This is a genomic window from Kluyvera sp. STS39-E, from assembly GCF_040932435.1.
Taxonomy (GTDB): Bacteria; Pseudomonadota; Gammaproteobacteria; order Enterobacterales; family Enterobacteriaceae; genus Kluyvera.
The window spans coordinates 402,199-459,869 of record NZ_JBFQGA010000005.1; the positions used below are offsets into that span (position 1 = coordinate 402,199).

General features: G+C 54.2%; 55 protein-coding genes, 1 pseudogene and 1 other annotated feature (2 of these 57 only partly in view). Of the genes and pseudogenes, 19 read left to right on the plus strand and 37 right to left on the minus strand.

The window, feature by feature from the left end; translation table 11 throughout:
* On the minus strand, positions 1-305 hold the start of the coding sequence (nepI, locus tag AB4K05_RS13585) for a purine ribonucleoside efflux pump NepI (protein WP_368480485.1). It extends 880 nt beyond the left edge of the window; only the first 305 of its 1,185 coding nucleotides appear in the window; its start codon is at positions 303-305; its stop codon lies off the left edge, out of view.
* Positions 306-406: 101 nt separating this feature from the next.
* Between nepI and AB4K05_RS13590 the strand changes: the two are divergent.
* Positions 407-643: pseudogene (locus AB4K05_RS13590) on the plus strand (helix-turn-helix domain-containing protein); the annotation flags it as partial.
* A gap of 92 nt (positions 644-735) precedes the next feature.
* Here the strand turns inward: AB4K05_RS13590 and AB4K05_RS13595 are convergent.
* The 3 genes from AB4K05_RS13595 to AB4K05_RS13605 form a co-directional block, all read right to left on the minus strand.
* Positions 736-1,248 (minus strand): SRPBCC domain-containing protein, encoded by a 513-nt coding sequence (locus AB4K05_RS13595; protein ID WP_368480571.1) that lies wholly within the window; start codon positions 1,246-1,248, stop codon positions 736-738.
* Positions 1,249-1,362: 114 nt separating this feature from the next.
* Complete coding sequence (locus AB4K05_RS13600) at positions 1,363-1,815, minus strand: DUF1198 domain-containing protein (RefSeq protein WP_368480486.1); 453 nt, start codon at positions 1,813-1,815, stop codon at positions 1,363-1,365.
* Between the two features lie 52 nt (positions 1,816-1,867).
* A complete protein-coding gene (locus AB4K05_RS13605; protein ID WP_368480487.1) occupies positions 1,868-3,202 on the minus strand; it encodes an NCS2 family permease in 1,335 nt (444 codons plus the stop codon).
* A gap of 172 nt (positions 3,203-3,374) precedes the next feature.
* Between AB4K05_RS13605 and adeD the strand changes: the two genes are divergently transcribed.
* The gene (gene adeD / locus AB4K05_RS13610; protein ID WP_368480488.1) at positions 3,375-5,168 is read left to right on the plus strand and encodes an adenine deaminase; all 1,794 of its coding nucleotides are present in this window, start codon (positions 3,375-3,377) and stop codon (positions 5,166-5,168) included.
* A 7-nt stretch (positions 5,169-5,175) separates the two neighbouring features.
* Positions 5,176-6,081 (plus strand): LysR family transcriptional regulator, encoded by a 906-nt coding sequence (locus AB4K05_RS13615; RefSeq protein WP_368480489.1) that lies wholly within the window; start codon positions 5,176-5,178, stop codon positions 6,079-6,081.
* Positions 6,082-6,245: 164 nt separating this feature from the next.
* Here the strand turns inward: AB4K05_RS13615 and uhpT are convergent, their stop codons facing one another.
* The 7 genes from uhpT to ivbL form a co-directional block, all read right to left on the minus strand.
* Positions 6,246-7,637, minus strand: coding sequence for a hexose-6-phosphate:phosphate antiporter (gene uhpT, locus AB4K05_RS13620; RefSeq protein ID WP_368480490.1), 1,392 nt, complete (start codon positions 7,635-7,637; stop codon positions 6,246-6,248).
* A gap of 146 nt (positions 7,638-7,783) precedes the next feature.
* Positions 7,784-9,103 carry an MFS transporter gene (locus AB4K05_RS13625; protein ID WP_368480491.1) on the minus strand — a complete coding sequence of 440 codons (1,320 nt, stop codon included), beginning with the start codon at positions 9,101-9,103 and terminating at the stop codon, positions 7,784-7,786.
* A 9-nt stretch (positions 9,104-9,112) separates the two neighbouring features.
* Positions 9,113-10,615 carry a signal transduction histidine-protein kinase/phosphatase UhpB gene (gene uhpB / locus AB4K05_RS13630; RefSeq protein ID WP_368480492.1) on the minus strand — a complete coding sequence of 501 codons (1,503 nt, stop codon included), beginning with the start codon at positions 10,613-10,615 and terminating at the stop codon, positions 9,113-9,115.
* Positions 10,612-11,205, minus strand: a complete 594-nt coding sequence (gene uhpA, locus AB4K05_RS13635) for a transcriptional regulator UhpA (protein WP_368480493.1) — start codon at positions 11,203-11,205, stop codon at positions 10,612-10,614. The genes uhpB and uhpA overlap by 4 nt, the downstream gene beginning before the upstream one ends.
* Positions 11,206-11,359: 154 nt before the next feature.
* Positions 11,360-11,650, minus strand: a complete 291-nt coding sequence (ilvN, locus tag AB4K05_RS13640; protein ID WP_052284620.1) for an acetolactate synthase small subunit — start codon at positions 11,648-11,650, stop codon at positions 11,360-11,362.
* Positions 11,651-11,653: 3 nt separating this feature from the next.
* A complete protein-coding gene (ilvB, locus tag AB4K05_RS13645; RefSeq protein WP_368480494.1) occupies positions 11,654-13,342 on the minus strand; it encodes an acetolactate synthase large subunit in 1,689 nt (562 codons plus the stop codon).
* Between the two features lie 104 nt (positions 13,343-13,446).
* Positions 13,447-13,545, minus strand: coding sequence for an ilvB operon leader peptide IvbL (gene ivbL / locus AB4K05_RS13650; protein WP_368480495.1), 99 nt, complete (start codon positions 13,543-13,545; stop codon positions 13,447-13,449).
* A 222-nt stretch (positions 13,546-13,767) separates the two neighbouring features.
* On the opposite strand from ivbL, the gene AB4K05_RS13655 reads away from it, so the two are divergent.
* Both AB4K05_RS13655 and emrD read left to right on the plus strand, forming a co-directional pair.
* On the plus strand, positions 13,768-14,601 hold the full coding sequence (locus tag AB4K05_RS13655; RefSeq protein WP_368480496.1) for an EamA family transporter: 834 nt from the start codon (positions 13,768-13,770) through the stop codon (positions 14,599-14,601).
* A 177-nt stretch (positions 14,602-14,778) separates the two neighbouring features.
* A complete protein-coding gene (gene emrD / locus AB4K05_RS13660; protein ID WP_368480497.1) occupies positions 14,779-15,963 on the plus strand; it encodes a multidrug efflux MFS transporter EmrD in 1,185 nt (394 codons plus the stop codon).
* A gap of 110 nt (positions 15,964-16,073) precedes the next feature.
* On the opposite strand, the gene dsdC is transcribed toward emrD, so the two are convergent.
* Positions 16,074-17,000: a DNA-binding transcriptional regulator DsdC gene (gene dsdC / locus AB4K05_RS13665; protein ID WP_368480498.1), complete on the minus strand. Its 927-nt coding sequence runs from the start codon at positions 16,998-17,000 to the stop codon at positions 16,074-16,076.
* A gap of 231 nt (positions 17,001-17,231) precedes the next feature.
* Between dsdC and dsdX the strand changes: the two genes are divergently transcribed.
* A complete protein-coding gene (gene dsdX / locus AB4K05_RS13670) occupies positions 17,232-18,569 on the plus strand; it encodes a D-serine transporter DsdX (protein WP_368480499.1) in 1,338 nt (445 codons plus the stop codon).
* A 17-nt stretch (positions 18,570-18,586) separates the two neighbouring features.
* Positions 18,587-19,909, plus strand: coding sequence for a D-serine ammonia-lyase (dsdA, locus tag AB4K05_RS13675; RefSeq protein ID WP_368480500.1), 1,323 nt, complete (start codon positions 18,587-18,589; stop codon positions 19,907-19,909).
* A gap of 48 nt (positions 19,910-19,957) precedes the next feature.
* On the opposite strand, the gene AB4K05_RS13680 is transcribed toward dsdA, so the two are convergent.
* From AB4K05_RS13680 to AB4K05_RS13715, 8 genes are all read right to left on the minus strand, one after another.
* Positions 19,958-21,283: a PTS sugar transporter subunit IIC gene (locus tag AB4K05_RS13680; protein WP_368480501.1), complete on the minus strand. Its 1,326-nt coding sequence runs from the start codon at positions 21,281-21,283 to the stop codon at positions 19,958-19,960.
* Between the two features lies 1 nt (position 21,284).
* A complete protein-coding gene (locus AB4K05_RS13685; protein ID WP_368480502.1) occupies positions 21,285-22,673 on the minus strand; it encodes a glycoside hydrolase family 1 protein in 1,389 nt (462 codons plus the stop codon).
* 9 nt (positions 22,674-22,682) lie between these two features.
* Positions 22,683-22,997, minus strand: coding sequence for a PTS sugar transporter subunit IIB (locus tag AB4K05_RS13690; RefSeq protein WP_368480572.1), 315 nt, complete (start codon positions 22,995-22,997; stop codon positions 22,683-22,685).
* A 316-nt stretch (positions 22,998-23,313) separates the two neighbouring features.
* Positions 23,314-23,985 (minus strand): radical SAM protein, encoded by a 672-nt coding sequence (locus AB4K05_RS13695; RefSeq protein WP_368480503.1) that lies wholly within the window; start codon positions 23,983-23,985, stop codon positions 23,314-23,316.
* Positions 23,982-24,344, minus strand: a complete 363-nt coding sequence (locus AB4K05_RS13700) for a DUF202 domain-containing protein (RefSeq protein ID WP_368480504.1) — start codon at positions 24,342-24,344, stop codon at positions 23,982-23,984. The genes AB4K05_RS13695 and AB4K05_RS13700 overlap by 4 nt, the downstream gene beginning before the upstream one ends.
* Positions 24,334-24,681 (minus strand): YidH family protein, encoded by a 348-nt coding sequence (locus tag AB4K05_RS13705; RefSeq protein WP_368480505.1) that lies wholly within the window; start codon positions 24,679-24,681, stop codon positions 24,334-24,336. The genes AB4K05_RS13700 and AB4K05_RS13705 overlap by 11 nt, the downstream gene beginning before the upstream one ends.
* A 152-nt stretch (positions 24,682-24,833) precedes the next feature.
* Positions 24,834-26,156, minus strand: coding sequence for a 6-phospho-alpha-glucosidase (locus AB4K05_RS13710; RefSeq protein ID WP_368480506.1), 1,323 nt, complete (start codon positions 26,154-26,156; stop codon positions 24,834-24,836).
* On the minus strand, positions 26,153-27,775 hold the full coding sequence (locus tag AB4K05_RS13715) for an alpha-glucoside-specific PTS transporter subunit IIBC (protein WP_368480507.1): 1,623 nt from the start codon (positions 27,773-27,775) through the stop codon (positions 26,153-26,155). The genes AB4K05_RS13710 and AB4K05_RS13715 overlap by 4 nt, the downstream gene beginning before the upstream one ends.
* Positions 27,776-28,073: 298 nt before the next feature.
* On the opposite strand from AB4K05_RS13715, the gene AB4K05_RS13720 reads away from it, so the two are divergent.
* Positions 28,074-28,823: a GntR family transcriptional regulator gene (locus AB4K05_RS13720; RefSeq protein ID WP_368480508.1), complete on the plus strand. Its 750-nt coding sequence runs from the start codon at positions 28,074-28,076 to the stop codon at positions 28,821-28,823.
* Here AB4K05_RS13720 and AB4K05_RS13725 read toward each other — a convergent pair.
* From AB4K05_RS13725 to ibpA, 3 genes are all read right to left on the minus strand, one after another.
* Positions 28,780-30,441 carry a putative transporter gene (locus AB4K05_RS13725; protein WP_368480509.1) on the minus strand — a complete coding sequence of 554 codons (1,662 nt, stop codon included), beginning with the start codon at positions 30,439-30,441 and terminating at the stop codon, positions 28,780-28,782. The genes AB4K05_RS13720 and AB4K05_RS13725 overlap by 44 nt on opposite strands.
* A gap of 161 nt (positions 30,442-30,602) precedes the next feature.
* A complete protein-coding gene (ibpB, locus tag AB4K05_RS13730; RefSeq protein WP_368480510.1) occupies positions 30,603-31,031 on the minus strand; it encodes a small heat shock chaperone IbpB in 429 nt (142 codons plus the stop codon).
* Positions 31,032-31,125: 94 nt separating this feature from the next.
* Positions 31,126-31,539: a small heat shock chaperone IbpA gene (gene ibpA / locus AB4K05_RS13735; RefSeq protein ID WP_062776681.1), complete on the minus strand. Its 414-nt coding sequence runs from the start codon at positions 31,537-31,539 to the stop codon at positions 31,126-31,128.
* Positions 31,533-31,609 (minus strand) — a sequence feature (ROSE (Repression Of Heat Shock gene Expression) occurs in the 5'-region of heat shock genes and acts as an RNA thermometer to modulate expression.). Its footprint overlaps the gene before it by 7 nt.
* Before the next feature lie 242 nt (positions 31,610-31,851).
* Between ibpA and AB4K05_RS13740 the strand changes: the two genes are divergently transcribed.
* Positions 31,852-32,181 carry a YceK/YidQ family lipoprotein gene (locus AB4K05_RS13740; RefSeq protein ID WP_368480511.1) on the plus strand — a complete coding sequence of 110 codons (330 nt, stop codon included), beginning with the start codon at positions 31,852-31,854 and terminating at the stop codon, positions 32,179-32,181.
* Between the two features lies 1 nt (position 32,182).
* Here AB4K05_RS13740 and AB4K05_RS13745 read toward each other — a convergent pair whose 3' ends face one another.
* From AB4K05_RS13745 to dnaA, 7 genes are all read right to left on the minus strand, one after another.
* The gene (locus AB4K05_RS13745; RefSeq protein ID WP_368480512.1) at positions 32,183-33,409 is read right to left on the minus strand and encodes a DUF3748 domain-containing protein; all 1,227 of its coding nucleotides are present in this window, start codon (positions 33,407-33,409) and stop codon (positions 32,183-32,185) included.
* A gap of 84 nt (positions 33,410-33,493) precedes the next feature.
* A complete protein-coding gene (yidA, locus tag AB4K05_RS13750) occupies positions 33,494-34,306 on the minus strand; it encodes a sugar-phosphatase (protein WP_368480513.1) in 813 nt (270 codons plus the stop codon).
* A gap of 122 nt (positions 34,307-34,428) precedes the next feature.
* Positions 34,429-34,830, minus strand: coding sequence for a YidB family protein (locus tag AB4K05_RS13755; protein ID WP_368480514.1), 402 nt, complete (start codon positions 34,828-34,830; stop codon positions 34,429-34,431).
* A gap of 117 nt (positions 34,831-34,947) precedes the next feature.
* Positions 34,948-37,362: a DNA topoisomerase (ATP-hydrolyzing) subunit B gene (gyrB, locus tag AB4K05_RS13760; RefSeq protein ID WP_368480515.1), complete on the minus strand. Its 2,415-nt coding sequence runs from the start codon at positions 37,360-37,362 to the stop codon at positions 34,948-34,950.
* A 28-nt stretch (positions 37,363-37,390) separates the two neighbouring features.
* Positions 37,391-38,464 (minus strand): DNA replication/repair protein RecF, encoded by a 1,074-nt coding sequence (recF, locus tag AB4K05_RS13765; RefSeq protein WP_368480516.1) that lies wholly within the window; start codon positions 38,462-38,464, stop codon positions 37,391-37,393.
* Positions 38,464-39,564 (minus strand): DNA polymerase III subunit beta, encoded by a 1,101-nt coding sequence (dnaN, locus tag AB4K05_RS13770; protein ID WP_368480517.1) that lies wholly within the window; start codon positions 39,562-39,564, stop codon positions 38,464-38,466. Before dnaN ends, recF begins: the two co-directional genes overlap by 1 nt.
* Positions 39,565-39,568: 4 nt before the next feature.
* Positions 39,569-40,966, minus strand: coding sequence for a chromosomal replication initiator protein DnaA (dnaA, locus tag AB4K05_RS13775; RefSeq protein ID WP_368480518.1), 1,398 nt, complete (start codon positions 40,964-40,966; stop codon positions 39,569-39,571).
* A 775-nt stretch (positions 40,967-41,741) separates the two neighbouring features.
* Here dnaA and rpmH point away from each other — a divergent pair.
* The 9 genes from rpmH to AB4K05_RS13820 all read left to right on the plus strand — a co-directional run bounded on the left by rpmH (position 41,742) and on the right by AB4K05_RS13820 (position 49,432).
* On the plus strand, positions 41,742-41,882 hold the full coding sequence (gene rpmH / locus AB4K05_RS13780; RefSeq protein WP_003023858.1) for a 50S ribosomal protein L34: 141 nt from the start codon (positions 41,742-41,744) through the stop codon (positions 41,880-41,882).
* 15 nt (positions 41,883-41,897) lie between these two features.
* Positions 41,898-42,257, plus strand: coding sequence for a ribonuclease P protein component (gene rnpA, locus AB4K05_RS13785; protein WP_368480519.1), 360 nt, complete (start codon positions 41,898-41,900; stop codon positions 42,255-42,257).
* On the plus strand, positions 42,221-42,478 hold the full coding sequence (gene yidD, locus AB4K05_RS13790; protein WP_106930158.1) for a membrane protein insertion efficiency factor YidD: 258 nt from the start codon (positions 42,221-42,223) through the stop codon (positions 42,476-42,478). Before rnpA ends, yidD begins: the two co-directional genes overlap by 37 nt.
* Positions 42,479-42,480: 2 nt before the next feature.
* On the plus strand, positions 42,481-44,127 hold the full coding sequence (gene yidC / locus AB4K05_RS13795) for a membrane protein insertase YidC (RefSeq protein ID WP_368480520.1): 1,647 nt from the start codon (positions 42,481-42,483) through the stop codon (positions 44,125-44,127).
* 141 nt (positions 44,128-44,268) lie between these two features.
* Complete coding sequence (gene mnmE / locus AB4K05_RS13800) at positions 44,269-45,633, plus strand: tRNA uridine-5-carboxymethylaminomethyl(34) synthesis GTPase MnmE (protein ID WP_368480521.1); 1,365 nt, start codon at positions 44,269-44,271, stop codon at positions 45,631-45,633.
* 177 nt (positions 45,634-45,810) lie between these two features.
* Positions 45,811-46,992 (plus strand): MFS transporter, encoded by a 1,182-nt coding sequence (locus AB4K05_RS13805; RefSeq protein WP_368480522.1) that lies wholly within the window; start codon positions 45,811-45,813, stop codon positions 46,990-46,992.
* Positions 46,961-47,920 (plus strand): HTH-type transcriptional regulator YidZ, encoded by a 960-nt coding sequence (gene yidZ / locus AB4K05_RS13810; protein ID WP_368480523.1) that lies wholly within the window; start codon positions 46,961-46,963, stop codon positions 47,918-47,920. The genes AB4K05_RS13805 and yidZ overlap by 32 nt, the downstream gene beginning before the upstream one ends.
* Positions 47,921-48,077: 157 nt before the next feature.
* Positions 48,078-48,827, plus strand: coding sequence for a 4'-phosphopantetheinyl transferase superfamily protein (locus AB4K05_RS13815; RefSeq protein WP_368480524.1), 750 nt, complete (start codon positions 48,078-48,080; stop codon positions 48,825-48,827).
* Between the two features lie 38 nt (positions 48,828-48,865).
* Positions 48,866-49,432, plus strand: coding sequence for an NADPH-dependent FMN reductase (locus AB4K05_RS13820; RefSeq protein ID WP_368480525.1), 567 nt, complete (start codon positions 48,866-48,868; stop codon positions 49,430-49,432).
* 99 nt (positions 49,433-49,531) lie between these two features.
* Here AB4K05_RS13820 and adeP read toward each other — a convergent pair whose 3' ends face one another.
* A complete protein-coding gene (gene adeP, locus AB4K05_RS13825; protein WP_368480526.1) occupies positions 49,532-50,869 on the minus strand; it encodes an adenine permease AdeP in 1,338 nt (445 codons plus the stop codon).
* Positions 50,870-51,039: 170 nt separating this feature from the next.
* On the opposite strand from adeP, the gene yieH reads away from it, so the two are divergent.
* The gene (gene yieH / locus AB4K05_RS13830) at positions 51,040-51,705 is read left to right on the plus strand and encodes a 6-phosphogluconate phosphatase (RefSeq protein WP_368480527.1); all 666 of its coding nucleotides are present in this window, start codon (positions 51,040-51,042) and stop codon (positions 51,703-51,705) included.
* 114 nt (positions 51,706-51,819) lie between these two features.
* Here the strand turns inward: yieH and phoU are convergent, their stop codons facing one another.
* The 6 genes from phoU to glmS all read right to left on the minus strand — a co-directional run.
* Positions 51,820-52,545, minus strand: coding sequence for a phosphate signaling complex protein PhoU (gene phoU / locus AB4K05_RS13835; protein WP_368480573.1), 726 nt, complete (start codon positions 52,543-52,545; stop codon positions 51,820-51,822).
* A 24-nt stretch (positions 52,546-52,569) separates the two neighbouring features.
* Entirely contained in the window at positions 52,570-53,343 is a 774-nt protein-coding gene (gene pstB / locus AB4K05_RS13840; protein ID WP_035893601.1) for a phosphate ABC transporter ATP-binding protein PstB, read from the minus strand.
* 99 nt (positions 53,344-53,442) lie between these two features.
* Entirely contained in the window at positions 53,443-54,333 is an 891-nt protein-coding gene (gene pstA, locus AB4K05_RS13845; RefSeq protein ID WP_368480528.1) for a phosphate ABC transporter permease PstA, read from the minus strand.
* Complete coding sequence (pstC, locus tag AB4K05_RS13850) at positions 54,330-55,292, minus strand: phosphate ABC transporter permease PstC (protein WP_368480529.1); 963 nt, start codon at positions 55,290-55,292, stop codon at positions 54,330-54,332. The genes pstA and pstC overlap by 4 nt, the downstream gene beginning before the upstream one ends.
* Positions 55,293-55,418: 126 nt before the next feature.
* Entirely contained in the window at positions 55,419-56,459 is a 1,041-nt protein-coding gene (pstS, locus tag AB4K05_RS13855; protein ID WP_368480530.1) for a phosphate ABC transporter substrate-binding protein PstS, read from the minus strand.
* A gap of 327 nt (positions 56,460-56,786) precedes the next feature.
* Positions 56,787-57,671, minus strand: the 3' end of a protein-coding gene (gene glmS, locus AB4K05_RS13860) for a glutamine--fructose-6-phosphate transaminase (isomerizing) (RefSeq protein ID WP_368480531.1). The gene runs 945 nt beyond the window's last position; the window shows 885 of its 1,830 coding nt (coding positions 946-1,830); the start codon falls outside the window, past its right edge — the gene reads right to left on this strand; it ends in the stop codon at positions 56,787-56,789.

Here is a 57,671-nt window from a genome sequence, read left to right on the forward strand (position 1 = left end):
ACCAGCAGGCAAGAGAGCGTCAGCAGGATAGAAAACAGGATAACCACGTATCGGCGATTAGTCGCGCCAATGGCCTGGGTAATAAACAGGCTGGCGAACATGGCGACAAACGCCGTGACGGTAACCGACTGCCCAGCGACGCCTTCAGAAATACCGAGATCTTGTGCCATCGGCGTAAGCAAACTCACCGGTAAAAATTCAACGGTAATCAAGCAGGCGACACAAAACGCCACGGCAAAAACCGCCGACCAATTTGGCCTTGCGACGGCCTCAGTACGGGGTTTCTCTTCGATATGCTCACTCATTTTTTTGTTACCTGCGCAGTATTTTTGTAGAAAATCCACGCAGTGTAACATTTTAGATGTGACGTATTTAACGTTTTGGCAACCACAACAGGATAACGGAGCAAGAAACGATGCGCAGCTTTGATGAAACCTGCCTAAGCCAAGTAGAAGAGCTTCAGCCCAGTGAAATTAAAAAACTGCGGGAAAAATTCAACGTCAGCCAACCCGTTTTTGCACGCTACCTGAACACCAGCGTCTCTACGATCCAAAAATGGGAAACCGGCGCTAAGCGACCGGGTGGAATGTCACTGAAGCTGCTGAGCGTTGTGCAAAAACACGGTTTGAAAGTACTGATGTAATGACTGTGCCGGATGGCGGCTTCGCCTTATCCGGCCTACGGTCGGCGTTTTTGTAGGCCGGATAAGCGCAGCGGCATCCGGCACCCACAAACTCACTCCCCACGCGCCGATTTCACCAGCCCCATAATCCATTCCTGATGCCCATTAATCATTGGATTTGGCAGGGTACGCGCCAACTCCTGCGCCGGGACGCCAATCTGCGATTCCTGGGTCAGGATGCGCACGCGATTGCCGGGAAGGTCTTCGAACAACCAGGCGTGGATCACATCCAGGCGAGTCGTTGCATCGCCTTCCGCCCAGCCGTGCCAGGCTATGCGCGCGGCTTCGCCATCGACCGGTGGGACGTACTCAGTAATCTGCGCTTCAATCGGGAAGCCGAAGGTAGAAAAACGAAAACGTGCGTTATCGCTTAGCAGCGGGCCGCTGCCGTCGTGAAAATGGATATCCGCCACGTTGCTGTAGTAGGTTGGCCACAGCGTGGTGTCATTAAGCTGCGCCCAAATCTGTTTGGCCGTCAGGCCGCTGACGATGATTTCGTTGGAGGCAAAGTTGTCGGTGATGCCGGGCAGATACGCTTCTGGCCAAACGATGGCGCTTTGTTGCATGGACTGTTTCATGATGAACCTCGTGAGTGATTGTGTTGACGAGGTTCATCATGCATCCGCTGGTGATATAAATATAATCACCATTATAAATAACAAACATCACGCCAGATAATATCAATGCAGCCAGTGGACACCATTCTCTTCGTGAAACAGCGCGTTATAACGATGTTGAAAAGCGTTTAGCTCATTAAAATCGGGCTCTAGCTCGCGCATAAAGCTCATCGCGAGCCGTATCTGGGCATCGGTTATTGGCGCCGACAGACGCGCCTTTTGCAGTAGCCGATGCCAGCGCACCAGCGTTGGCTCACTGCCGTCGACGATGCACACCTGCCAAATCAGCAGCACCTGCGCCGCGTTTTGCAAATGCGCTTCATTCGGCCGTTCCAGATAGCGTAAATACTCATCGCCCTGCGTTTTTCCCAGCTGGTCAATCATCGATTCTACCGGCTCCGGCGTAATACCCAGCCGCTCACTCAAACGGCGTATCGCCCGACGTGGGCCGGAAGTAAGGATCCGAAACCCGACAACAAAGACCACGACCAATGTGGCCAGCATAATCCAGACCATGAGTTCTCCTGTCTATTCAGCGCTCATAATATCTGGAAACCGCCGCCCTGTACTAATCCACTAGCGTGATCTTCAGCGCAAATAATACGGCTACCACTACCACGCACAGATTCAGCTCGCGCCAACGCCCGGTAAAGATTTTCATAATGCAGTAAGACATAAAGCCAAGCGCGATGCCCTCCGTAATGGAGAAGCTAAAGGGCATCATCACGGCGGTGATAAATGCCGGCACCGATTCGGTAAGGTCGTCCCAATTGACCCGAGCCAGGCTTGAGGTCATCAGCACGCCGACAAAAATCAGCGCCCCAGCCGTCGCATAGGCGGGAACCATCCCGGCCAGCGGTGAGAAGAACATCACCAGCAAGAATAAGATGCCCACCACGATAGCCGTTAGCCCGGTGCGACCGCCCACCGCCACGCCGGAGGTGCTTTCGATATAGGCGGTGACCGAAGAGGTGCCGATAAACGCCCCGCCGATAGAGCTAAGACTGTCAACAAACAACGCCCGATTCATGCCCGGAAATTTACCATTACTATCAATTAAACCGGCTTTATCTGTCACACCAATTAATGTTCCTGATGAATCAAATAAATTGATCAACATAAAAGAAAATATAATACCAGCCAGATCAAGGGACAGTGCACCGCGTAAATCAACCTCACCTATCACGCCGCTAATACTCGGAGGGATAGAATAGATGCCGTTAAAATGAACATCACCGAAAAGCAGCCCACAGCAGGAGGTCACCACGATGGAAACCAATACCGCCGCGTGAAAATTACGCGATGATAGGACCGCAATAATAAAGAAACCCAAAACACCCAACAGCACTGCGTGAGAACTTAAGTCGCCAATAGCGACCAGCGTATCTTTATTGGCGATAATGACGCCCGAGTTTTTTAACCCCATTAGCGCAATAAATAAACCAATACCGCTGGTAATGCCCACTCGTAAATTGACGGGAATATTCGAGATCATCCAGTAACGAATACGCAAAAGCGTTAGGAGAAATAATCCGACGGCGCCCCAGAAAATGGCCCCCATCCCCGTTTGCCAACTCACCCCCAGCGCCCCCACCACCACAAAGGCAAAAAAAGCATTGAGCCCCATCGCCGGTGCGAGGGCCACAGGAAGGTTGGCAATTAGGCCCATCGCGATGCTGCCGATGCCGGCAATCAGGCAGGTGGTCACGAACACCACCTTAGGATCCATTTGTGCAGCACCCAGTATTTGCGGGTTGACGAACACAATGTACACCATGGTTAAAAACGTGGTCATCCCAGCGATCATTTCGGTACGCACGGTTGTACCATGCTGATGAATTTTAAATAATCTCATAAGGAAGTTTTCTTTATTATTTACGTCATTAACTAATTCATCTTTCATTTTCATATCCATTTATCAATAAATAACCCACTCCTTTTAAATTAACTTCCCTCCCTGATTCAGTGATTGCAGTCACATTGCAAACCATCATTAATCGATAAACTAAAAATAATTAGCGGTTTATTTTTCAATAAATAACAATCAAATTGATAAAATCAAAATGAGAAAAAATATGGATAATATTATTAAGCATAAATTTCATTCTATTAGCCGAGTTGAGCAGCAGGAATTGCTGGCTGTTTCTCGCGGAGAGGCCGTTGCTGATTATATTATTGATAATGTCCGGCTGCTGGATTTAATCAACGGCGGTGAAATCACTGGCCCCATCGTGGTTAAGGGAAAGTATATTGCTGGTATCGGCGCCGAATATGCCGATGCACCCGCCAGGCTGCGCGTAGATGCGCACGGCGCCACGGCGGTTCCCGGCTTTATCGACGCGCACCTGCACATTGAATCCAGCATGATGACGCCGGTGACGTTTGAAACCGCCACGCTGCCGCGCGGATTGACCACCGTCATCTGCGATCCGCACGAAATCGTCAACGTCATGGGCGAGGCCGGATTTGCCTGGTTTGTGCGCTGCGCCGAACAGTCAAAACAAAACCAGTATTTGCAGGTCAGTTCCTGTGTTCCCGCGCTGGCGGGCTGCGACGTCAACGGCGCATCTTTCCCCCTCGAGCAGATGGTTAAATGGCGCGATCACCCGCTGGTAACGGGGTTGGCGGAAGTGATGGATTACCCCGGCGTAGTTTCCGGGCAGGATTCGCTGCTTGATAAAATCGCGGCATTCAGCTCGTTGACGATTGATGGTCACTGCCCGGGGTTGAGCGGCAAAGCGCTGAACGCCTATATTGCCGCCGGCGTTGAAAACTGCCATGAAAGCTATCTGCTGGAAGAAGGCCGTCGCAAACTCGAGCTTGGCATGGCGCTGATGATGCGCGAGGGCTCCGCTGCCCGTAACCTCAATGCGCTCGCCCCCTTGCTCAACGCGTTCAACAGCCCGCAATGCATGCTGTGTACCGACGATCGCAACCCTTGGGAAATTGCCCATGAAGGGCATATCGACGCACTGATCCGACGGCTGATTTTACAGCACAATACCCCGCCACACGTCGCCTACCGCGTCGCCAGTTGGTCCGCCGCGCGTCATTTTAACCTCCATCACCTCGGCCTGCTGGCCCCCGGAAAACAGGCCGATATCGTGCTGCTTAGCGATGTTCGCAACGTGGCAGTGCAGCAGGTCTTTATCAAAGGCGAGCCGATTGACGCCGCGACGCTGCAAGCACAAGAGCCCGCAAGGCTTGAGCAAACCGCACCGCCGTATGGCAACACCATTGCCCGCACGCCGGTATCTGCCGACGATTTCGCCCAGCACTTCACGCAAGGCCAGCGCTATCGAGTGATTGATATTATCCCTAACGAGCTGATCACCCATGCTGGCAGTACGCTGTATACGGAAAAAGGTTTTGACCGCGAAGATGTTTGCTACATCGCGGTGCTCGACCGCTACGGCCATCAGCTTCCTCCCGCCTGTGGTTTATTGGGACGGTTTGGACTTTTAGAGGGCGCGTTAGCTTCAACCGTGAGCCACGACAGCCATAATATTGTGGTTATCGGTCGCAGCGCCGAAGAGATGGCGCTGGCGGTGAATCAGGTGATTGCCGATGGCGGGGGGCTATGCGTCGCGCGCGATGGCAAAGTGCAAAGCCATCTGCCGTTACCAATTGCCGGACTGATGAGCACCAATACCGCCGATTCGCTGGCTGTACAGATAGATGCGCTCAAAGCGGCAGGTCGTGAATGTGGCCCGCTTCCCGACGAGCCGTTTATCCAGATGGCCTTTCTCTCTTTGCCGGTAATTCCCGCATTAAAACTCACCAGCATGGGGCTTTTTGATGGCGAAACGTTTACATTTACCTCTCAGGAGATCGCTGACGCCCGTCAGATAACCGAACCCAGAGAGTAAAAAGGCGATGAAAACGGATATCCGCACGCTCGACCTCAACCTGCTGAAAACGCTGGATGCGCTGCTCGATGAACGCAGCGTCACACGAGCGGCGGCGCGATTGTCGCTCACCCAGCCCGCCGTAAGCGGCATGCTGACCCGGCTGCGCGATAACTTTGATGACCCTTTGTTTATCCGCGCGCCGCACGGCATGGTGCCCACGCTGCGCGCGCAGCAGCTCGCGCCGACGGTGAAGCGAATTCTAAGCGAGATTAATACGCTGCTACAGCCCGCGCTGTTCGAGCCGCTCACGGCGGAGTTAACCTTCACCCTCGCCGCCACCGATTACGCCTTAAAAGCAGTGGTGGTGCCGTTTATTGCGGCCCTGAAAGTGCGAGCACCAGGCATTCGCGTGCGGGTGATCCCCGTAGAGCCGGAAAGATTAAGCGGCCAATTTGAGCAGGGGAAAATCGATCTTGCGCTACTCACGCCAAATACCACCCCGGGCGATCTGCACAGCCGCACGCTGTATGAGGAAAGCTATGTCTGCATGCTGCGTGCCGACCACCCGGATGCCCAGCGTCCGCTGACGCTCGAGCAGTTCTGTTCGTTGGAGCATATTCTGGTCTCTTACGAAGGAGAAAGTTTCTGGGGCGTCACCGACGACGCGCTCGCGAAGCTTGGGCGCACACGCCGAGTTGGGCTATCGGTTAGCAGCTTTCTGGTGCTACCGGAAGTGTTGGCGGTGAGCGAGATGATTGCCGTTGTCCCCGCCCGCCTAGCCTGTTCGCACACCACGATTTGCGTACAGGAACCGCCGGTGGCAATTAACGGTTTTACTAAGAGCATGGCTTGGCACGATCGCACCCATCGCGATGCGGCGCAGCAGTGGCTGCGCGAACTGCTTCACGAAACCAGCCAGCGTCAGGCATAAAAAAGGCCGTTGCAGAGCCGCATTCCCGCCGTAGGCCGGATAAGCGAAGCGCCATCCGGCAACATATCGCAGCTTGCCGGATGGCGGCGTAAAAGCCTTATCCGGCCTACCGTTCTATAAAAAAGCCCGGCATATTAGCCGGGCAAGCGTGACTTACAACATACTCAAGCAGCTTTTAACTGCTGAACTTTCTTTTCGCGGCGAATTTTACGTTCTTCGAAGATAGCCACGATGGCCATCAGGCAAATACAGGCGATAGCGGCTGCATCGAGTGCGGCAAAGGTACCCGCCCAGCCGGTCAGACCAAAGATTGGCGTACCGTCGGCAATCATCCCGAGGCCCAGCTTGGCAAAGCTGTCACCAATCAGATAAGCAAAGGTGCCTTTAATACCATCGGCCGCGCCGATCGCTTTTTTCGGCACAAAGCCAACCGCAGCCACGCCGATTAACAGCTGTGGACCAAACACCAAGAAGCCAAGGATAAACAGTGACGCTAGGTAAACGTACTGGTTGCTAGCGTGCTGGTAAATGCCCAACGTTGCGATGATTAATGCCAGCGCGACGCAGGCCACCAGCGCACGACGACCGTTCGCCAGATCTGACAGCCAGCCCCACAGCAGCGTGCCGACCAGCGCACCCACTTCGAACAGGGTAAAGCCCTGAATCGCCACTTCTTTAGAAAGCTTCAGCTCTTGGAAAGCGTAGACGGTAGACCACTGATCGATACCAATACGCACCACGTACAGGAAGATGTTGGAGAAGCACAGCAGCCAGATAACTTTGTTTTTCAGCACATACTCAACAAAGATCTGCCATTTGGTCATATCGTTGTCTTCGGTCTCTTTGTCCTCTTCACTGATCTCTTCGCCAAACAGCTCTTCAGCCTTACCAAGTCCATAAGATTCTGGGGAGTCGCTGCCGTAGCGCAGACCAATAAAGCCGACAATCAGCGCAATAATCGACGGGAAGATAAACATGCCGATAACGTGGCCGTCGAACAGGACGTTTGCGCCAAACAGCGCCACGCCCGCAGCACCGGCACCGCCGAGGTTGTGGGAAATGTTCCACATGCCGAGGTAAGAACCACGTTTACGTCGTGGCGTCCATTTGGTGATGGTGGAGTAACTGCACGAACCGCCGGTGCTCTGGAAGAAACCACTCAGCGCGTAAAAGGCAATCATCAGGAACAGGCTGGTTGACCCCGCGCCCATGCTGGCGCTAAAGCCGAGCATACAGATAGCGGAAAGGATCAGCATAAACGGCAGGAACTGCTTGGTATTTTTACCGTCAGCGTAATAGGAAACCAGCGTTTTACCCACGCCGTAGGTGATAGAGAAGCCCAGGCCAATCATCCCCAGCTGCGTCATGCTCAGCCCGTAGGTGGTGATCATGTCGTTCTGCGCGATGTTAAAGTTTTTGCGGATCAGATACATGGTCAGGTAGCCAATGAAGACTACCAGATAGGACTGCATGAACGGCTTGAACCACATTTTGCGCCGCACATCGAGCGGCAGATCCAGGGTCGGTTTGCGCACCTGGTTTAAGAAGGCCAGCATGATTGGGTTACTCCTGAGCTGATTTTTATACCTGCGAATGGCAGGCATTGTAAAAATCGGCTAGGAGAGATGCCTGAGACAGCGTCTAGGTGAAACCGGGAAAATTTCTTAGTTTTACGTCATTCGGCGTAGAAAGGTGAGCCGGGTCACGCTTCGCGCGGGGCCTGAGCGTTTAAGAATGGCAACAGCAGCAGCGCAGAAATTCCCGCTGCAATGGCGATAACCACGAAAAAGCCGGTCCAGTGCCAAACTTCCATCACCTTCGCCAGTGGCCAGCCGGAGAGCGATGCGCCAAGGTAAGCAAACAGCCCGACAAACCCGGTTGCCGCCCCCGCCGCGTCTTTATGCGAGCACTCCGCCGCCGCCATACCAATGAGCATTTGCGGGCCAAAGACGAAGAAGCCGGTGGTGAAAAAACACGCCGCCTGCATCACGTAACTGGCAAACGGCATCAGCCACAGCGAACCGACAGAAAGCAAAATCCCGGCGGCAAAAATCAGGTTCATCGGCCCACGATTGCCGTTAAACAGCTTATCCGAGCCCCAACCCGCCACCAGCGCGCCGATAAATCCGCCGACTTCAAACATCGTCACCGCGGTATTGGCGGTGACCAAATCCACGCCCAGCGTCTCGGACATGTACAGATTGCCCCAGTCATTGATCGCCGCGCGTACTACGTACACCAGCACGTAGCACAGCGAGAGCAGCCAGATATACGGGTTCAATAGCACGTATTTTGTGAGAATTTCTTTGCGGGTCAGCCCAGCGCCTTCCTGCTGCTGAGCAATTTCCAGCTCGTCGTGCCGCCAGTCACCTATCGGCGGCAGGCCGATTGCCTGCGGTCGGTCGCGCAGCCGCCAGCACAGAAACAGCCCCACGACGATGGCCAGCGTGCCGGCAATCATCATCCCGGCACGCCAACCGTAGTGCAGCGCAGCCGCCGCCATGACAATAGGAATCAGCGCCCCACCAACGTTGTGCGCGGTATTCCACAGTGCCCACCAGCCGCCACGCTCGGTGCGGGAATACCAAGCGGTCAATAGACGGGCGCACACCGGCGAACCCCAACCTTGGAAAAAGGCGTTCAGCGCCCATAGCAGCGCAAAGGCCCAAAGCGAAGTTGAAAAGCCAAAAAGAATGTTCACCACCCCGGTGGCGATAAGCCCCAGCCCCATAAAATAGCGGGCGTTGGAACGGTCGCTAACGATACCGGAGAAGAATTTCGACAGGCCATAGGTGATATAAAATAGCGTCGCCAACAGGCCAATATCACTGCGGGTGAGAACGCCGCTGGCGAGAATTTCCGGCACCGCGGCGTTAAAGCTTTTGCGGGTAAAATAGAACAGCGCATAGCCCAGCCAGATGGTCAGCAGAATATGCCGCCGCCAGTAACGATAGCGGGCATCCACTTCGCCTTTGTCGGCAATGAGCGGCGCGTTGGCTGGCGCTTTGAAAAACTGAAACATCGCCGTTCCTTACACGTAGCGTTGCGGCAGCGACACGCTGACGCGCGTGCCGTGCATACAGGAAATGGTGAGCGAGCCGCCGAGCGCCGTCACACGCTCGCGCATGCCGGTGAGGCCAAAGCCCTGCTGATTTGAGCCAGGCGGCAGGCCACTGCCGTCGTCTTCAATCACCAACATCAACCGTTCATCCTGCAGCCAGCCTTGTAGCGTGACCGCGCTGGCGCTGGCGTGCTTCACGATGTTGTTCAATCCTTCCTGACAGACGCGGAAAAGGGTGACCCGCTGACTTTCGCTGAGCGCCGATTCGTCGATATTCCATTCGAGATGGCTGACGATGCCGCGACTTTCCAGCTCCATTTCGCGCAGCAGCGAACGGATGGCCTGCTCCAGCGTCAAATCATCCAGCTGTCGCGGGCGTAAGCGCCCAAGCAGACGGCGGACGGAGTCATACACACCGAGCGACAGTTGCTCGATATGCGCCCCGCTCTGCTTCACACCGGCGTTTTCCGGCGCCAACCGCTGCATGATGCCCGCCTGGGTGCGAATGGCGGTGATGGTCTGGCCGATATCGTCGTGCAGTTCACGCGCCACGTCGCGACGCACGCTCTCTTCGGTTTCCAGCAGACGTTCCGCCAGCCGGTGGTTACGCGCCAGCTCGCTTTGCAGCGACTGGTTTAGCTCGCGCAGGCGCTGAATACCGGCCCCCAGCAGCAAGCCAGTCAAACTTTGCGCCAGCAGCGAGAGCAGTAAATCGACGGGATGATCGTGCCAGGTCTGGCTGGCAATCAGCGCAATCGCATTCATCAAGGTGGCGATGAGCGCCCCTTGCCAGCCGTAGTGCCAGGCCAGCGCGATAATGGGCAGCGCCAAACAAAATGGCGTGAAGCGTGAGAGTTCATTCGGCAAGCCAAGCTGGAGCCACAGGCTGACGGTGAATAACAGCAGATACCAGACCAGATGCCGCCCGCGCCAGTTGATCGGCTGCGATACCACCGCGGGGCCTAACGGCAGCCAGGTGGTGCTGGTCAGGTAGTGCCAGAATACCAAGCAGATAGGGGCTATCGTTAACCCGCCGGTCAGGGTCAGCAGCAGCGCATTCAGCGCCTCTTCTCCCTGTCCCAGCCACGGCAATGACTGTAGCAGCGCCGCTGCCGTGAGCGCCGCCCCTTGAAGTAACAGGGTGCGCCAGTCACGCTGATGGCGATAGCGAGAAGTCAGCATCACCGGCAGCAACGTCAGGAAGCTACCGATCATCAAAAGGGGGAAATGGGCCAACGCCACTTCCCGCGCCAACCAGTAAATCAGCAGCCACTCTGCGCCCAGCAAGACCGGCCAGTAGCCACGGGGACATTGCAGCATCAATCCCAGACGCAGGCCGAAGGGAAACAGCAGCACCGCCAGATCGGGGCGCTCAACCAAGTGCAGGCTGATGCTCCACAAGCAAAACCATGCCGCCGAGAAAATGAAAAAGCAGGCGGCGACGGTAATCAGGCGGGAGAGAAGCGTTTTCATTGCCAGCCGTCGAACATCCGGCGGGCCAGCTCAACATCGTTGCTGACGCCCAGCTTTTCCATCAGGTTGGCGCGATGCACGTGCACCGTTTTGGGCGATAGCTCCAGTTCGGCGGCAATTTCTTTCACCGCCATCCCCTGAGCCAGTTTTTCGGCCACCTGGCGTTCGCGTTTGGTTAGCGGGTCTTGGCGGCCCGCCGCCAGCTTAACGGCAATATCCGGCGTTAAGTAACAGCCGCCGGTCGCCACCGTATGCACCGCCGCAATCAGCTCATCAGGGCTACAGCGTTTGGAGAGAAAACCGCGGGCACCCGCGTTCAATGCCTGTTCGACCAGCGCAGGGCTGTCGTGAACGGAAAGCATGATAATCGCCATGCCTTTAGGCAACTGGCTTAATAGCTCAAGACCGGAGATGTCAGGCATTGAAATATCACAGATGCACACCTGTACGCCCCGCCCCGGTAGCCCCGCCAGCGCCTCGCGCCCGGAACCAAACTCGGCGACCACCTGAAAATCAGGCTCAAGGCCGAGCAGTTGGGCAAAGCCGGAGCGAACGATAGTGTGGTCGTCGATAAGGGCTAGGGTGATCATGGGTTTGTCCTGGGGCTGGGAAACGCCTGATGGCGCTGCGCTTATCAGGCCTACAGGCGAATGCCGTTGTAGGCCGGATAAGGCGTTTACGCCGCCATCCGGCAAAGGCGCTTACCTTAACGATAAGCGCCCAAGTGTTCAAGCCTTGAGCGGATTACTCGAAGAAGACGGTAATTTTGTTAAACATCGACGGGTCTGACTGGTTACGCGCCACTTTCACCACGTCTTCCAGCTTGTCTATCTGGCTCATCATCTGTTCTAGCCGCTGGTCATCGTTGACCAATAGCCAGATGCGGCTGTGGTCGCTGCCATGAATCGGTAGACAGAGAATGCCTTCGACGTTGAACGCACGACGGGCGAAAAGCCCGCAGACGTGGGTCATAACGCCGGGGTGGTTGCGCACGGTGAGTTCCAGAATAACGTTGTCATGTGTTTGTTGTTGCATGGCTTATTCCCCCACCATTTCTGTATTCGCCGCACCCGGCGGCACCATCGGATACACTTTCTGCTGCGCGTCGATGCGCACATGAATCAGCGCAGGTCCTGGGCGGTTGATAATCGCCTGCAGCGCAGCCTGCGGGTCCGCTTCATTGTTTAAGTCGCAGGTATCAAGACCAAAACCGGCGGCAATCTGCATAAAGTTAATCATACCCGGATAAGTGGCGGCAAATACGCCCTGCGGGTAGAACAGGCTTTGCTGCTGATGCACCAGCCCCAGCGCTTCGTTGTTCATCAGGATAATTTTCACGTCCAGTTGGTTTTCTGCCACCGTCGCCATCTCCTGAATGTTCATCATCAGGCTGCCGTCGCCGGAGAAACACAGCACTTTTTTATCCGGATTCGCCAGCGCCGCGCCAATTGCCGCCGGCAGGCCAAAGCCCATGGTGCCGAGGCCGCCGGAAGTCAGCCACTGACGCGGACGGTTCAGCGGGTACGCCTGCGCCGTCCACATTTGATGCTGACCTACGTCGGTGGTGATGATGGCATTGTCGTCCACGCAGGCCGCCACGGCGTTGATCAGCCCGTAATGGCTGAGCGGGTCACCCGCTTCTGGGATCGCGCCCGGAAACTCCTGCTGCAACCCGGCAACCGTGCCGCGCCAGTCGTCACGCGTCTGCGCGTCAATCAACGGCAGCAGTTGCGCCAGCACATCATCAACGTCCGCCTGAATCGCGACGTGAGCCTGCTTAATTTTCCCCAGTTCAGCGCGGTCGATATCGACATGGATAATCTTCGCGTTCGGGCAGAACTCAGCCACTTTCCCGGTTGCCCGGTCATCAAAACGGGCACCTAAAACAATCAGCAAATCAGACTGTTGCAGAATAAAGTTGGTACTGCGCGCGCCGTGCATCCCCAGCATACCGAGGGAAAGCGGGTGCGCTTTTGGCAGCATCCCCAGCGCCATCAGCGTCATGGTGGTAGGCAGATTGGCTTTTTCCGCCAGTTCGCGTACGCGCTGCGGGGCGTTGATCACCCCACCACCCAGATAGAGCACCGGACGCTCGGCGGCGTTAATCATTGCCGCCGCTTCGCTGACGCTTTGCGCGCTGAATTCCGGGGTCGGCGCGCGGCCGCCCGGTTCCGGCAATTCGCTAATCTCGATTTCGGCGGTCTGCACATCCTTAGGAATGTCTATCCACACCGGTCCTGGTCGGCCCGACTGCGCAATCCGGAAGGCATCAGCAATAACTTGCGGTAATTCATTGATGTTACGGACTAAGTAGTTGTGTTTTGTGATGGGGATAGAGATACCGTAGGTGTCGACTTCCTGGAACGCGTCGGTGCCAATTAACGAGGAGGCTACCTGACCGGTGATACACACCAGAGGAATGGAGTCGAGGCGCGCATCGGCAATAGCGGTCACCAGATTGGTGGCGCCGGGGCCGCTACAGGCCATACATACCGCCGGTTTGCCGTGGGTACGCGCCATGCCTTGGGCGATGAAACCAGCCCCTTGCTCGTGTCGTGCCAGAATGTGGCGGATCTGAGAGCTTTGGCTTAACGCGTCGTACAGCGGAAGGACCGTACCACCAGGAATGCCGGTGACCATGGTGATCCCCTGACGTTCCAGCAAATGAACGATCAGTTGCGCGCCGGTAAAGCGCTTCGTGTTGGATGTTGTGCCCGAAATTGCCATGCTCCAGTCCTTTTATTCTGGGCCGACTATCCGGGAGGGGGCTAGAAACTAAAAACCCCGCCCGGTTGCGCCGGCGGGGTTTGGAATCGTGTGCGTTCCTGACCCTACGGCGCATTGCCGACGACCACCACCACACGCACGACGACCGCCGCGGCTGGTAGCGCGGTTTGTAGTAGGGTCGAAGTCATCATGGATGGAGTCATTCAGGGTCTATCTCGTATTCGTTAAGTGAATTTATACAAACACAGCTTTTTGTGGCTGACAATGGAAATATTTTCATCTGCGTAAAAATGCGTCAGGGATCACGTTTCGCCAGTCAGAAGAAAATCCTTTGATAGCGGCCGTTTCCCCCTGCTTTTTCGCGTTGTTCGTCGCCTTGGCATTGTGTTACGTTTTGCCAACATCCCCTTCAGCCACGCATTATCATGACGCTTTCTGTTTTCTGTATTTTGCTATTTGCCGCACTGCTGCATGCAACCTGGAACGCTATCGTCAAAGCGGGAAACGACAAGCTTTACTCCGCCATCGGTGTGACCGGTTCCGCCGCACTGATTGCGCTAGTGCTGTTGCCTTTCGCCCCTGCGCCATCAAACGCCAGTATTCCTTTTCTGATTGCATCTACCGTGCTGCAGGTTCTTTACACCGTGCTGGTGGCGAAAACCTATCAGATTTCAGATATGAGTCAGACCTACCCGCTGATGCGCGGAACGGCACCGCTGCTGGTCGCTATCGTCAGCGTGCTGTTCCTCGGCGACACTCTCTCTTGGCTCGCGTGGTGCGGAATTGCAGTGATCTGTACCGCCATTCTGGCGATGTCTTTTAACAGTCACGGCGGCTCGCGGCTTGGCGTAGCGCTGGCGCTATTCAACGCCTGCGTGATTGCCGGATATACGCTGATTGACGGCACCGGCGTGCGGATGTCAGGAACCGCCTTCGGCTATACGCTGTGGTCATTTTTCCTCAACGGCTCCAGCCTACTGTGCTGGGCAATGATCGCCCGCCGTCGCGAGGCGTCACGCTATCTGGTGCAAAACTGGAAGAAAGGTTTGTTAGGCGGGCTAGGCACCATGGGCTCCTACGGGCTGGCGTTGTGGGCAATGACTCAGGCACCGCTGGCAGTGGTTGCCGCACTGCGCGAAAGCGCTATTTTGTTCGGCGCCATCATCGCTTGGCTGCTGCTTAAAGAACGCGTTTCCGGTCTTCGTTTCGCCGCCGCCTGCGGTATCGCTGGCGGTGCCATTTTGCTGCGCCTCTCCTAAGAAAAACTGGCAACATTAGTTGCCGTTTAACGTGTATAAATCCTGCCTGCATCACACATTTCATTTACATGATGGATGGTTGAATCGTCTTCTCATTGTGGTAGATTCCCCTCGCATTTAGCGCATTATCTAGACATTTATTCTTATAAACCCATTTTTTATAAAGTTATCAGCGAAATGAAAAGAGATAGAAACGTCAATATCCTGGCGATGCTGGTGTTACTTGTGGCCGTTGGGCAGATGGCGCAAACCATTTATATTCCAGCGATTGCGCAGATGGCGAGCGATCTCAACGTTCGCGAAGGCGCGGTACAGAGCGTAATGGCAGCCTATCTGCTGACCTACGGCGTTTCTCAACTGTTCTACGGCCCGCTGTCCGACCGCGTTGGCCGTCGCCCTGTGATCTTAGCCGGGATGTCGATCTTTATGTTTGCGACGCTGATAGCGATATCCACCCACAGCCTGACGGTACTGATTGCCGCCAGCGCAATGCAGGGAATGGGCACCGGCGTCGGCGGCGTGATGGCTCGTACGCTACCGCGTGACCTGTACGAAGGTAGCCAGCTTCGCCACGCTAACAGCCTGCTCAACATGGGGATTCTTGTCAGCCCGCTGCTTGCGCCGCTCATTGGTGGCGTACTGGAAACGCTTATTAACTGGCGAGCCTGCTATGGTTTCCTGCTGGTCCTGTGCGCTGGCGTAACCTTCAGCATGGCACGTTGGATGCCGGAAACCCGACCAACCGGGGCGCCGAAAACGCGGCTTATCAGCAACTATAAAACCCTGTTTGGTAATGGCGGATTTAACTGTTTCCTACTGATGCTAATAGGCGGTCTGGCCGGGATTGCTGTGTTTGAAGCCAGCTCCGGCGTCTTGATGGGCGGCGTGCTGGGACTCAGCAGCATGACGGTGAGTATTCTGTTTATTCTGCCGATTCCCGCGGCGTTCTTCGGCGCGTGGTTTGCCGGGCGTCCAAACAAACGCTTCTCGACGATGATGTGGCAGTCGGTGATTAGCTGCCTGTTGGCGGGACTGATGATGTGGATCCCAGGCCTGCTTGGCGTCATGAATATCTGGACGCTACTGGTACCCGCCGCGCTGTTCTTCTTCGGCGCAGGTATGCTGTTCCCGCTGGCGACCAGCGGCGCGATGGAGCCGTTCCCGTTCCTCGCCGGTACCGCCGGGGCTTTGGTCGGTGGGCTGCAAAATATCGGTTCCGGCGTGCTGGCTTGGCTGTCAGCGATGATGCCGCAAACCGGGCAGGCCAGCATTGGCCTACTGATGACGCTGATGGGGCTGCTGATTTTCCTCTGCTGGCTGCCGCTGGCATCACGGATGTCACACCAGGGGCAGGCGGTTTAAACCCGCTGCCTGATGGCGCTTCGCTTATCAGGCCTACAAAGTTGGCTATTTCAGGTAGGCCGGGTAGCCACCCGGCATAAATGTGAATCGATAAGACGGTTAAGCACAGCCTATTTAACCTGTTCCTGTAACCAGCCAATAAAGGCCTCGATTTTCGGCCACTGCCTGCCGGGCAGCGTGGTGATGTAATAGTGCTGGTGACATTTCAGCGCCATATCGCCAAATGGCGCCACCAATTCCCCGCTATCGAGGCGTTTTTGCACCAGCCGTTTGCGTCCCATTGCCACGCCAATATGGTTCATTGCCGCAATCACCGCCAAATCCGAACGATCGAAGCCAATGCCCGACGATGTCGGCAAGTTCACCTCATAATGCTGCGACCAGCTGTGCCACTCATCGGTGCCCGAATCATTGCTCCACGCCTGCCTGTCATGCAGTAACGTGCAGTGTGCGAGGTTTCCAAGCGAGCCGTTCAGGTCATAGCGCCGCGCGTAATCCGGGCTGCATACGGGCAGAATGGCCTCATCCATCAGGAAATGATTCGTCAGCTGCGCCGAGGGAGCATCATCAAAATAGATAGCCAAATCGACCCCGGCGCGCTGTAAATTCACGTTGTCATTACCTGTCAGCACGGTCAGAGAAATTGAAGGGTAGCGGCGGGTAAAATCACCCAACGCCGGAACCAGCCAGCACTGAGCGATAGAAGGACGGGAATAGACGGTAAGCGTCCCGGATAGCTCCTGATTTTTGATATCGAGGATTTCCTGATTGAGCGTATCCAGCGACGATTTCAGCGCCCAGAACACCCGTTTGCCTTCGTGAGTCAGTTCCACTTTGCGGTGCGAACGGACAAACAGCTGGATACCCAGTTCTTCTTCAAGCTGATTAATACGGTGACTGACGGCGCTGGGGCTTAAGGACAGTTCATCTGCCGCCATCGCGAACGACTGATGCCTAGCCGCCACTTCAAAAGTATACAGTTTTGACAGCTGCCAGCCGTTAAGCAGACGATTTCTGACCTCGCGAAGGGGATCCATATGCACCTCATCCATCCTAGTTTCACTCGTCGGAGTGTAAAAAAAACCTTGGCAAAAATCAGCCCAAAGATGAATCAGAGTGAATCATGTCGCATTAATAGGGCGTAATCAGACATTAATCACTCATTTGATTCAATTTACCTCATGTGAAAGTCGATTTTTATCGTTTGTCAGCACCCGCCTTATTTTTGTCCAATATCACCACGTTAATCACAGGGCAAGGTGAGCGCTATGCACTCTCAGATCTGGGTTGTGAGCACACTGCTGATAAGCATCGTGTTAATTGTTTTGACCATCGTGAAATTCAAATTCCACCCGTTTCTGGCGCTGCTGCTCGCCAGCTTCTTCGTGGGTGCCATGATGGGCATGGGGCCGCTGGATATGGTCAATGCCATTGAGAGCGGCATCGGCGGTACGCTGGGCTTCCTCGCTGCGGTTATCGGCCTTGGGACCATTCTTGGCAAAATGATGGAAGTGTCCGGCGCGGCGGAACGCATCGGCCTCACGCTACAGCGCTGCCGCTGGCTTTCGGCGGACGTCATTATGGTGCTCGTCGGGCTGATTTGCGGCATCACGCTGTTTGTTGAAGTGGGCGTGGTGCTGTTGATTCCGCTGGCCTTTTCAATTGCTAAAAAAACCAATACCTCATTACTGAAGCTGGCGATTCCACTGTGTACAGCGCTGATGGCGGTGCACTGCGTGGTTCCGCCGCATCCGGCGGCCCTGTTCGTGGCGAACAAGCTGGGCGCGGATATCGGCACGGTGATTGTCTATGGTTTGCTGGTTGGCCTGATGGCATCGCTTATCGGCGGGCCGCTGTACCTGAAATTCCTCGGCAATCGTCTGCCGTTTAAGCCGGTTCCGGCTGAGTTTTCCGATCTAAAGGTGCGCGATGAGAGCACGTTACCGTCGCTTAGCGCGACGTTGTTTACCGTGCTACTGCCGATTGGCCTGATGCTGGTGAAAACTGTCGCCGAGTTAAACATGGCGAAAGGCGGCACCGTGTATACGCTGCTGGAGTTTATTGGTAACCCGATAACCGCGATGTTTATTGCCGTTTTCGTGGCCTATTACATTCTCGGTCTACGTCAGCACATTGGCATGGGCGCGCTGCTGACCCATACCGAAAATGGTTTTGGCTCCATTGCTAACATTCTGCTGATCATCGGCGCAGGCGGCGCATTCAACGCTATCCTGAAAAGCAGCGGGCTGGCGGATACCCTCGCGCTTATCCTGTCGAATATGCACATGCACCCGATTCTGCTGGCCTGGCTGGTGGCGCTCATTCTGCATGCGGCGGTAGGTTCAGCAACGGTGGCGATGATGGGCGCAACGGCGATTGTCGCCCCAATGCTGCCGCTCTACCCCAACGTTAGCCCGGAGATCATTGCCATTGCCATCGGTTCTGGCGCCATTGGCTGCACGATCGTCACCGATTCCCTGTTCTGGCTGGTGAAGCAGTACTGCGGCGCCACCCTGAATGAGACATTTAAGTACTATACGACGGCGACATTTATCGCGTCCGTCATTGCACTGGCCTGCACATTCCTGCTTTCCTTTATTATCTAAGCGCAAAGAGACTGACTATGGAAAACATTCAAACACTTATCGCCAAGCATCCTTTAGTGGAAGATCTGGTTGCTCTTAAAGAGACAACCTGGTTTAACCCTGGCACCACCTCTCTTGCGGAAGGTTTACCCTATGTTGGCCTGACAGAGCACGATGTTCAGGATGCCCATGCTCGCCTGACGCGCTTCGCGCCGTATCTGGCGCAGGCCTTCCCGGAAACCGCAGCCAACGGCGGGATTATCGAGTCTGAACTGGCCGCGATCCCAGCCATGCAAAAACGGCTGGAAAAAGAGTACGGCCAGCGCATCTGCGGTGAGCTGCTGCTGAAAAAAGACAGCCACCTGCCAATTTCCGGCTCAATTAAAGCTCGGGGCGGCATTTATGAAGTATTAACTCACGCGGAGAAGCTGGCGCTGGAAGCTGGCCTGCTGACCACGGCGGATGATTACCGCGTGCTGCTGTCGCCGGAATTCAAGCAGTTCTTCAGCCAGTACAGCATTGCGGTTGGCTCCACCGGTAATCTCGGGATGTCGATAGGCATTATGAGCGCACGCATTGGCTTTAAGGTGACGGTGCATATGTCGGCCGACGCCCGCGCATGGAAAAAAGCCAAACTGCGCAGCCACGGCGTAACGGTGGTTGAGTACGAAGAAGATTATGGCGTGGCGGTTGAACAGGGGCGCAAGGCGGCACAGTCCGATCCCAACTGCTTCTTTATCGACGATGAAAACTCCCGTACGCTGTTTTTAGGTTACGCGGTCGCCGGGCAGCGCCTGAAGGCGCAGTTCGAGCAGCAGGGGCGCGTGGTCGATGCCAACCATCCGCTGTTCGTTTATCTGCCGTGCGGCGTTGGCGGCGGCCCCGGCGGCGTGGCGTTCGGCCTGAAGCTGGCATTTGGCGACAACGTGCACTGTTTCTTTGCGGAACCCACTCACTCACCGTGCATGCTATTGGGGATATACAGCGGCTTGCACGATGCCATTTCGGTACAGGACATCGGTATCGACAATCTAACGGCAGCAGACGGGCTGGCAGTGGGTCGCGCGTCGGGCTTTGTCGGTCGCGCGATGGAGCGATTGCTCGATGGCCTTTACACTCTCAGCGACCAGACGATGTACGACATGCTGGGCTGGCTGGCGCAGGAAGAAGATATTCGCCTCGAGCCCTCGGCGCTAGCGGGGATGACCGGGCCTCAGCACGTTTGCGCTTCATCCGATTATCAGCAGATGCACGGATTGCGCGCAGAGCAGCTTAATAACGCCACCCATCTGGTATGGGCCACCGGCGGCGGCATGGTGCCAGAGGCCGAGATGGCGCAGTACCTGGCGAAAGGACGCTAAGGGTAGTGAAAAAATACGCCAGCCCGGGATGCGGCTGGCGTATCACGTTTAGGCATCCGCCAACTGCTTGGCTTTCTGCTCTTCTTCCTGCTGTGCCTGCTCAGTCTCCAGCATCTTCTTCTCGTAGACCTTGAAGAACGGGTAGTAGATGGCCAGCGAGATAAAGAAGCAGACGAAGACCAGCCCGCAGGCGATCAGGTTCCAGTTGGTGGTAATCAGCGCCCCCAGCGGGGCGGGAATGGTAAACGGCGGCTTCACCATCATGCGTGGAATCAGCCCACTGATGGTAAACAGATACACCACCACCGTGTTCACCATCGGCGCGAGAATAAACGGCACCGCCAGAATCGGGTTCATGACGATAGGGGCGCCAAAGATCATCGGCTCGTTAATGTTAAACAGGCCGGGAATAAACGACAGCTTGCCCAGCGATTTCAGATAGATAACCTTCGAGCGGATAAACAACACCACCAGCGCCAGCGTAGAGCCGGTGCCGCCCATCTGGGCATACCACTGGAAAAACTGCTCGGTGAAAATATTCGGCAGATCGTAGGCGCTGGTTCCCGCCTGGAACAGCTCCATATTCTGCACAATCGCCTGATCCCACAGCGGGCGAATCAGCGGCCCCATCACCGCATGGCCATGAATACCAAAGACCCAGAACAGGTCGATAAAGAACTGCGTGACGATGCCGCCAAACAGGTTGGTACCGGTCATAAAGCCCTTCAGCGGCATGATGATGTAGCTGATGATGGCGTTGATATCGATATTTAAAAAGTGCCGCGGGATCCAGAAAATCAGCACCACCGCCAGCGTCGGGAACAGCGCTGAGAACGAGCTGGCAACCACCGGTGGCACGCCCGCAGGCATTTTAATTTCAATATTGCGGACTTTAATAAAGCGGTAGATCTCAATGGCAATCAGCGAGGAGATAATCGCACCGAACAGCCCTTGGGAGCTGAGCGAAGCCACCGGGATATAACGCCCGGCCACCGCCTCGCCTGCCACGGTGACGCCTTCTTTGATATTCACCGGCACAATCATCAGCAGGGTGGCGAGCATGGCCAGCAGGCCACTGGTGATGTCATTAAGCTTGTAGCTTTTGCCGAGGAACGAGCCGATGGTAAAGGCGGCGTACAGCGACATCAGGCCGACGGTAAAACGAAACGGTACATCCAGAATATCGCGCCACGGCGCGATAAAATCCATATAACCTTTAATCGGGATATTGAGCAAAATAACGAAAAATGAGCCCACGATGGTCAGGGGCAAAATAGAGATTAAGCCGTTGCGAATGGCCTGCATATGGCGCTGATTGCCAATGGCATTCGCCACCGGCAGCATTTTTTCAGCCAACCGTTCAAAGTACGACATGCTATTCCCCCGCAAACCCATTATTGGCAATCACCGTTGCAAACCACTGGCCGGACTTTTTCAGCGAACGCTGCTGCGTGGTTAAATCAAGGCGGTAGAAGCCGTAGCGATTTTTATAAGCGTTTTGCCATGACCAACAGTCAATAAAGGTCCACATATGGTAACCAAGGCAGTTGCTGCCATCGGCTATGGCCTGGTGGAGATAACCCAGATGCTCTTTCAGGAATTCAATTCGGTAGTCATCCTGCACTTGGCCATCAACCATAAACTGCTCTTCATCCTGAATACCGATGCCATTTTCCGAGACAAACCACGGCAAATTGCCGTAGCGCTCTTTCACCACCATGGCGATGTCATAAAGCGCCGCCGGGTAAATCTCAATACCGCGCGACGTATTCATCCGTCGGCCCGGCATAATGTATTCTTCAAAAAATCGCTCCGGCACAAAACCGTGCGGTTCTGCTAGGGGAGTTTCTCGCGCTTGTACCCGACGCGGGCGGTAGTAATTAATTCCCAGCAGGTCGATGCGTGTATTGGCAATTAACGCGCAGTCTTCCGGTAAATAGTCCGGCAGCTGGTTGTGTTGTTGCAGGATGTCGATAAGTTCTTTCGGATAGTGGCCTAATAAAATAGGTTCGTTAATACTGCGGGTATAGAAGAGATCGGCCATCCTAGCTGCCTGTAAATCTTCCGGCGTATCGCTGCGTGGATATACCGGAATCACATCCATAATAATGCCGATTTGTCCTTCAAGATTCAGCTCGCGCCATGCTGCCACCGCTTTACAGTGGGCCAGCACGATGTGGTGCAACACCTGCGCCGCACGGCGAAAATCGGTGACGTAAGGGTAGTGGCGAGGATGCAAATAGCCCGCTTCTGCCGGGATTAACGGCTCGTTGAAGGTAAACCAATAGCGCACGCGGTCGCCAAAAAGTTCGTAGCAAATACGCGCATAGCGGGCGAAGGCATCAATCGTTTCGCGATTCTCAAAGCCGCCCTTTTCCTGCAAAGCCATTGGCATGTCAAAGTGGTAGAGATTGATAAATGGCTCAATGCCTTGCGCACAGAGTTCATCAATCACCGCGTTATAAAATGCCACCGCCTGCGGGTTCACCTCGCCATCGCCGTCCGGAATTAAACGCGACCACGAGAGTGACGTGCGAAATGAGTTCAGGCCAATGTCCTTGGCGCGCTGAATATCTTCCTGATAATGCTGATAAAAGGTCGAGGTGTCATCGGATGTGACACCCTGATAAAAGCGTTCGTTAAAGTGGTGCGAGGCATGGTCCCAGATATTTTCGCCTTTGCCATCGCCAGCTACGCGCCCTTCAGACTGCGTTGCGCTCGTCGCGGTGCCCCACCAGAAGTCATCTGGAAAATGGTATTTCATCACCGGTCCTTATTGTGCTTGAGGTAATAAAGACAGCGCGTGATCCAGCACTTTATCGCCCTGCATCGAGCCATATTGCATCATATCAATGGCCGCCACCGGGACACCGTGCGGCGCGGCGGCGGTCGCTAGGCTTTGCAGCTGAAATTTCACCTGTGGCCCTAATAAAATAACGTCGGCCTCTTCGACAATCTGGCCAAATTCAGAAACCGGGACGGCGGTAATTTCCACCGCAATATCGCGGCTGACGGCAGACTGTTTCATTCTTTCCACTAACATGCTGGTCGACATGCCCGCAGCGCAGCATAAAAAGATCTTTTTCATCATTTCCCTCTGGCGTAATCAGCGTGATATTCCGCGACATGCGGCAAAGTTATTCTGCGTAGTATGGTACGGAGCAACAAGAGAGGAGCGGCACAAAACCGAGTTATGCCGCTGGTACTTTTTTAAAAGAACCTGAAATAAGAGATTAATTATTATTTATAAACAAGATAATACTGATGTTACTTTTAAAATCGAGAATGTTATTTTTATTCGTTTTTATGCATTAACTCGCATTCTGACGGGCAAATAATGTGGGTTCCGTGGAGGGGTTTAGCCATTTGCCACCCGCCTTATGCCGGTGGCAAACGGAAAGCTGTTATTGGCTGCGCTTTAATAGCGCCATCAGCTCTATCGGTGAACGCCGCTGTTTAAGGAGATCGCGCATCGCTTTCATATGCGGTGCGCTGTAGGTGAAGAAGTGGCGGTAGCCTGCGCAGAGTGCGCTTTTGCCAGAAGCTATGCGATGTTTTGGACAGTCACCGTGGCAGAAGCGGTACACCATGCATTCACGGCATTCATTCGGGAGAGCAGCGCCATCACAGGCAATTTGCGCGGGGTGGCCGCGCCAGATATTCAGCGCGCAATCAAAGTGATGCACACGTATTTTCCCCATATCCTCACGAACCCAAAGATCGAATACGGCGACAAGAAAGGCGCCCCACTCCTCAGGCTGCACGGATGCCGGGCTTAGGCTGCCGCTATCCTCAGTCTCAACCAGCGGAATAAACTGTAAAAAGGTGGCGCCCAGATCGCGGAAATAGCGGTAAATATGCTGAGGCTGCTGGCTACTGCGTCGATTGACCACGATTTGTAGTTTCTGCGCGTGAGGAGATGCCATAAGCTGCGCGGCAATGCGCGGATGAGAGGCCTCATCAACGCCGTATGCATCGTCGCGTATCAGGAGGCTCTGGCGTGCGGAGAATTTGGGGCAGTGAGAGCTGCTGAGATCGCAGCACGGCTGCGCGGGTTCATTCTGACATCCTGTCATTTGAAATCCTTTATGAAAATAATAAGTTGCTGTATATGAGTGATAGCAAACAATATTGCGAGAGACAACACCGCGAAGGAGATCAAGAATTTGTCACGTACCGTACGTGGCTGAACGAAATCGCTTTGCGTCACGTCCATGACATTACGGCTGCGGGTGTACTGCCAGAGAATGGCCGCGACCATCGCCAGCACGCCTATCGACACCCAGAAAAACGCCCCAGCCTGATGCCAATTGTGCTTCAGCGCCAACGCCATTAATGCGCCATAGCCCAACATGGTGCGAAACCAAGCAAGCGAAGTGCGCTCTGGCTGAAGCCCTGGGTCAGCCTGACGCCTAGCCTTGCGGCTATCCGCCATAGAACACCAGTAGCATCACCACCGCCGCAACGATAACCAGCATCAGGCTAATCACCAGCAGGCTGCGGGTGTAGGGCAAATCCTCTTTGAGTCGCATCGCTTTTTCGTTACGCAGCCAGCGCAGATAACCGTATATCGCCAGCCCTCCGGCAAACAAGCACAGCATCAGCGCCAGCGCTTCACGAATGACCGGCGTGGCAAAATCCGGCGCGAGCTGATCGAGCCCGACCCCCGCAGCCAGAAAGCCCAGCGATGTGCGTATCCATGCCAGAAAGGTACGTTCATTGGCGAGCGAAAAGCGATAGTCAGGCGCCTCTCCGAGGCGAGCAATTTTCATGACGATTCCTGAGTCGATAATGGTCAACTAATTAACATTATCGCAATCGTCCTCATTATGCCGCTGAGTTTTACGCGCGCATCGTCACAAAGATTTCTTCTTTTCGATAACAGGGCGGGTGACCGGCACCCGAGGATGCCGGTTTGGTGAGATTAGTGCAGTTCCGGCCAGTAATCCTTATTGGCCTCAATCAAATCATCAAGAATCGCTTTCGCCACCGAGGCGCTTGGCACGGTTTTCGACAGAGCAATGGCCTGCCACAGTTTGTGGTAAGAGCGCTGTTCCCAAGCATCAACCACCAGTTTTTCCACCGCGACTTGCTGGCCCATCATCCCTTTCTGGAAGTTAGGGATATCACCTACGGTGAGCGGCTCTGGCCCGTTATGGCCAACCAGGCACGGAATTTCGACCATCGCATCGGCGTCAAAGTTATGAATCGCGCCGTTGTTTGGCACAATCAGCAGCATCCTTTCCTGGGTATTGAAGGCAATAGCGGCAGCCAAATCGACAATGTAGGAAGCATGTTCATCGATTTCCAGATCTCCCGCGGTGGATTTCCCTGCGGCAATAATCGCCCGGCAGGCGCTAAAGACGTTTTTCTCACGGTGATCCATCACCTCGTTGGCGCGGGTGCGTTCCGGGTTAGAGTGCGCCACCACGTAGTCCGGGAACAGATAGTATTTCAGGTAGGTGTTCGGCATGGTGTCCGGATCAAGCGCCTGCACATCTTTCGCTTTCGCAAAGGTGTCGTTCCAGCTGGCTTCCGTGTGCGGATCGTTAGATGGTGGAACATAGCCGTATTTAGCCACATGTTCGCGCAACTTCGGCATCAGATCGTTACCCTGAAGGTCTTCAATGGATGTCCACCAACCGAAGTGGTTCAGACCGTAGTAACGGACGCGCATTTGCTTACGATCCTGCAGGCCAACAATTTGCGCCATTCTCCCCTCAATGCCGATGGGCATATCGCAGATATTGAGGATTTTCGCATTCGGACGCAGGCGGTGGGTGGCTTCTGCGACAATCGCCGCCGGGTTGGAGTAGTTCAGCATCCAGGCGTTCGGTGAATATTGTTCCATGTAATCCACCAGCTCCAGTACGCCACCGATGGAGCGCATGCCGTAGGCAATTCCGCCCGGCCCGCAGGTTTCTTGGCCCAGCACGCCGTGGCGCAGCGGGATTTTTTCATCTTTTTCACGCATCGGATATTTACCCACGCGAATGTGCGCCATCACAAAATCGACGTCGGTGAACGCTGTTTTCGGGTCCGTGGTGTAGCTAAATTCAATCTCTGGCGCCTGTTCTTTCATGATGACCTTGCACGCTTCTGCAATGGTCTCCTGGCGCGCGCCATCATTATCGTAAAATTTCAGCGACCGCAGCGGGAACCGGTCCTGGTTTGCCAACAGCATTAAAACGATACCCGGGGTAAAAGTACTGCCGCCGCCTGCGATAACAACTGAGAATTTTTTCATGATACTGCCTCCGTCATGGTGGTGTGTTCGGTCGGTAGAGAAGTTTTCATTAAGCTTTCCAACTGGTCGCGTACCTGTGGGACATGCAGACCGACAATGACCTGTATGCCATTGCCGCGCCGCACGACGCCGTGTGCGCCCAGCGCCTTAAAGATGTCGTCGCTTTGTGTCTTCGCCATATCAACCAGCGCGATACGTAAGCGCGTGGCGCAGTTGTTGACGCTCTCAATGTTGGCGGCCCCGCCCAGCGCCTGCAGAATGCCTGCGGCCTGACTGGGTTTACCGGCAGCCTCGCCATCGGTGGTGGTTTTTCCGCGTGCGGCTTGGTAATCCGCTTTGCTATAGAGTTTGATTTCACTGTCTTCGCGGCCTGGCGTTTTCAAGTTGAAATGCAGGATTAGCGCACGGAAGACCACGAAGTAGAGCGCGGTGAAGCTCACCCCAATACCTATCTGGATAAACATCATCGAGGCGTGATTGTGGAACATCGGGATCCAGTTCTGTGGCAGGAACTGATCCAGCAGGCCGCCGCCAAAATTCCCCACCACGCCGCACATATACATCACCGTTGCCATGGTCGCCGCCAGCAGCGCATGAATGGCGAACAGCAGCGGAGAGATAAACAGGAAGGTAAACTCAAGCGGCTCGGTTATCCCCACCAACATCGCGGTGAGCGTTGCGGGGATCAGCAGCCCGGCAACTTTTACGCGGTTTTCCGGTGCGGCGGTGAAGTACAGCGCCAGCGCAATCCCCACGGAACCGAAGACCTTAGAGTTGCCGTGCAGGGCAAATCCGCCTTCCGGGAACAGCGTTTTCAGCGATTGCGTACTTTGGCTAAACGCCTGCAAGTGTTCGGCCCAATAGACCTGAATGCCACCCTCTACCGCCGCTGGGCCAAAGATGAACGGACCGTAGACAAAGTGGTGTAGCCCGGTGGGAATAAGAATACGTTCAAGGAAGGTGTAGACCCAGACGCCAAGCGCTCCGGCGCTGCGGAGGAATACCTGTAGCGATTCAATTCCCATCTGCACTTTCGGCCAGCCAAGCAGGGTCAGCCAAGCGCAGGGGATCATCGCTAAGAACGCCACAATGACGACAAAGGAGGAGCCTTGAAAAATGCCGAGAAACACCGGGAGCGGTTTATCGAAAAATCGGTTGTGTAGGGCAGTGACAAGGCCAGAAATAACAATTGCACCAATGATGCTGGTATCAAGCGTCTTAATCCCGGCAATCATCGTCAGGCCAGTACCTGCCACCGGATCGGCGGAGAAGTCGACGCCAAAAAAATGGCCCCAGGTCATCCCCATCGCATTGATAAAGTAGTTCCAGGTCAGGAAGCTCACCAAAACCGCCAAACACGCGCGGCCCTGTGCCTGCTTGGCCAGACCAATCGGCAGACCAACGGCAAAGATCAGCGGCATATTACGAAATACCGTCCAGCCGCCCTCTTCAATGATGTGAACAATCTGAGCAAATAAGCTATCGGGTGCGGTGAGAGCCTCACCAACGAACATCGGATTGCGAAGCATAATGGCGATGCCCACCACAATCCCGGCAAAGGGAAACAGTAAAACCGGGGTAAACATTGCGCCGCCAAAGCGTTGTATTTGACTGAGCATTGGGAAATCCTCATTTAACAACTCGTAGGGTAAGTGGCCTTATTTGTGTTGATCTTCGGCCTGCTACGAGAATAGGAATTTGCCCGTCTAACAACATGTTATGGAGTTGCGATTCGTGATCGCATTCATGGTTTTAATGAGAGCAATGTTGTCTACTTTTTCTATAAAAAATAGACATGTTTGAATCCACTTTTTTTGCGCTTTCAAGAAAGGCTCTGTATTTGCCTGTAATAAGTTAGTTTTAAATAAAAAACGGCGGTTCAATTACTAGCCAACCGAAACGATAAGAGGTCTCGTAGTGATCTATAAATCGATTGCCGATAGATTGCGTTTACGGCTGAATTCGTCCGATTTCAATATCGGCAGCCCATTACCGGGCGAGAAAAAGCTGGCTGAAGAGTTTGGCGTGGCGCGTATGACCATTCGAAAAGCCATAGATCTGCTGGTTGAATGGGGGCTGGTCATCCGGCGGCACGGCAGTGGCACCTACGTGGCGCATAAGGATGTCCATCATGAAACCACCAACTTAACTGGGCTTGCGGAGGTACTGCGTCAGCAAGGGAAAGAGGTGGTCAGCAAGGTACTGATTTTTGAAATGATGCCTGCGCCGCCGGCTATCGCCAGCCAGTTGCGCATTCAGATTAACGAGCGGATCTATTTTTCGCGCCGGGTGCGCTACGTGGATGGCAAACCGCTGATGCTGGAAGACAGCTACATGCCGGTCAAGCTGTTCCGTTCCTTGTCGCTGGTACATCTGGAAGGGTCAAAATTTGATTACATTGAGAAAGAATGCGGTATCACCATCAGCGGTAACTACGAAAGTCTAACCCCGGTGCTGGCAGACAAACAGCTGGCGCTATCGATGAATCTGCCGGAACAAACGCCGCTGCTGCGTATTACCTCCCTTTCCTACAGCGACAGCGGCGAGTTCCTTAACTATTCCGTCATGTTCCGTAACGCCAGCGAGTACCAGGTTGATTATCACCTGCGGCGTGTACAGACCGTTAGCTCATCCCCCAGAACAGCACCGCCAGAAGCTGCGGGGTAATGATGCGCAGGAACATTACCAGCGGATAAACCGTGGCATAAGAGAGTGCAGCCGCTCCGCTGGTCGCGTGCAGATTGTTGGCAAAGGCCAGCGCAGGGGGATCGGTCATAGAGCCTGCCAGCATGCCGCAAAGCGTCAGGTAGTTCATCTTGGCAAAAATCCGCGCCAGAATACCAACCGTCAGCAAAGGGATACCGGTAATAAAGATCCCATAGCCAATCCAGCTCAGGCCTTCGCCGTGCAGCAGCGTTTCGACAAAATCACCGCCGGATTTTAGCCCCACGACCGATAGGAACAGCACAATCCCTAATTCCCGCAGCGCCAGGTTGGCGCTCGGCGGCATAAACCAGTACAGCTTGCCGATACTGCCAATACGCCCGAGGATAAGCGCCATAATCAGCGGCCCGCCGGCTAGACCCAACTTCAACGCTACCGGGAAACCGGGGATAAACAGCGGAATAGACCCCAGCAACACGCCCAGTCCGATACCAATAAACACGGGCAGCATCTGCACCTGCTGGAGTTTTTGCTGCGCGTTGCCAAGATCAGAGGCTACCGCTTCAATCGCCGCTGGGCGCCCCACCAGGTTTAAGATGTCACCAAACTGCAGGCTGGCATTGCTGCTGGCAACCAGCTCAACCCCAGCGCGGTTTAAGCGGGAGATCACCACGTCATAGCGCTGTTTATAGTGTAAATCGCGGATTTTCTTGCCCAACACCTTTTCGTTGGTGACCACCACCCTTTCCACCTTCATATCCGTCCCGCGCGTCGACAAGGAGGTTTCCACCTCTTTGCCAATCACTAATTGCGCGTTGTGCAAATCCGCCGCTTCACCGACTAGGTGCAGCAGATCGCCGGTTTCAATAATGGTGGCGGGGGACGGCACCATCAGGGTTTCGCCTCGTTTCAGGCGCGAGCAGATAATTTTATCGCTGTTAATCACCGGCACATCCTGAATCGCCATACGGTTCAGGTTAGGGTTTTCAACGCGGATGTTGATGGTTTTAAGATGCGAATGCCCAGACCCCGCCTGCTCATCGAACAGCTGGGCCTCTTTTTCGACGTTGATACGAAAGAACAGACGCACCAGCCACATGGTGAGCAAAATGCCGCAAATACCAAAGGGATAGGCCATCGCGTAGCTCATACCCATTTGGTCAACGACGCTGAACGGTTCACCGAGATCGCGCAGGATTTGCTGCCCGGCACCCAGCGCAGGCGTGTTGGTGACCGCGCCGGAAAAAATCCCCAGCACCACGGGAAGCGGAATAGCGAAGATTTTATGCAGCAGCGTTGTGACCAGGCCGCCGAGGATAACAATCAGAATGGCAAATAAATTAAGCCGCAGACCGGATACCCGCAGCGAGGCAAAGAACCCCGGCCCGACCTGGATGCCGATGGTGTAAACGAACAAAATCAGGCCAAACTCCTGAATAAAATGCAGCATTGGGCCACTCAGGGTAATGCCTGCCTGCTCGACAAAGTGGCCAACGATAATCCCGCCAAATAGCACGCCACCAATACCAAAGCCGATACCGCGGATTTTGATATTGCCAATCCACAGCCCCACAACTGCAACCAGCGCCAGAACGCTGACCGTCAATGCTATATCACTCATCGTCTTTTCCCTGTGATTAACATTACATTCAGTATGGATTATGACCGAAGGTCTGGGGGATTGTATGTAGTACGGCGCACAATAATCGCGGGCTCGCGATCATCCGAAGAATGGCATAAAAAAGCCCCGAAAATTCGGGGCTTAGTCGGTATATCATTTTGTTAGCTATTCAGCGCTGGTCGCTCGCTAATGGCGATACGCTGCGGTGCGATAGCTTCCGGCACATTGCGGGTTAAATCGATGTGCAGCAGACCATTGTTATAGGTTGCACCGGAGACCTCCATATTTTCCGCTAAGGTAAAACTCAGGCTAAAGGCTTGGGTAACTAACCCCTGGTGTAGCCATTGAGTCTCTTTTTCCTGCGGCTGCGGCGTCCCCTTCACGGTCAGGCGCGTGCCTTCAAGCTGAACATCCAGATCTTCCTGACGGAACCCGGCTAACGCAAGGGTAATGCGGTAGTGGTTATCGTCGCTTTTTTCGATGTTATACGGTGGGAAGGTCTGGCTTTCGGCTGTGCTTTGCAGCGCGTTTGCCAGTTTGTCAAAGCCGATCCATTGACGCAGCAGTGGGGATAAATCGTAGTTACGCATTGTGTTTCTCCTTCTTAGAAGCGAGTAAGTACCTTCCGGCTCCCTGACGGCAAGCCGATTGCTTAACCCAGGCCGCGTAAGCGGCCCGGCAGAATTAGTTGATTTCGATACGGCGCGGTTTGTTCGCTTCTGGAATCACGCGTTCCAGTTCGATATACAGCAGGCCGTTGACCAAGTTAGCGCCACGTACGTGGATGTTTTCCGCCAACTGGAATTTACGTTCAAAGTTGCGCTCGGCAATACCTTGATAGAGATAGGTGCGTTCTTTTTGCTCGGCTTCATGGGCGCCTTTCACCACCAGCACGTTATCCTGCGCGGTAATTTCCAGCTCACTTTCCGCAAAACCTGCCACGGCAATCGCGATGCGATAGTGGTTTTCATCGACCAGCTCGACGTTGTACGGAGGGTAGCCGCCGTTGCTTTGCGTTTGATTGTTTTCTAACAGATTGAACAGACGGTCAAAACCAATGGCAGAACGGTACAGCGGAGATAAGTCAAAGTTACGCATAATCAAATAGCTCCTGAAAATCAGCGAGAAATTTAAAACCTTCCATCATGGACAGGTCGTTCGAGCCCGAACACCCCGCAGGCATGTTCTCTTCGGCTACACCTATAAAATGAGGGGGGAAGAACCTTTTTCAAGTCCCCGTGTCTGACTTTTTTTGCACTTTCTCTGAGAAGGCTTACACTGGTCAGAGCACAAAAGGTCAAAGTGCGACAGCCGCCACAGAGCGGCAAGCTGGGGCTTTCTATTTTGGCAACGGGTGGATATAACCCGGAGGACGGGCTTTTTTATGCTCATAACAATGAAGAGCTCACGATGAAAAATGTTCTGATTAAAACAGCGCTGGTTGGGGGGATCTTCTTATCAGGAGGGTGTTCCAGCGTGATGTCGCATACGGGTGGCAAAGAGGGGACTTATCCAGGCACGCGAGCCAGCGCAGAGATGCTGAGCGACGCGGATAACGGCTGGGCAACCAAATCACTGGTTGCTCTCGATATGCCGTTTACCGCGGTGATGGACACCGTACTGCTGCCGTGGGACTTCTTCCGTAAGGATAACTCCGTGCGCTCGCGCGTTGAAAAAAGCGAGCAGGAAACGCTGGCAACCAACTCGGTGATCCCGCCGGCGGCAATGCCGGCGCCTTGAGTTAGCAAGCGGTTTCCGTCACCCAGAGCTGGCGGAAACCCGCAACGTCTTCCATCCAGGCAATCTGATGCCCATCAGGGGAGAAGACGACCGCATCCGCCGACGGTGGATTGGCGCTCCCGGTCGTTAAATAGCTCACCGCTCCGCTCTTCGCATCGCAAAGCGCGATGCGACCTTCCAGCACGAAGCCCAGCCAGTTTCCTGATGGGTGCCAGTTGAACGCCGATTGGATATCCGACCGATTATGGGTAAGCTGCTGCGGCTCGCCGCCCTGCGGTGACACCAGCCACATCTGCACCACGCCGCTGTCATCACGCATCAGAAAGGCAATTTGAGTCCCCTGCGGATTAGAACGCACCCAGTGGCGTGGAACGTTCACCAGCCCTGGATAGGCACGTTGATGGGTAAAGGTGAGTCGCCGCTGGCGTACACCTGCTGGTGGCGCTGGCAGTGTGGTAGGCGTGCCGGAAAGTGGCGCATCACCTGGCGTTTTCCAGCCTTGCTCATCGCGCGGCAGTTCTACCAGAAACAGCTCCGGCACCTTTTCACCGGTCAGAGAAAGGGTATCGCCAATAAAAGCCAACGCCTGTGAACCAACCCATCCCTCTTCATAAGCGCGATTGATTTCGTCACTGCCGGGTTGCGGCTGCAGCGTTGTCTGGCTGACGAGGACGCACCAATGGCTGCCGCCATATTCGCGTGGATGCTGTCCACGCGGTGACACCGGGCCGAACGGCACCGCGACGCCGACGTTGCGCTGATCCCGTGCAGGGTCAAATTCATGCATAACGTGGTCGTTATAGGTAAAGCTCACATACTGGCCACATGGGCTATAGACATGAACATGGCTGCCACCGCGTAACGCACCGGGCGTATAGGGCGGGGTAATATCCATCGCGTCAAGGTTGTGCGTTTCACCCTCAGCTGTCACCACGCCGCGGCGATGGTGAAAATCATATTGCCACTGGTCATCCGGGTTTTCCGGGCCATGAATAAAAACGTAACGCTCTGCGTTGGGATGCACCGTCACCACGCCGACATGCGCGCCGTCTCCCGCCTGATAAATCACCTCGACCTCACCGGTATGCACATTGACGCGCTCAATGGTCTTGCCGGTAAACGAGGCTCCCGACGGGCGCACGTCAAAAACGAGCCACTGGCTGTCTGGCGTCCAGGTGCGGGTGTTGGTCAGTTGATGGTTGCGCGGTGCAAAGGTGATTTGTTTCATGGCGAAGTTCCGGTCAAAAGATACCGCATACTTTTACCATGCTTTCCGCAAACATGCCCGGCCGAAGCCGGGCATTGAGGTATATCAGGAGAGAACGTACTTGTTGATAACGTAAGCCACGCCATCTTCTAGGTTTGATTTAGTGACGAAATTCGCCACCTCTTTCACCGTTGGGATGGCGTTATCCATGGCTACACCAACGCCGGCAAACTCAATCATCGCGATGTCGTTTTCCTGATCGCCAATTGCCATGATCTCCTCCGGCTTGATGCCCAGCACGTCGGCCAGCGATTTCACGCCGGTGCCTTTGTTGACGCGCTTGTCGAGAATTTCGAGGAAGTATGGCGAGCTTTTCAGTACGGTGTATTTCTCTTTGACTTCAGCCGGAATGCGGGCAATCGCCTTGTCGAGAATAGCCGGTTCATCGATCATCATCACTTTGAGGAATTCGGTCGCCGGGTCCATTTTTTCGGCTTCACAGAACACCAGTGGAATAGTGGCAACAAAGGATTCGTGCACCGTGTAATAGCTGATATCGCGATTAGCGGTGTAAAGCGTGTTGCGATCTAAAGCGTGGAAGTGCGAGCCGACTTTGCGGGACAGCTCTTCGAGGAAGCGATAGTCGTCATAGTTCAGCGCGGTTTGCGCCACCGTGCTACCGTCACTGGCTTTCTGCACCAGCGCGCCGTTGTAAGTTATGCAGTAATCTCCCGGCTGGTCCATGCCCAGCTCTTTTAAGTAGCGGTGCACGCCTGCGTAGGGACGCCCGGTGGTCAGAACCACGTTCACTCCCTTTGCGCGTGCCGCGGCCAGCGCGTTTTTTACCGCAGGAGAAATGGTGTGGTCCGGCAACAGCAATGTTCCGTCCATGTCGATTGCAATCAGTTTAATAGCCATGAGATCCCCAGGTTAGATGAGTCTTTCCTCATGCTAACCCGGTTCAGCTCAAAAAACAGCAAAGATAACAGCATAAAAGGGGGATACAACGCACAGGTCGCGCTCCCCTTTTGTCAGCCCAACTAACCGAAGAGTTTGCCGCCTTTAAGTAAATTCATGCCTGCGGAGATCAAATCATTGTGTGCCTGCGGGTCAACTTCGCCCTGCGGTGAGAGCGCATCGATAATCTTCGGCAGATAATCGGCCAGCATCGTCGAGGCCGAACCGGTATCCACGCCGAGCTTCTGGGCCAAATCAGATACCGCCGGAATGCCCAGCGCAGACTCCACCTGATCGCCACTAATCGCCTGATTGCTCTGCTGGTTACTGATCCACGACGCGGCAATATCACCCAGCCCGCCGTTTTGCAGCTTTTCCAGCAGCGCCTGAATACCGCCCTGATCGTTCACCCAGGTCAGGATGGCCTGATATTTACCGCCGTCGCCCTGCAATAATGAGCCAACCACATCGTCAAAAAGTCCCATGTTCCACCTCTGGATTACGGTTAAGAGAAGACGTAGTGAAGTATAGTTCGTGGACGACAGGCATAAAAAAACGCCTGAAAAAATTCAGGCGTTTTTGGACTCATAGCCGGAGGGCCGTTAGATATCGATGTTCGCCGCTTTCAGGGCGTTCTCTTCGATAAACGCACGACGCGGTTCAACGGCGTCGCCCATCAGGGTGGTGAACAGCTGGTCAGCGGCAATCGCATCTTTCACGGTCACGCGCAGCATACGACGACTGTCTGGGTCCATGGTGGTTTCCCACAACTGATCTGGGTTCATTTCGCCCAAGCCTTTATAACGCTGGATAGCGAGGCCACGACGGGACTCTTTCACCAGCCAATCCAGTGCCTGCTCGAAGCTTACTACTGGCTGACGGCGTTCGCCACGTTCGATAAATGCATCGTCTTCGACCAGACCGCGCAGCTTTTCACCCAGCGCACAGATACGGCGATATTCACCACCGGTGACGAATTCGTTATCCAGTGGGTAATCGGTATCGACGCCGTGAGTACGCACACGGATAACCGGTTCAAACTGGTTCGATTCCGCGTCTTTACGTACGATGAAGTTCCAGGTGCTACCGTGCAGTTCGTTTTCGTTCAGCACGTTGACCAACTGAGTGACCCAGCCGGTAACCTTCTCTTCATCAGCTAAGTCGGCTTCAACCAGCGTTGGCTGATAGACCAACTCTTTAAGCAGCGATTTCGGGAAGCGGCGTTCCATACGGTGGATCATTTTCTGCGTACCGTTGTACTCAGAAACCAGTTTTTCCAGCGCTTCACCCGCCAGTGCCGGAGCATGGGCGTTGGTGTGCAGCGTAGCGCCATCAAGGGCGATGGAGATCTGGTACTGATCCATCGCTTCATCGTCTTTGATGTACTGTTCCTGCTTGCCTTTCTTCACTTTGTACAGCGGTGGCTGTGCAATGTAGACGTGGCCGCGTTCAACGATTTCCGGCATCTGACGATAGAAGAAGGTCAACAGCAGCGTACGGATGTGCGAACCATCGACGTCGGCATCGGTCATGATGATGATGCTGTGATAGCGCAGTTTATCCGGGTTGTATTCGTCGCGACCAATGCCGCAACCCAGCGCGGTAATCAGCGTCGCCACTTCTTGAGAAGCCAGCATCTTGTCGAAGCGCGCCTTCTCAACGTTCAGGATTTTACCTTTCAGCGGCAGAATCGCTTGGTTCTTACGGTTACGCCCCTGCTTCGCAGAGCCGCCCGCTGAGTCCCCTTCCACCAGGTACAGTTCAGAGTGGGCAGGGTCACGTTCCTGGCAGTCGGCCAGTTTGCCCGGCAGACCAGCTAAGTCCAGCGCACCTTTACGACGGGTCATTTCACGCGCGCGACGAGCCGCTTCACGGGCACGAGCCGCATCAATAATTTTGCCCACCACGATTTTCGCGTCGGATGGATTTTCCAGCAGGTATTCGCCCAGCAGTTCGTTCATCTGCTGTTCTACCGCCGTTTTCACCTCGGAGGAGACCAGTTTATCTTTGGTCTGCGAGGAGAATTTTGGATCCGGTACTTTTACGGATACAACGGCAATCAGGCCTTCACGGGCATCGTCACCGGTGGCGCTGACTTTGGCTTTTTTGCTGTAGCCTTCTTTGTCCATGTAGGCATTCAGAGTACGGGTCATCGCCGCACGGAAGCCCGCAAGGTGAGTACCACCATCACGCTGTGGAATGTTGTTGGTGAAGCAGTAGATGTTTTCTTGGAAGCCATCGTTCCACTGCAGCGCAACTTCAACGCCGATACCGTCTTTTTCGGTAGAGAAATAGAAGATATTCGGGTGAATTGGCGTTTTGTTTTTGTTGAGATACTCAACGAACGCCCTGATGCCGCCTTCGTAGTGGAAATGGTCTTCCTTGCCGTCGCGCTTATCGCGCAGACGGATAGACACGCCGGAGTTCAGGAACGACAGCTCGCGCAGACGTTTCGCCAGAATATCGTATTCAAACTCAATGACGTTGGTGAAGGTTTCGTAGCTCGGCCAGAAACGCACCATGGTACCGGTTTTTTCGGTGTCGCCAGTCACTGCCAGCGGAGCCTGTGGCACGCCGTGCGCGTAAATCTGACGGTGAATGTTACCGTCACGCTGGATAACCAGTTCCAGTTTTTGTGACAGGGCGTTAACCACGGAAACACCCACGCCGTGCAGACCGCCGGAGACTTTATAGGAGTTGTCATCAAATTTACCGCCTGCGTGCAGAACGGTCATGATCACTTCCGCTGCCGATACGCCCTCTTCCGGGTGAATGCCGGTTGGGATACCACGGCCGTCATCCTGTACGGATACGGAGTTATCGCTGTGGATGGTGACAACGATGTCTTTACAGTACCCTGCGAGCGCTTCGTCGATAGCGTTATCCACAACCTCGAATACCATGTGGTGCAGACCGGTGCCGTCATCCGTGTCGCCGATATACATACCCGGGCGCTTACGCACCGCATCCAGCCCTTTCAGGACTTTGATACTGGAGGAGTCATAAGAATTCGACATCAACGTTTCTCGCTCATTTAATCTTGGGTTAATCCGTTATTTTACCCTTTTCCACGGTAAACATCTTCGAATTTTCGTCCGACATGTCCATAACGTGTTCAGCGCTAATTGCGCTGACGAAAACCTGTGACTGCGTGGCTTTTAATCGACTGGCCAACAGGCCGCGCCGCGCATCATCAAGTTCCGAGGCAAAATCATCTATCAGGTACAGGCAGCGTCGCCCGCTCTCACGGGTTAGAAACTCGCCCTGCGCCAGACGTAGTGCGCACATCAGCAGCTTAAGCTGCCCACGTGATAAGGTATCTTCCACCGGCGCGCCGTCGGCGCGAATGCGGAAGTCCGCCTTGTGCGGACCGTGTGCGGTGTAGGTCAGCATACGGTCGCGTTCGAAACTTCTCTCCAACACTTCAGCGTAATCGGTCTCTTTTTCCCAGCCGCGCTGGAAAGAGAAGGCGAGAGAGAACTCCGGGAGAAATTGTTTGCAGGTATCAGCCATATCTTCGGCGATACCTGCACTGTATTCCGCACGCCAGCGGCTGATTTGCTCGGCTAGCGGGATAAGTTCTTTATCCCACGGGCGCAGCTGTTCATAGCGGCTGACTTGGCGCAACGCGGCGTTGCGCTGCTTAATCAGGCGCTTGAGGTTGCTCCAGGCGGTGAAGAATCCGGCTTCGTTGTGAAAGCATCCCCAATCGAGGAACGCTCTTCTGTATTTGGGGCCGCCGTTGAGTAAAGTAAACCCCTCAGGCGTAATCAGCTGCATCGGCATCAGGTGCGCCAGTTCGGCCACCTTATGGCCGTCGGTGCCGTCGATACGGACTTTGCTGTCGCCCAGCTTATCTTTGGTTAGGCCGACCGAAGTTTCACGCTCGGCGCCCTGTAGACGCCCGTGCAGCACAAACGCTTCCTGCTCATGACGGATCACGCGGCCAATCTGCAAACTGCGAAACGCCCGACCGTGGCCGAGCGTATAGATGGCTTCCAGCACGCTGGTTTTACCGCTGCCGTTGGCGCCAACCAAGAAGTTAAAGCCGGGGGATAAAGCGAGATCCGCGTTTTCGATATTGCGAAAATCGCGGATCAGCAGGCGGGTCAGCGACATTACAGTCTCATTGGCATGACAACATACGCCGCGCTTTGACTTGCAGCATCTTCAATCTGAACGCTAGAAACGGAGTCGGTTAGCAGAATACGGACGGTTTCGCACTTGAGCGCGTTTAACACATCCAGCACGTAGCTGACGTTAAAGCCGATTTCCAGCTCGGTACCAGGGTAGGAAACATCGAGAATTTCTTCTGCTTCTTCCTGCTCCGGGTTGTTGGCGGTGATTTTGATCTGATTTTCACTCACGAACAGACGCACGCCGCGGAATTTCTCATTGGAGAGAATCGCCGCACGGGCAAATGCCTGCTTGAGGATATCGCAACCAGCTTCTAGGTGTTTATCCGGATTCTTCGGCAATACGCGGCGATAATCAGGGAAACGACCATCAACCAGCTTCGATGTGAAGATAAAGTCACCAACGTGAGCGCGGATGTTGTTGCTACCGATCTGTATGCGCAGCGGCGTTTCGCCACCGTCGAGCATACGCATCAGCTCAATCACCCCTTTACGCGGCACGATCACCGAATGGCTTGGCAGAGATTGCCCAACCGGCATTGAACAGACCGCCAGACGGTGGCCATCGGTTGCTACGGTGCGCAGTTCTTCACCTTCGGTTTCAAACAGCATACCGTTTAAGTAATAACGAACATCCTGATGCGCCATCGAGAACTGGGTGGCTTCAATCAGGCGTTTCATCGTCGCCTGCGGCAGCGTGAACTCCACGTCGCTCTGCCAATCGTCCAGATTCGGGAAGTCAGCGGCAGGCAGCGTAGACAGCGAGAAGCGGCTACGGCCAGAACGAACCAGCATGCGATCGCCTTCCAGCTGCACGACGATTTCCGCCCCTTCCGGCAGGCCACGACAAATGTCGAAGAATTTACGCGCCGGGACGGTCGTTGCGCCCGGTTCATGCGGTTGCAGCAGCGTTACGCGCGCTACCATTTCCATTTCTAAATCGGTACCGGTCAGCGACAGCGTGCCGTCAGCCACCTGCAGTAGCAGGTTACCCAAAATCGGCAATGTCGGACGCCCACCAAGCGGGCCACTCACCTGTTGTAACGGTTTTAATAAATGTTCACGTTCTACGGTAAATTTCATAGGATCACGACGACAATGTTCTGATTAAATTGGAAAAGTCTTCTTTGATATCGTGGCTTTCTTCACGCAGCTGTTCAATCTTACGGCAGGCGTGTAGCACGGTGGTATGATCGCGGCCACCAAACGCATCGCCAATCTCCGGCAGACTGTGGTTGGTGAGCTCTTTCGCCAACGCCATCGCCATCTGGCGCGGTCGCGCCACCGAGCGAGAACGTCGCTTGGAAAGCAGGTCCGCAATTTTGATTTTGTAATACTCGGCCACCGTCTTTTGAATATTGTCGATGGTGACCAGTTTTTCCTGCAGCGCTAACAAATCGCGCAGAGCTTCGCGCACGAAATCAATGGTAATCGCCCGGCCGGTAAAGTTGGCGTTGGCAATAACGCGGTTCAGCGCCCCTTCAAGTTCACGCACGTTAGAGCGTAGACGCTTAGCAATGAAGAACGCCACCTCGCCTGGCAGACGAATATCGTTTTCGTCGGCTTTTTTCATCAGGATAGCGACGCGGGTCTCAAGCTCAGGCGGTTCAATAGCCACTGTCAGACCCCAGCCGAAGCGGGATTTCAGACGATCTTCGACGCCGTTGATCTCTTTCGGATAGCGATCCGACGTGAGAATGATCTGCTGATTACCTTCCAGCAGGGCGTTAAAGGTGTGGAAAAACTCTTCCTGAGATCGTTCTTTGTTGGCAAAGAATTGAATGTCATCGATAAGCAGCGCATCAACGGAGCGGTAGTAGCGTTTAAACTCTTCGATCGCATTGTTTTGCAGGGCTTTTACCATGTCCTGGACAAAACGCTCGGAGTGCATATACACCACTTTCGCGTTAGGTTTACGGGCAATAATGCCGTTCCCTACCGCGTGCAACAGGTGCGTTTTACCTAAGCCTGTACCGCCATACAGGAACAGCGGGTTATAGGCGCCGCCAGGGTTATCCGCCACCTGACGTGCCGCCGCACGGGCCAGCTGGTTCGATTTACCTTCAACAAAGTTATCAAAGGTGTGTTTAACGTTGACGTTAGAGCGATATGACGGCTCAGCGGGAGCCGGAACATTATCCCAGCCCTGACGAGGAGCCGGCGCAACACGCGGCGCATAAACCTGAGCGGCCTGCGCTGGCGCGCTAACGCTGGCGGTCTCTTTCAGGGTCTGGACAACGGGCTTGGTACCGACCTCAAAACGTAGCTGCGGGGCGTCAGTGCCGCAGAAATCATTCAACAGTCCGTTGATGTTATTGAGGTATTTATCCCTTACCCAATCAAGCACAAAACGATTTGGCGCGTACAGGGCCAGCGTGTTATCGCTTAGTTCCGCCTGCAACGGGCGGATCCACATGCTGAATTCTGTGGCTGGTAACTCATCCTGCAATCGGGCAAGACATTGCTGCCAAAGCGAAAGTGACACGGCGGACTCCACTCGAAAAAAGTCGATACACATCATCCTCCAGGCAAACCTGCAGGCTACCTCTGACGACCCTGCCGCCAGCAAAACTGAATGCTGTCGGGGATTCGTTCAGTTGCTGCAAAAATGCAGCCCGAACAAATGCTGTGTATAAGATTAAAAATTCGTGATTTTTGACACACATCGAATAGACCCGATGCAAGCGGGTGACGTGCGAACCGCTATTTGCGGTTTTTCAACGGCCTATTTCAGACGCTGTGCTGAAATGGCGCGGTACTTCCCCGAGCGATCTACCGATCGCGATCGGGCCGAGGATCATAGCGTAAACTGCGCCAGAGATCTTGTGTTTCTCACAGATTCTTCCCGATTTATCCACAGGCAGGATCCGGCAAGCGCTAAGTGTAAACGATCCCGGCTAAGAGGAGGCACGATTTCCTTCGCATATTGGAAAAATTAATGACGAGCGACAAATTTCTGCTTAAATGATCTCATAAAGATCCAGGATGATCCTTGCGCTTTAATGGGCAGGCCGTATAATCCCCCACCCGGCGCATTCCGTCCGATTTTCGGTATGGGGTGTTGCGCATTTACCGGGCGAAAAATTACGGTAATACGTGGTTTTTTACGCGGTAAATAAGGAAAGAGAATTGACTCCGGAGTGTACAATTATTACAATCCGGCCTCTTTAATCACCCATGGCTTCGGTGTCCATCGTTCGATTTTCGTTCGGATATCCAATAAAGCCATTGAATTTATTCAAGTTTAGGTAGAAATCGCCATGAAACGCACTTTTCAACCGTCTGTACTGAAGCGCAACCGTTCTCACGGCTTCCGTGCTCGTATGGCTAATAAAAATGGTCGTCAGGTTCTGGCACGTCGTCGTGCTAAAGGCCGTTCTCGTCTGACCGTTTCTAAGTAATAAAGCTAACCCTGCGTGGTTAAGCTCGCATTTCCCAGGGAGTTACGTTTGTTAACTCCCAGTCAATTCACCTTCGTCTTCCAGCAGCCACAACGGGCTGGCACGCCGCAAATCACCATCCTCGGCCGCCTGAATTCGCTGGGGCATCCCCGCATCGGTCTTACCGTCGCCAAGAAAAATGTTAAACGCGCACATGAACGCAATCGGATTAAACGTCTGACGCGTGAAAGTTTCCGTTTACGTCAGCATGAACTTCCGCCAATGGATTTCGTGGTGGTGGCGAAGAAAGGGGTTGCCGATCTCGATAACCGTGCTCTCTCGGAAGCGTTGGAAAAATTATGGCGCCGTCACTGTCGCCTTTCTCCCGGCTCCTGATAGGCCTTATTCGGGTCTATCAGCGCCTGATTAGTCCGCTACTCGGGCCGCATTGCCGTTTCACTCCAACCTGTTCTCAATACGGAATTGAGGCATTGCGCAGGTTTGGAGTGATAAAAGGCAGTTGGTTGACAGTGAAACGCGTATTAAAATGCCACCCTTTACACCCTGGTGGTGACGACCCCGTCCCGCCTGGACCATTTGATACCAGAGAACACTAACGATGGATTCGCAACGCAATCTTCTTATCATCGCTTTGTTGTTCGTGTCTTTCATGATCTGGCAAGCTTGGGAGCAGGATAACAATCCTCAGACCCAGCAGCAGACCACGCAGACTACGACCACAGCAGCGGGTAGCGCCGCAGACCAGGGCGTACCGGCCAGTGGCCAAGGGAAACTGATCACGGTTAAAACTGATGTGCTTGAGCTGACCATCAACACCCGCGGTGGTGATGTTGAGCAGGCACTGCTTCCGGCTTACCCGAAAGCGCTGAAGTCGACTGAACCGTTCCAGTTACTGGAAACCACACCGCAGTTTATCTATCAGGCGCAAAGCGGCTTAACCGGTCGTGATGGCCCGGATAACCCGGCTAACGGCCCACGTCCGCTGTATAATGTCGATAAAGATGCGTTTGTACTGGCTGATGGCCAGAACGAAATCGTCATTCCTCTGACATATACCGATAAAGCGGGCAACGTCTTCACCAAAACCTTCACCCTGAAACGCGGTGATTATGCGGTGAACGTTGGCTACAGCGTGCAGAACAGCAGCGACAAGCCGCTGGAAATCTCGACCTTCGGTCAGCTTAAGCAAACTGCTGCGCTGCCGACTGCCCGCGATACGCAAACCGGTGGCCTGTCTACCATGCATACCTTCCGCGGCGCGGCGTATTCAACTTCCGATTCGAAATATGAAAAATACAAATTCGATACGATCGTTGATAACGAAAACCTGAACGCCAATACCCAGAACGGTTGGGTTGCGATGCTGCAGCAGTACTTCACCACCGCGTGGGTTCCGGAAAACAAAGGCACCAACAACCTTTACACCGCTAATCTTGGTAACGGCGTTGTAGCGATTGGCTACAAATCTCAGCCGGTACTGGTTCAGCCAGGTCAGGTTGATAAGCTGAACAGCACCCTGTGGGTCGGCCCAGCGATTCAGGACAAAATGGCAGCCGTTGCGCCACACCTGGACCTGACCGTTGACTACGGCTGGCTGTGGTTCATTTCTCAGCCGCTGTTCAAACTGCTGAAATGGATCCATAGCTTCCTGGGCAACTGGGGCTTCTCCATCATTGTTATCACCTTTATCGTTCGTGGCATCATGTACCCGCTGACTAAAGCGCAGTACACCTCCATGGCGAAGATGCGTATGCTGCAGCCGAAAATCGCGGCAATGCGTGAGCGTCTGGGCGACGACAAACAGCGTCAAAGCCAAGAAATGATGGCCCTGTATAAAGCGGAAAAAGTAAACCCTCTGGGTGGCTGTTTCCCACTGATTATTCAGATGCCAATCTTCCTTGCGCTGTACTACATGCTGAGCGCCTCGGTTGAACTGCGTCATGCGCCGTTTATCCTGTGGATCCACGACCTGTCAGCACAAGACCCGTACTACATCCTGCCGATCATCATGGGCGCGACGATGTTCTTCATTCAGAAGATGTCTCCGACCACCGTGACCGACCCAATGCAGCAGAAGATCATGACCTTTATGCCGGTCATCTTCACGGTGTTCTTCCTGTGGTTCCCATCCGGTCTGGTGGTTTACTACATCGTCAGCAACCTGGTGACCATTATCCAGCAGCAGCTGATTTACCGTGGTCTGGAAAAACGTGGTCTGCATAGCCGCGAGAAGAAAAAATCCTGATTCGGTGTAGGCCGGATAAGGCGAAGCCGCCATCCGGCAATGCCCGCAGGGCAGCCTGATGGCGCTAACGCTAATCAGGCCTACAATCAAAGGGCGGTCTAATGACCGCCTTTTTTTATTGCAACAAAGTAGAGAGTAACCATGAGCCATAACGACACTATCGTCGCCCAGGCAACCCCACCGGGACGCGGTGGCGTGGGCATTTTGCGTATCTCAGGCCAGCAGGCGCGCGACGTCGCACAGGCGGTGCTGGGCAAACTGCCAAAACCACGCTATGCCGACTATCTGCCGTTTAAAGACAGCGACGGTAGCGCGCTGGATCAGGGTATTGCGCTGTGGTTCCCCGGCCCAAACTCCTTCACCGGTGAAGATGTGTTAGAGCTGCAAGGGCACGGCGGCCCGGTAATTCTCGATTTGTTGCTTAAAAGAATTCTGACGCTGCCAGGCGTGCGTATCGCCAACCCCGGTGAGTTTTCCGAGCGGGCGTTTTTGAACGATAAGCTCGATCTGGCCCAGGCTGAAGCCATTGCTGACCTGATTGACGCCAGCTCTGAACAGGCAGCCCGTTCTGCGCTGAACTCGCTGCAAGGCGCATTCTCCACGCGCGTAAACCATCTTGTGGAAGCGCTAACTCACCTGCGCATCTTTGTCGAAGCCGCTATCGACTTCCCGGATGAGGAAATCGATTTTCTCTCCGACGGTAAAATCGAAGCCCAGCTTAACAACGTGATTGCCGATCTTGACGCTGTTCGCGCCGAAGCGCGCCAAGGCAGTCTGCTGCGCGAAGGGATGAAGGTCGTCATCGCCGGTCGTCCAAATGCCGGGAAATCAAGCCTTCTGAACGCGCTGGCGGGCCGTGATGCGGCGATCGTCACCGATATCGCCGGTACCACCCGTGATGTGCTACGCGAGCATATCCATATCGACGGTATGCCCCTGCACATCATCGATACCGCAGGGCTGCGTGAAGCCAGTGACGAAGTCGAGCGTATCGGCATCGAACGTGCCTGGCAGGAAATTGAACAGGCCGACCGCGTGTTGTTTATGGTCGATGGCACCACTACCGACGCCACCGATCCCGCAGAAATTTGGCCGGACTTTATCGCCCGTCTGCCAAAAAACCTGCCGATTACCGTGGTGCGCAATAAAGCGGATATTACCGGCGAGGTGTTGGGCCTCAGCGAAGTAAATGGTCACTCACTTGTGCGCCTTTCTGCGCGTACCGGCGAAGGCGTAGACGTGCTGCGCAACCATCTCAAACAGAGCATGGGTTTTGAAACCAACATGGAAGGCGGCTTCCTTGCCCGTCGTCGCCACCTGCAGGCGCTCTCCGAGGCCGCAGAGCATTTGCAGCAGGGTAAGGCGCAGCTATTGGGTGCTTGGGCAGGTGAGCTGCTGGCAGAGGAGCTGAGGCTCTCTCAGCAATGCTTGAGCGAAATCACCGGCGAGTTCAGTTCTGACGATCTGCTGGGGCGCATTTTCTCTAGCTTCTGTATTGGTAAGTAAGACAGTGTTGCCCGGTGGCATTTTGCTTACCGGGCCAGCCTATTTTGTGGCTTGGGTAAAACAAAGCCGCTGTCCGGTAGCCAATTTCCTGAACGGAAATCACCGTTGTCCAAATGGCAACTCGTGTCGTAGCCCCTCTCCCCGTATGCTTAGCGCCACATTCCTCATGAGGTTGCTATGACACGCTTTCTAATCTGCAGTTTTGCCTTGGTTCTTCTGTATCCCGCCGGTATCGATATGTATCTGGTCGGGTTGCCTCGTATTGCTGCTGATTTACAAGCCAGCGAAGCGCAGCTGCATATCGCGTTTTCGGTATATCTGGCCGGGATGGCGACCGCCATGCTGTTTGCCGGAAAAGTTGCCGATCGGTCGGGCCGTAAACCAGTCGCTATCGTTGGCGCCATTATTTACATCATAGCCTCAGCCTTATGCTCGCTGGCCGAGAGTGGCACATCGTTCCTGGTAGGACGCTTTATTCAGGGAATTGGCGCGGGCTGCTGCTACGTCGTGGCGTTTGCGATACTGCGCGATACGCTCGACGATCGTCGCCGAGCCAAGGTGCTGTCATTGCTCAACGGCATCACCTGCATCATCCCGGTGCTAGCGCCGGTACTGGGGCACTTGATTATGCTCAAATATCCGTGGCAGAGCCTGTTCTACACGATGATAGGGATGGGGGTGGCTGTTTGCCTGTTGTCCGTATTTATCCTGCGAGAATCGCGCCCGGCTGCGCTCTCGACGTCAGCAAAGAGTGCCCCTCTCGCTGAATCACTACTGAATCGCTTTTTCCTGAGTCGCCTTGCGATTACCACCCTCAGTGTGTCGGTGATCCTCACTTTCGTGAATACCTCGCCGGTGCTGCTGATGGAAGTCATGGGCTTCGATCGCGGGGAATACGCCACCACGATGGCAATGACTGCAGGTGTCAGTATGGCCGTCTCGTTTTCTACGCCATTCGCGCTGAGCCTGTTTAAGCCACGCACCCTTATGCTGGCCTCTCAGGTACTATTCTTGGCTGCCGGCGTTGTGTTAATCCTCGCCAGCACGCATACGGTCACGCTATTCGGGCTAACTTTAATTTGCGCGGGTTTCTCAGTCGGTTTTGGCGTGGCGATGAGCCAGGCGCTAGGTCCTTTCTCACAGCGAGCGGGCGTGGCCAGCTCAGCTTTGGGCATTGCGCAGGTTTGCGGTTCCTCGGTGTGGATTTGGCTGGCAGCTATCCTAGGTCTTGATGCACTGAATATGCTGATCGGGATTCTGATTGTCTGTAGCATAGTGAGCATCATGTTGATTATCACTGTTGCTCCTAAGCGGTCCGCGCCAACTCATGAAGAAATCCCTCAGCAGTCTCGACCTTAATTTACTGCTCTGCCTGCAACTCTTGATGCAGGAGCGCAGTGTCACCAAAACAGCCAAACGGATGAACGTCACACCGTCGGCTGTCAGTAAATCGCTGTCGAAGCTGAGGGCCTGGTTTGACGATCCGCTGTTTGTGAACACTCCGCTGGGATTAACGCCCACGCCGCTGATGCATAGCATGGAGCAGAGTCTGGCTGAGTGGATGCAGATGGGTCATCAGCTACTCGATAAGCCGAACCACGAAACACCGAGCGGGCTAAAGTTTGATCTGGTGGCCGAAACGCCACTGGTGATGATTATGTTCAATGCTCTCTCGCAGCAAATCTACCAGCGCTACCCCCAAGCAACGATAAAAGTCCGTAACTGGGACTATGATTCGCTGGACGCCATTGTTCGCGGCGAGGTGGATATCGGGTTTACCGGGCGTGAAAGCCATCCTCGCTCACGCGAGCTACTAAGCCTGCTGCCGCTATCGATAGACTACGAGGTGCTTTTTTCCGATCTTCCCTGCGTTTGGCTGCGCGAAGATCATCCCGCATTGCAGGAAGAGTGGGATCTAGAGACGTTTTTACGCTACCCCCATATCAGCATCAGTTGGGAGCAAAGCGATACCTGGGCGCTGGATGATGTTCTTCAGGAAATGGGCCGCGAGCGTCATATTGCCTTGAGTCTGCCGGGTTTTGAGCAGTCTCTGTTTATGGCTGCTCAGCCGGATCACAACATGCTGGCCACAGCGCCTGGATATTGCCGCAACTATAATCAACTCAACCAGCTTCCTTTGGTCTCCAGACCCCTGCCATTTGATGCAGTCCAGTTGGAAAAGCTGATGGTCCCATTTACCCTACTTTGGCATAAACGGAATAGTCACAACCCGAAAGTTATTTGGTTGCGCAAAACCCTCAAGTCCCTATATCTCACTGTTTCCTGACTTATTATTCGTAAAAATAACGTGTTTCAGTTAGGGCGAAGTGTAAAAGTCTCGTAATACCCCTTTTCATTCGCACTTTTAGACAGTAAAACCTGAACATAACTAGCGTAAATGCTACTCTCGTAATATCCACAGTCCATTAATCACGGAGCGAAAAATGGCGACGCACTTTGCAAGAGGGATCCTCAAGGACGGGCATCTATTGTCGGTCAGACTATCATCCACCAGCCACAATATCGCACGCCAGCTGCCGGCCTATCGCCGCACTCGCTTTCTGGCGTCGCGCGCGCTGCTAGCTGAGCTGCTATTTATGCTTTATGGCATCAGCGAACTCCCCGAAATCGTCAACCGAGCAGACGGCAAACCGTGTTTTAGAGACAGCCACCTGCCCGATTTTTCCATCGCCTATGCGGGCAATATTGTCGGCGTTGCGCTCGCTACCGAAGGCCAGTGTGGTCTCGATATGGAACTGCTTCGCGTGCTGCGCAATACGCCGCAGGCGACAATGATGGAAAACTACCGATTTACCAGCAATGAAAATTTGTGGATTAACAATCAAAGCGACCCACACGAGGCGCGCGTGCAGCTGATTGCGCTGCGCCAGAGCGTGCTCAAAATGACCGGTGATGTGAACCTGGATTCACCGCAGTCTCTCCAGCTACTTCCCGGCTCCGGCCGTCTGCGTTGCGCCACGACTGACCAGCTCGAAGTGATTTGCGATGCTGAGGATATACTGGCTTGGTCACTCGCCGTTTCACCGTCAATTGAGAAGCTCAAAGTATGGGAGTTTGATGGGAAATATGGTTGGCGCAGCTTGCCTGATGCACAAACTCGGGCCAACGAACCTGCCGCGCGTTTGATGAGATTCACCAGCCTACCGGCAGAGAAAGCGCTTATACTCAACTGATTCGGCTGAAAATAGCCTCATGATGCAAAGGAGTAATCATGTCTGAAGCGTTGAAAGTTGTTACTTTATTGGGAAGCCTGCGCAAAGGTTCATTTAACGGTATGGTTGCACGCACCCTGCCAAAAATCGCCCCGGCCGGCATGAGCATTTCTCCGCTCCCGTCGATTGGCGATATCCCACTGTATGATGCTGACCTGCAACAAGAAGATGGATTCCCACAGAGCGTAGAAGCGCTGGCTGAGCAAATTCGCCAGGCGGATGGCGTAGTGATCGTGACGCCAGAGTACAACTACTCCGTACCGGGTGGCTTGAAAAATGCCATCGACTGGCTGTCCCGCCTGCCGGATCAGCCTCTGTCCGGTAAGCCTGTGCTTATTCAAACCAGCTCCATGGGCGCGATCGGTGGTGCACGCTGCCAATATCATCTGCGCCAAATTCTGGTCTTCCTCGATGCGATGGTGATGAACAAGCCAGAGTTTATGGGTGGCGTGATTCAAAACAAGGTCGACCCACAGCTGGGTGAAGTGATTGAGCAGGGAACGTTGGATCATCTGACCGGTCAACTGACCGCATTTGGTGAGTATATTCATCGCGTTAAAGCGTAAATATTAGGTGGGGTGCGGGCTGATGCCCTTACCCCGGCCCTCTCCCACTGGGAGAGGGTGCAAACACAAAAGCCCTTTTCTATGAAAAGGGCTTACTGTTTATTTCCCGTCGATAAACACAATCTTCAGGATAAACAGCAGCGCGACGATGATGACGCACGGGCTGAGATCGCGGAAACGACCGGTACCAATCTTCATGATGCAATAAGAGATGAAGCCCAGCGCGATACCTTCGGTAATCGAGAAGCTAAACGGCATCATCACGGCAGTAATAAACGCCGGGACTGCTTCAGTCAGGTCATCCCACTTCACGCGGGACAGGCTTGAGGTCATCAACACGCCTACGTAAATCAGCGCGCCGGCTGCCGCATATCCTGGCACCATCCCCGCCAGAGGCGATAGGAAAATCACCAGCAGGAACAGCAGACCGACCACCACTGCCGTCAGACCGGTACGGCCGCCAACGGACACGCCGGAAGAGGATTCGATATACGCGGTCACGGAAGAGGTGCCGATAAAGGAACCGGCCACCGAAGAGACGCTATCCACGAACAGCGCCTGCTTCATGCGTGGGAACTTGCCCTTCTCATCAGCCAGACCAGCTTTATCGGTTACGCCAATCAGCGTACCGGAGGAGTCAAACAGGTTTACCAGCATGAACGAGAAGATAACGCCCGCCAGCCCCAAGTTAAACGACCCAGCAAGGTCAACGTGGCCAACAACCGTGGTGATGCTCGGCGGCGCAGAAACAATGCCGCTATAGTGAACATCGCCCAGCATCCAACCCAGCAGGGTGGTTACCACGATAGAAACCAGCACCGCCGCATGAATATTGCGAGAGGCCAGAATCGCGATGATAAAGAAGCCCAGTACGCCCAGCAGTACGCTGTGAGAGGTCAGGTTACCGATAGAAACCAGCGTGTCCTGGTTTGCCACGATAACGCCGGCGTTTTTCAGCCCCATCATGCCGATGAACAGACCAATACCGCTGGTGATGCCCACACGCAGGCTCACCGGGATATTAGCAATCATCCAGTAACGCACACGGAAAATGGTCAACAGCAGCAGGCCCACAGCGCCCCAGAAGATAGCGCCCATGCCCACCTGCCATGGCAGGCCCATGGCCTGTACCACCACAAAGGCGAAGAACGCGTTCAGACCCATCGCTGGCGCCAGTGCCACCGGCAGGTTGGCGAATACGCCCATCAGGATACTACCCAGCGCCGCAATCAGACAGGTCGTCACGAACACCGCGCTGGTGTCCATTCCGGCTACGCCAAGAATTTGCGGGTTTACGAAAACGATGTAGACCATCGTCAGGAAGGTGGTGAAACCCGCGATCACTTCGGTGCGAGCCGTCGTGCCGTGTTCGCGCAGTTTAAACACGCGCTCCAGTATCCCCTGACCGGAAGCCGGGGTGGTGTGTTGTTGACTCATTATCAATTTCCGCAGACGAAGGAAGGAAAATTCGTCGCTATCCTATACCAAAATGCGACAATAGGCGCGGTTGTGAGATACTTTTTTTCATTGATTTTGCTTATACGGCAACGATTGCGTCTCTCAATTCTGCATTACGTAAACGTTAAACTTGTTAAAAAGGAAATGACATGTCCGGAGTTGAAGCGGTTTTTTTTGACTGTGACGGCACGCTGGTAGACAGCGAAGTTATCTGTTCACGGGCCTACGTCCATATGTTTAAAACATTTGGTATCACGCTCGATCTGGAAGAGATTTTTAAACGTTTCAAAGGCGTGAAGCTCTACGAAATCATCGACATCATCAATGAAGAGCACGGGACAAACCTGGCCAAGTCAGATTTAGAACCCGTTTACCGCGCCGAGGTCGCACGCCTTTTCGACACGGAACTCGAGGTCATTTCTGGCGCTAATGCGCTGGTGGAGTCCGTGAACATTCCGATGTGCATCGTCTCAAACGGCCCGGTCAGCAAAATGGAACATTCGCTCGGCAAGCTAGGGATGTTGCATCATTTCCCGGAAAAATTATTCAGCGGCTATGATATCCAACGCTGGAAGCCCGATCCTGCGCTGATGTATCACGCGGCTAAAGCGATGAACGTTAACGTTAAGAACTGTATTTTGGTGGATGACTCTTCTGCGGGCGCCCAGTCGGGCATTGATGCGGGAATGGAGGTGTTTTACTTCTGTGCCGATCCGCATAACAAGCCGATTGATCACCCGAGGGTGACCACGTTTACCGATCTGGCGGAACTGCCAGCGCTGTGGAAGGCGCGCGGATGGAACATCATCGGTTAAACCGTAGGCCTGATAAGCGAAGCGCCATCAGGCAGCATTACGCAGGATGCCGGATGGCGGCGTAACGCCTTATCCGGCCTACAACAGCGACGCCGGGGGTTCCCGGCGTACCGCTTATTCCTTAGGCGCTTTCCCCGCCAGCAGCTTATCCAGCTCATCGCCGCCCACGTGACGGAAATCTTGTCCCTTCACGAAGTAGAAGATGTATTCACAGATATTCTGGCAACGGTCACCGATGCGTTCGATAGAACGTGCGCAAAACAGTGCGGTTAACACGCTTGGAATGGTGCGCGGGTCTTCCATCATATAGGTCATCAGTTGACGCACGATGCCCTCATATTCTTGGTCAACTTTCTTATCTTCACGGTAGATACGCACCGCTTCGTCCAGATCCATACGCGCAAACGCATCCAGCACATCGTGCAGCATCTGCACAGTGTGGCGACCCAGCGACTCAAGACTCACCAGCAGCGGCTGGTGCTGGTGAGAGAATTTCTCCAGCGCCGTGCTGCAAATCTTATCTGCTACGTCACCAATACGTTCCAGTTCAGCGATGGTTTTGATGATAGCCATCACCAAACGCAGGTCGCTCGCCGTCGGCTGGCGCTTAGCAATAATACGCACACAGGCTTCGTCGATCGCCACTTCCATCATGTTGACGTTCTTGTCGCCTTCAATGACGCGTTTTGCCAGCTCACTATCCTGGTTGTGCATCGCGGTAATCGCATCAGAAAGCTGCTGCTCTACCATACCGCCCATGGTCATCACCTGGGTGCGGATGCTTTCCAGTTCCGCGTTGAACTGGCCGGAAATATGTTTATTAAGATTTAAATTGTCCATCATTTCTCCCGATGCCCAGGCATATCAACCGTAGCGGCCAGTAATATAGTCTTCAGTTTGTTTCTTCGCGGGCTTGGTGAACAGGTCATCCGTGTTGCTAAACTCAATCAACTCGCCCAGGTACATAAATGCCGTGTGGTCGGAACAACGCGCTGCCTGCTGCATGTTGTGGGTCACGATAACCACGGTGTAATCCTCTTTCAGCTCGGTAATCAGCTCTTCGATACGACCGGTGGAGATCGGGTCAAGGGCTGAGCACGGCTCATCCAGCAGCAGAACTTCCGGTCGGATAGCAATGCCGCGCGCAATGCACAGACGCTGTTGCTGGCCACCGGAGAGAGAATACCCGCTCTGATGCAGCTTATCCTTGGTTTCATTCCATAATGCGGCTTTGGTCAACGCCCACTGAACGCGCTCATCCATATCGGTGCGGGACAGCTTTTCAAACAGGCGCACGCCAAAGGCGATATTGTCATAAATAGACATTGGGAATGGCGTCGGCTTCTGGAACACCATCCCCACTTTGGCACGCAGCAGCGCGATATCTTGGGTATTGGTGAGAATATTGTCGCCATCCAGCAGAATTTCACCTTCCGCACGCTGCTCCGGGTACAGTTCAAACATCTTGTTGAAGGTACGCAGAAGCGTTGATTTACCGCAACCTGATGGGCCGATAAACGCGGTGACCTGGTTTTTGGCGATATCCAGGTTAATGTTCTTCAGGGCATGGAATTTGCCGTAGTAGAAGTTCAGGTCACGTACTGAAATCTTACCCGGAGTTGTGTTCACCATACTCATCTCAATCTCTTCCTCATCCAGCGCCGCATGTGCCACGCCGTTAAATATGTTCAACCATAGGCCGGATAAGGCGTTTACGCCGCCATCCGGCACTTTGTCTTAACCGTGTCTCTTCTTCGCGAAAACAACGCGCGCCAGAATATTCAGCAGCAGTACACACAGCGTGATAATCAGCACACCGGCCCAAGCCAACTGCTGCCACTCTGCAAACGGGCTCATCGCAAACTTAAAGATGGTGACCGGCAGGTTAGCAATAGGCTGCATCATGTCGGTGCTCCAGAACTGGTTGGATAGCGCGGTAAACAGCAGCGGTGCGGTTTCACCCGCGATGCGCGCAATTGCCAGCAGGATACCGGTCATGATCCCGGAAATTGACGCTTTTAGCGTGATGGCCGAAATCATCCGCCACTTTGGTGTTCCTAGCGCATAGGCCGCTTCACGCAGGCTATCTGGCACCAGTTTCAACATGTTCTCGGTGGTACGAATAACAATAGGCACCTGCAGCAGCGCCAGCGCTATCACGCCCGCCCAGCCGGAGAAGTGCTGCATCTGCGCGACCACGATGGTGTAGACAAACAGCCCCACAACGATAGACGGTGCGGAAAGCAGAATATCGTTAATAAAGCGGATAACTTCAGCCAGCCAGGATTTGCGCCCGTACTCAGCAAGATAGATGCCCGCCATAATGCCCAGCGGAGTACCAATGACCGTCGACCACAGGATCAACAGGCCGCTGCCCGCCAAGGCGTTTGCCAAGCCACCGCCCGCCGTGTTCGGCGGCGGCGTCATTTCGGTGAACAGCGCCAGCGACATACCATCGATGCCGCGGGTGATGGTGGCCATTAAGATCCACACCAGCCAGAACAGCCCGAAGATCATCGTCGCCATCGAGAGCGTCAGCGCGATGCGGTTTTTCATGCGGCGACGCGCCTGCATTTTGCGACGAGACTCGGCAAGCTCTGCGGTGTTTTGCATTTCCAGTGTGGTCATGAGCGTGCCCCTTCATTCTTCGCCAGACGCATAATCATGAACTTCGATGCCGCCAGCACGATAAAGGTAATCGCAAACAGAATCAGACCCAGCTCCATCAAGGCGGAGACATGCAGCCCAGATTCCGCTTCAGCAAATTCGTTTGCCAGCGCGGAGGTGATGCTGTTGCCCGGCATATACAGCGAAGCGCTGTCGAGCTGGTAGGTGTTACCGATGATAAAGGTCACCGCCATGGTTTCACCTAGCGCACGGCCAAGACCAAGCATCACGCCACCGATAACCCCATTTTTGGTAAACGGCAGGACGATACGCCAGATAACTTCCCAGGTGGTGCAGCCGATGCCGTAGGCCGACTCTTTCATCATCACCGGAGTTTGTTCAAAGACATCACGCATAACGGCGGAGATATACGGAATAATCATGATGGCGAGGATAACCCCGGCCGCCAAAATACCGATACCAAACGCCGGGCCAGAGAACAGGGCACCGACAAACGGGACGTTAGAAAGAATATTGCCAACCGGTTCTTGGAAGTAGGTCGCGAACAGCGGAGCAAAGATAAACAGGCCCCACATGCCGTAAACGATGCTGGGAATAGCCGCCAGCAGCTCGATCGCGATACCTAACGGACGTTTGAGCCAGTTGGGTGCTAATTCGGTCAGGAAGAGTGCAATGCCGAAACTCACCGGAACGGCGATCAACAAAGCGATGACGGAGGTGACAATCGTACCGTAAATAGGTACCAGCGCGCCGTAGATGTCGTTGGGAGCATCCCACTCTTTGGTCCACAGGAAGGCGAAGCCGAACTTCTCCATGCTGGGCCAAGAGGAGATAACCAGAGAGACGATAATCCCGCCCAGCATCAATAGCACAATCAGCGCAGCCAGTCTGACTAGCGCGCTGAATATCATGTCACCCTTTTTACCCGGAGGGTTAAAAGCAGGCTTGGTTGCAGCCATAAATTACTCTTCAGTTAATAACGTTTACGAAAGTGCCCGATAGCGGCTGGCGCTTATCGGGCCTACAGTCGGAACCGTAGGGCGGGTTAGCATTAGCACTACCCGCCATTTCCGTCAAAATTCCGACTAGTACAGCGCTTTACCGCTGCTGTCTTTGACGTTGGTCTTCCATGCAGCACGAACCTGCTCAACTACGCTTTCCGGCAGGCTAGCATAATCCAGTTCGTTAGCCTGTTTGCCGCCGTTTTTGTAAGCCCAGTCAAAGAACTTCAGCACTTCAGCGCCTTGCTCAGGTTTCTTCTGGTCTTTGTGGACCAGGATAAAGGTGGTGGAGGTAATCGGCCACGCGCCTTCACCTTTCTGGTTGGTCAGGTCCTGGGCGAATGATTTGCTCCAGTCTGCGCCTTTAGCCGCGTTAGCGAAGTTTTCTTCGGTTGGGCTAACGGCTTTACCGTCGGCTGAAATCAGCTTGGTGTAAGCCAGGTTATTCTGCTTAGCGTAAGCGTATTCAACGTAGCCAATAGAGCCTGGCAGACGCTGTACGAAGGCTGCGATGCCGTCGTTACCTTTACCGCCCAGACCGGTTGGCCAGTTCACAGTAGAACCCGCACCGATTTTGGATTTCCACTCTTCATTCACTTTCGCCAAGTAGCTGGTGAAGACGAAGGAAGTACCGGAACCGTCAGCACGACGCACTACGGCGATGTTCTGAGAAGGCAGTTTGACGCCTGGGTTCAGTTTGGTGATGGCTTCATCATCCCACTTCTTAATTTTGCCGAGGTAGATATCACCCAGCGTTTTGCCGTCCAGCACCAGCTCGCCTGATTTCAGGCCAGGGATGTTTACGGCCAGCACAACACCGCCGATGACGGTCGGGAACTGGAACAGGCCTTCCTGAGTCAGTTTTTCATCAGACAGTGGAGCGTCGGATGCGCCGAAATCTACGGTATTAGCGGTAATTTGTTTTACGCCACCGGAAGAACCGATACCCTGGTAGTTAACTTTATTACCCGTTTCTTTATTGTAGGTATCTGCCCATTTGGCATACACCGGCGCAGGGAAGGTTGCACCAGCACCAGTCAGGCTTGCTGCTGCGAATGCAGAGAAAGCGCTCATCGATAAGGTCGCGGCGACAACAGTTGCGACAGTGGTACGCATAACTTTCATAATGTCTCCTGCAAGAATTCGTAAAGTGTTGTTTAGTGGCTACGATGAGCAAAATAGGATAAACAGGTGACAGTTATATGTAAGCTTTATGACAGTTTAATGACAAGGAAAACCCCGTAAAATACATCAATATTAAAACCAATAAAAACAATGAATTAAAAAAATAATTTACAATAAAATTTCAAAAGAATTTTGTTTTTATGACAGTGAAATGGCCATACTTTATGACAGTGACGTGCCCAAAATTATTCTATTTTCAGGGTATAGCAGGTAAAAAAATCCGGCTATGCCAAAGGCATAACCGGACGGATTCGCTCTCAAACGTGATTATTCAACGGTTACAGATTTCGCCAGGTTGCGCGGCTGGTCAACATCGGTGCCTTTGATCAGCGCGACGTGATAAGACAGCAGCTGCAGCGGAACGGTATAGAAGATAGGTGCAATCACCTCTTCGACATGCGGCATCTCAATGATATGCATGTTGTCACTGTTGGTGAAGGCTGCATCCCTATCAGCAAACACGTACAGTTCACCGCCGCGCGCGCGCACCTCTTCAATATTGGATTTCAGTTTTTCTAGCAGTTCGTTATTCGGCGCCACCACAATCACCGGCATATCCGCGTCAATCAACGCCAACGGGCCGTGTTTGAGCTCGCCTGCGGCGTAGGCTTCTGCGTGAATATAAGAGATCTCTTTGAGCTTAAGCGCGCCTTCCAGCGCGATCGGGTACTGATCGCCACGCCCAAGGAACAGCGCGTGATGCTTATCGGAGAAATCCTCTGCCAGCGCTTCAATGCGCTTATCTTCAGACAGCACCTGTTCAATGCGGCTCGGCAGCGCCTGTAATGCGTGAACGATTTCTTGTTCAACGGACTCGTCAGCGCCTTTCAACCGCGCCATCTTCGCCACCAGCAGCAGCAGCACCGTTAGCTGCGTGGTAAAGGCTTTGGTGGAAGCCACGCCAATTTCCGCACCGGCTTTGGTCATAATAGCCAGGTCAGATTCGCGCACCAGCGATGAACCCGCAACGTTACATACCGCCAGCGAACCTAAATACCCCAGTTCTTTGGTCAGACGCAGACCAGCCAGCGTATCAGCGGTTTCCCCGGATTGAGACAGAGTGATAACCAGGCTGTTGGGGCGCACGGCCGACTTGCGATAGCGGAATTCAGACGCAATCTCGACGTCACACGGCATTCCGGCCAGCGATTC

Coding starts and splice junctions, on each gene's coding strand:
- AB4K05_RS13615 (WP_368480489.1), top strand. CDS start 5,176: ATGAAAACGGATATCCGCACGCTCGACCTCAACCTGCTGAAAACGCTG.
- recF (WP_368480516.1), bottom strand. CDS start 38,464: ATGTCGCTGACCCGCCTGCTGATCCGCGATTTTCGCAATATCGAAAAC.
- adeD (WP_368480488.1), top strand. CDS start 3,375: ATGGATAATATTATTAAGCATAAATTTCATTCTATTAGCCGAGTTGAG.
- AB4K05_RS13705 (WP_368480505.1), bottom strand. CDS start 24,681: ATGAAAATTGCTCGCCTCGGAGAGGCGCCTGACTATCGCTTTTCGCTC.
- AB4K05_RS13820 (WP_368480525.1), top strand. CDS start 48,866: ATGTCTGAAGCGTTGAAAGTTGTTACTTTATTGGGAAGCCTGCGCAAA.
- AB4K05_RS13755 (WP_368480514.1), bottom strand. CDS start 34,830: ATGGGACTTTTTGACGATGTGGTTGGCTCATTATTGCAGGGCGACGGC.
- yieH (WP_368480527.1), top strand. CDS start 51,040: ATGTCCGGAGTTGAAGCGGTTTTTTTTGACTGTGACGGCACGCTGGTA.
- AB4K05_RS13715 (WP_368480507.1), bottom strand. CDS start 27,775: ATGCTCAGTCAAATACAACGCTTTGGCGGCGCAATGTTTACCCCGGTT.
- uhpB (WP_368480492.1), bottom strand. CDS start 10,615: ATGAAAACGCTTCTCTCCCGCCTGATTACCGTCGCCGCCTGCTTTTTC.
- ibpA (WP_062776681.1), bottom strand. CDS start 31,539: ATGCGTAACTTTGACTTATCTCCGCTGTACCGTTCTGCCATTGGTTTT.
- uhpT (WP_368480490.1), bottom strand. CDS start 7,637: ATGCTGGCCTTCTTAAACCAGGTGCGCAAACCGACCCTGGATCTGCCG.
- AB4K05_RS13595 (WP_368480571.1), bottom strand. CDS start 1,248: ATGCAACAAAGCGCCATCGTTTGGCCAGAAGCGTATCTGCCCGGCATC.
- yidZ (WP_368480523.1), top strand. CDS start 46,961: ATGAAGAAATCCCTCAGCAGTCTCGACCTTAATTTACTGCTCTGCCTG.
- ibpB (WP_368480510.1), bottom strand. CDS start 31,031: ATGCGTAACTACGATTTATCCCCACTGCTGCGTCAATGGATCGGCTTT.
- AB4K05_RS13700 (WP_368480504.1), bottom strand. CDS start 24,344: ATGGCGGATAGCCGCAAGGCTAGGCGTCAGGCTGACCCAGGGCTTCAG.
- gyrB (WP_368480515.1), bottom strand. CDS start 37,362: ATGTCGAATTCTTATGACTCCTCCAGTATCAAAGTCCTGAAAGGGCTG.
- AB4K05_RS13805 (WP_368480522.1), top strand. CDS start 45,811: ATGACACGCTTTCTAATCTGCAGTTTTGCCTTGGTTCTTCTGTATCCC.
- AB4K05_RS13710 (WP_368480506.1), bottom strand. CDS start 26,156: ATGAAAAAATTCTCAGTTGTTATCGCAGGCGGCGGCAGTACTTTTACC.
- AB4K05_RS13685 (WP_368480502.1), bottom strand. CDS start 22,673: ATGAAATACCATTTTCCAGATGACTTCTGGTGGGGCACCGCGACGAGC.
- AB4K05_RS13740 (WP_368480511.1), top strand. CDS start 31,852: ATGAAAAATGTTCTGATTAAAACAGCGCTGGTTGGGGGGATCTTCTTA.
- dsdA (WP_368480500.1), top strand. CDS start 18,587: ATGGAAAACATTCAAACACTTATCGCCAAGCATCCTTTAGTGGAAGAT.
- AB4K05_RS13695 (WP_368480503.1), bottom strand. CDS start 23,985: ATGACAGGATGTCAGAATGAACCCGCGCAGCCGTGCTGCGATCTCAGC.
- dnaN (WP_368480517.1), bottom strand. CDS start 39,564: ATGAAATTTACCGTAGAACGTGAACATTTATTAAAACCGTTACAACAG.
- AB4K05_RS13625 (WP_368480491.1), bottom strand. CDS start 9,103: ATGTTTCAGTTTTTCAAAGCGCCAGCCAACGCGCCGCTCATTGCCGAC.
- yidD (WP_106930158.1), top strand. CDS start 42,221: ATGGCGCCGTCACTGTCGCCTTTCTCCCGGCTCCTGATAGGCCTTATT.
- emrD (WP_368480497.1), top strand. CDS start 14,779: ATGAAAAGAGATAGAAACGTCAATATCCTGGCGATGCTGGTGTTACTT.
- uhpA (WP_368480493.1), bottom strand. CDS start 11,205: ATGATCACCCTAGCCCTTATCGACGACCACACTATCGTTCGCTCCGGC.
- pstC (WP_368480529.1), bottom strand. CDS start 55,292: ATGGCTGCAACCAAGCCTGCTTTTAACCCTCCGGGTAAAAAGGGTGAC.
- yidA (WP_368480513.1), bottom strand. CDS start 34,306: ATGGCTATTAAACTGATTGCAATCGACATGGACGGAACATTGCTGTTG.
- pstB (WP_035893601.1), bottom strand. CDS start 53,343: ATGAGTATGGTGAACACAACTCCGGGTAAGATTTCAGTACGTGACCTG.
- AB4K05_RS13690 (WP_368480572.1), bottom strand. CDS start 22,997: ATGAAAAAGATCTTTTTATGCTGCGCTGCGGGCATGTCGACCAGCATG.
- AB4K05_RS13745 (WP_368480512.1), bottom strand. CDS start 33,409: ATGAAACAAATCACCTTTGCACCGCGCAACCATCAACTGACCAACACC.
- ivbL (WP_368480495.1), bottom strand. CDS start 13,545: ATGACTCCATCCATGATGACTTCGACCCTACTACAAACCGCGCTACCA.
- AB4K05_RS13680 (WP_368480501.1), bottom strand. CDS start 21,283: ATGTCGTACTTTGAACGGTTGGCTGAAAAAATGCTGCCGGTGGCGAAT.
- AB4K05_RS13655 (WP_368480496.1), top strand. CDS start 13,768: ATGACGCTTTCTGTTTTCTGTATTTTGCTATTTGCCGCACTGCTGCAT.
- ilvN (WP_052284620.1), bottom strand. CDS start 11,650: ATGCAACAACAAACACATGACAACGTTATTCTGGAACTCACCGTGCGC.
- dsdX (WP_368480499.1), top strand. CDS start 17,232: ATGCACTCTCAGATCTGGGTTGTGAGCACACTGCTGATAAGCATCGTG.
- adeP (WP_368480526.1), bottom strand. CDS start 50,869: ATGAGTCAACAACACACCACCCCGGCTTCCGGTCAGGGGATACTGGAG.
- mnmE (WP_368480521.1), top strand. CDS start 44,269: ATGAGCCATAACGACACTATCGTCGCCCAGGCAACCCCACCGGGACGC.
- AB4K05_RS13815 (WP_368480524.1), top strand. CDS start 48,078: ATGGCGACGCACTTTGCAAGAGGGATCCTCAAGGACGGGCATCTATTG.
- pstS (WP_368480530.1), bottom strand. CDS start 56,459: ATGAAAGTTATGCGTACCACTGTCGCAACTGTTGTCGCCGCGACCTTA.
- AB4K05_RS13600 (WP_368480486.1), bottom strand. CDS start 1,815: ATGGTCTGGATTATGCTGGCCACATTGGTCGTGGTCTTTGTTGTCGGG.
- dsdC (WP_368480498.1), bottom strand. CDS start 17,000: ATGGATCCCCTTCGCGAGGTCAGAAATCGTCTGCTTAACGGCTGGCAG.
- pstA (WP_368480528.1), bottom strand. CDS start 54,333: ATGACCACACTGGAAATGCAAAACACCGCAGAGCTTGCCGAGTCTCGT.
- AB4K05_RS13725 (WP_368480509.1), bottom strand. CDS start 30,441: ATGAGTGATATAGCATTGACGGTCAGCGTTCTGGCGCTGGTTGCAGTT.
- AB4K05_RS13605 (WP_368480487.1), bottom strand. CDS start 3,202: ATGAAAGATGAATTAGTTAATGACGTAAATAATAAAGAAAACTTCCTT.
- rpmH (WP_003023858.1), top strand. CDS start 41,742: ATGAAACGCACTTTTCAACCGTCTGTACTGAAGCGCAACCGTTCTCAC.
- phoU (WP_368480573.1), bottom strand. CDS start 52,545: ATGGACAATTTAAATCTTAATAAACATATTTCCGGCCAGTTCAACGCG.
- yidC (WP_368480520.1), top strand. CDS start 42,481: ATGGATTCGCAACGCAATCTTCTTATCATCGCTTTGTTGTTCGTGTCT.
- ilvB (WP_368480494.1), bottom strand. CDS start 13,342: ATGGCAATTTCGGGCACAACATCCAACACGAAGCGCTTTACCGGCGCG.